Raw genomic sequence first — 57671 nt, forward strand, 5'->3', positions numbered from 1 at the left:
GGGACCGTCGAGGTTGCAAACCTGCTCACCGAAGCGACACTTCCGTTTGATATTTCGAAGTACGACAACTTCTTCTTTGAGAGCGAATTTCGCTCCAATACCGTTCCGACCATGCCGGGCGGATCGGACGTGCAGTTTACCATCGACGAAAACCCTGCAGCCGGTTCCGTCATCGCTACCGTGGAGGCGTTTGACGCTGACAACGCCGGTTTGACGTATGAGTTCATCGGTGGCGACAGTACCGGGCTCGAACTCGTGCCTCTTCCTGACTTCACTGCGGAAATTCGCGTCGCAGAGGGGGCGGATCTCAACTTCGAAGCCGAACAGGAACGCGTGCTTTTGGTTCGTGCGACTGATTCTGTCGGTGCGAGCGTGACCGCTCGGGTGACATTGCAACTTCGCGACATCAACGAACCACCGGTCGTTCCGGACAACGAACTCGCCGTTCCTGAAGGGGCGATCGCGGGACCGGTTATCGGAACCGTGATCGGACGAATCGATGCGGTCGACCCTGACGCCGGATCAAGCCAACAACTGACCTACACCGTCATTCCAAGTACACCGGAAGCGCCGTTTGAGCGAGACGCGTCACCGTATCTTTCAGTCAATGAAACGACTGGTGTGGTGCGGTTGATCGCGCCGTTGGATTTCGAAACGACTGATTTCTTGGTGCTTCGCGTTCAGGTCGATGACAACAATACGGCTGCTGGAGAATCACGCGGGATTGCGATTGTTGAAAAGATCATTCGAATTTCGGACGAGAACGACGCACCTGAGATTGTCACGAAAACTTTCGACGTTGATGAAGATCACGAACCCGGTGAACTATTCACGTTCGACGTGAACGATCCTGATGAAGGTCAGATGCACCGATTCGGACTCATCCAACCGCATCCGCTGTTGGAGGTCACCTTTGATGGAACTGTATTGCTGAAGTCGGGCAAGTCGCTCGACTTTGAGGCGTCGCCGACAATCACGCTTCAGGTGTCGGTTAGCGACAACGGCAGTCCGTCGCTGGCGAAGACGGAAGTCGTCACGATCAACGTTGGAGACATTGACGAACCTGCTAGGTTGTCGAGGACAGACAACTTGAATAGTCCAGCGAGTGAAAACCAGGCGGGCCTTCTAATCACAACCTTAGGTCTCGTGGATCCGGAAGGTGACCACGATGACTACGCGTTCGATATGTTGCCTGGACCTAGCTCGGATCTGTTTGTGTTCTCGCCGGAATCGGGCGAGTTGCGCCTCGCGGACGGTGTGGAGCTCGACTACGAGATGGCGGCTCTGCACGAACTGACGTTTGAGATTGTCGATAACACCGGGCAGCTTCCGACCGAAACGCAGACCTTCCGTGTGATCGTCAACAATGTCAATGAACCTGCTTTTGTGACGACGGAGAAGATCTTCGTCTCAGAAGTTCCTCGTCCAGGCGATGCGGTCGGGCGAGTTCGAGTGGCCGATCCCGACAAAGATATTCCTGGTGCGATGTTGTCGGTCGAAATCATCGGCGGAAGTGCGCAGCCGTTCTTCGAATTTGAATCTGCCACGAACAGTCCTGGCAAACCGCTTTCACAGATCGATCCGTTTGTGTTGAAGGTGCGAGGTGATTTCGATTTTGCAGCGTTCCGAGCGATCGATCCGAACGAACTCAACCTGCAACTGAGAGTTTTCGATGGGAACAGTTCCACGACCGACCCGATCGAGCTGAAGATTGAACTCAACCAAGTCAACGAAGCTCCGGTTTTGAATCGGACGGTCTTGGAAAATGTCTTTAGTAATCGGAAGATCACGGTTGGATCCAAGTTCGAAATCCAAATCCCTGACAACATTGCTACTGACCCTGAGGGGGAACCCTTTTTGATTCGTGTGGGTAAGAGGGTTCGCGATGCCAACGGAGATTTCGTCCGGGACGAGGACGGGAAGATCAAATTGGAGTTGCCGTCGTGGCTGACGTTTGATGCCGAAACCCGTACCTTGGTCGGTCGCCCCGGTGCGGGAGTTTCCACTGAGAATCTGGAACTGACTGTTCGGGCACTTGAGTTTGGGCCGTTCCGTTTGTCAGACGATTTCGATTTCCAAATCAACGTGTCGCCGTTGACCAACCCGACGAGAACGTTTGACGTGAATGATGATGGAGTCACCAGCGCGGTTGATGCACTGCGAATCATCAATTTCCTGGTTCAAAATGGTGGACAAACCGCATCGATCGATAGTCTCGCCGACGTTCCGGTCTATCTGGATGTCTCCGGTGACGGGCTTGTCACATCACTTGATGCGTTGCAGGTGATCAATCAATTGAACGGCACGAACGACAATGTTGGATCGGCGCCTGCGAGTGAACCTCTCGGTACTACAGAGTCCAATGTCGGGGTGCTCGAAGAGGGTGAGGAGATCTGGGTGAGCGACGATCAGCGTCGACGTGAAGACGCGATTGATTTGGTGCTCAGCGATTCTCAATTGTTCTGATGTTCTCTGGTTGCTCGATCGCTGCGACCTCCGCAGCGATCGAGAGGGTTCAATGCTTCACTTGGCGGAGTGCGTGTTGAATCGTCTATCAGTCTGGGAGAAAGACGTCCGGATACAGAGTCATTAAACTAGTTGTTGTTCACTTCGAAGGATGATTTAGATGAAGGGGCCACAGGCAATCTTTTGGTTTATTGTCGGATTGTTGATCGTCTTGCCAGAGATGGGATCGGCTGAGTCGCCACGGCGTATTGGTCGTGTAGAAGCGTTCGATAGTCGTTTGAACGAACTGTTCTCCTCCGGCGAAAAATTTGAAGTGCTCGCGAGTGGTTTCACCTGGGTCGAAGGACCGTTGTGGGTGCCCGCCGATTCAAAAGTGGATGGATGTGATTCCGAACCGGGGTGTTTGCTTTTTTCAGACATCCCTCGCAACACCATCTTTCGCTGGCGTCCCGGTATGGGCGTCGACAAGTTCATGTCACCGAGTGGATACACGGGGGTGACGTACTATGGACTCGAACCGGGCAGCAATGGATTGGCCCTCGATCCCCAAGGACGACTTATCATGTGCGAACATGGGGATCGTCGTGTAACGCGCCTGAGCGTCGGTGGTGGGAAATTGACCTTGGTAGATAACTATGAAGGCAAACGTTTGAATAGCCCGAACGACCTGACGATAGATCGGGAGGGCAATCTGTATTTTACGGACCCGCCTTATGGGTTGCCTGATCGGGAGAATGACGTTCGGCGTGAACTTGATTTTTTTGGAGTGTATCGACTTTCCAACACCGGTGATTTGACGTTACTAACCACCGAGTTGGTGCGGCCCAACGGGATCGGATTGTCTCCAGATGGGAAGACCCTCTACGTTGCTCAGAGTGACGGAGAACGGCCGATATGGGCGGCGTTGCCAATCGAGGATGACGGAAAAGCCGGCCCCTTGCGTGAATTAGCGGACGCTCGACGTTATAGGAAGGAATTTCCGGGCGCACCCGATGGATTGACTGTCCATTCGAGTGGTACATTGCTGGGAAGTGGGCCGGGCGGTGTGTATGTGATCACGCCCGAAGGTGACGTAATCGGTCGTTTGTTGACCGGAGGTCGTGTTAGTAATTGTGCGTTGGATGCTGATGAAAAATGGTTGTACATCACCGCAGATAAACTGCTTTGTCGAATCCGTTTGCGCTAACGGAAGATCGTCATGTTGATTGATCGATTCGGACGCGCCCATCGTAGTTTGCGGATCAGCGTGACGGATCGTTGTAACCTGCGTTGCACGTACTGCATGCCCGAGTCCACGCCGGATTACCAACCACGTCAAGAAATTTTGACGTTCGAGGAAATCGTCAGGTTTACGAAGATCGCAGTTTCGCTCGGTGTCGATGATGTTCGCCTGACCGGCGGCGAGCCTTTAGTGCGGTCGCAGTTGCATCGGTTGGTGGAACAGCTCGTCGCGATCGATGGGCTGAGAAAAGTCTCGCTGACAACCAACGGTGTTTTGCTGAAGGAGCAACTCCCCGCACTGTTAGCCGCTGGTCTTCGTTTCGTGAACGTCAGTCTGGATGCTCTCGACGAAGAAACATTTCGCAGTGCTACTCGGCGCGGAGGCTTGGCAAAAGTTCTCGACGCAATTGACGCTGCAAAACAGGCGGGCATGTTGGTGAAGGTCAACTCCATTGCAATGCGAGGTTTGACCGACCGGCAAATCTTGGCTTTCGGTGAGTTCGCCAGGCGCACCAACATTCCAATTCGGTTTATCGAATTCATGCCGCTCGATAGCGACGGGAATTGGAACACGTCCGCGGTATTGTCCGGCGACGAGATTATTGAAATGTTCTCGAAGCAAATACGACCTCTCGTTCCCTTGGATCGGGCCGGATCCTCACCGTCAGCGGACTACCAATTTGATGATGGTGTGGGGACGGTCGGTGTCATCTCTTCGGTGACGAAGCCGTTTTGTCAGTCATGTGACCGGTTTCGGTTGACGGCCGATGGTCAACTGCGCAATTGCCTGTTTGGGGAAGATTCGGGCGATGTTCGAGCCTTGTTGCGTAGCGACTCCACTGACGACGCGATTGGACAGTTGATTCAAAACGCCATCGCGCAGAAGAAACTCGGGCACGGAACGGACGATCTGACTTTTTTGCGGCCGTCTCGTCCTATGCATGCGATTGGAGGCTAGAGATGCAACCCACGCCGTCGGATCACCCGAGTGTTGCCGGTGAATTACGCGTGTTGGTCTTTGGCCCGCAGGCGAAGACTGCCGGAGTGGATTGCCTGCGTCTCGGTACGATTAATTTTCCGATCCGAGCCGATGAAGTACTTTCAATGATCGCAGAACAATACCCCGAGATTGCTCCCACGCTCGGTGTGAGCCGAGTGGCGATCAATCACGAGTTTGCTGAATCGGGTTCTGTCATTAAGCCGAGCGATGAAGTTGCGTTGATCGGACTGATTAGCGGTGGGTGAAATGGCTGACCAATCGCTTAGTCCGACCGTGCGTGTTCGCTTAACACGCGGTCCGATTGTCTCGGAAAACTCGATGTCGCTATCAGCCTCGCAGAGGGCTAATTCCGGTGCGGTGGTAACATTTCGCGGATGCGTACGTGATTGCGAAACCGATGAAAGTGAAATGACTCGGCCAATCCTTGGGTTGAAGTATGAAATCTACGAGCCGATGACGTCTCGGGAGCTTCACCGTTTGGCGAGTGAGTATGCAACAACCCATGGAGTGATCGCCGTCGAAGTCGAGCACAGCTATGACTTTGTCGCCAACGGCGAGTGTTCTTTTGTGCTGCAGGTAGCCGCACGTCATCGACGTGAAGCGATCACGTTCATGGATGAATTCATTAGTGCCATGAAGAGACATGTTCCGATTTGGAAGGTACCCCATTGGCAGGCAACCGATCGAAAATCTTGATCCAACGCGGCGGGTTGTGCAGGGGTGTTGCGATCGCGTTTCCTAAGCGGTTGTGCTCAATAAAGGCGATGATTGTGGCACGGTGATCGTCGACGTGCTACAAAGTTTGTCTAGAACATGACGGCGTCCATCGTCGTTGATTCTCCTGGTTCCATCTCGAAGGGTCCGTAGGATGAATTTGGATGCAGAGTTTGTGAACTCACAGGCACCCAACGCCGCCGCAATCAATAACGGACGGAGTTTGGTCGTCAAAGGCAAGTTTGTTTCGCTCTGCCGCAGCGAAGATGGCACACTGCTGTTTGCCGAATGTCAGGGAAGCGGTCGATCGAATTACCACTGTTCATGCGACTTCGTACGGCCGAGTCAGCCAACGTACAGGTGCAGTTGTCCGTCTCGTCAATTCCCGTGCAAGCACTGCTTGGGTTTGATGTTCGCCTATGTCGATGGAAAGGAGTTCACGGTTGCGGAGGTGCCGGACGATCTCAGCGAGAAACGTGAGAAGCTGTCGCGGCGGAAGGAGCCGGCGAAATCTGCCAAACCAAAGAAAGTAAACGTATCCGCACTGAAGAAAAAAATCGCTGCTCAGTTGCAGGGACTCGACCTACTCGAAGCCCTCACGTTTGATTTAGTCTCAAAAGGAATGGCGGCGATGAATGCCACATCGGCACGCCGGGTTCAAGAACAGGCAAAGCAACTAGGAGACGCGTATCTGCCGGGCGCGCAGTCAGCGTTGCTCGCGTACACGAACCTCTTTATTGATGACACCGGTCGATTTGATGGCGAACTGCCGCCTCAAAAACGAGAGTCGATTTACACAGGCGCTCTCGACCAACTGACGCGTCTTTCAACGTTAGTGAAACACGGAAGGCGGGTCTTGCAAGCTCGATTAGATGAACCGACTGCGCCCCCGGAGACGGATTCACCGATTGCCGCATGGCTTGGCCACGCCTGGCAACTGCAGGAATTGAGGGACGCGGGGCTGACTCAGAACAACGTGGAACTGGTCCAACTCGCATTCCACAACTATGACGATGCTGCTCGGAAGGAATTCGTCGAAACCGGGATCTGGATGAACCTGAACAACGGTGAGATTCAGCTCACACAGAATTATCGACCGTATCGAGCGGCGAAGCATATCCGCGAACAGGACAGCTTTTTCAAAGTCGCTATCGTTCCTGAACTCTGCGTTTATCCAGGCAAAACGAATGTCCGTGTGCGTTGGGATGAGTTTGACCAACGGGCATTAACACGTGCGGATTTGAGCACGATCCGGTCGCATGCAGAAACGCAGTTCGATGTGTTGGTTAAGAATGTACGAACGGCATTGAAGAATCCGCTCGCGGACAAGCGTCCAATCGTTGCGATTGCTTTTCAGCGAATGGGGACTCTTTGCGGAGGTGAATTGGTCATCGAGGACGCAGCGGGTGCGCGTATTGAAATGACCGAGTGCGGGTTGAAGGATGAACCGCTGAGTTGTCACCTGATGCCGATGTTGCCGCCGGAATTGACTGAAGACCAATTGATTATCGGCCGGGTGCATCAGGACCTCGATAAGAAGACGCTCAAGATCAAGCCTCTGTCGATCGTTACGGAGAAACAGATCTTTCGTCTGACCTTATAAACGAGGCCGTCGTTTCAAAAGAGAGGTGGCGAACCGGTGGGCAGGGAGGTTTTCGGTTGTTTGCGTGACTCTTTGACACGCGAAACCCAGAGCTTGCCGATGGATTGGACGTCTCTCATTTGTTGAATCTCTTTGCCTTCAACATTCGATTTCATGTCTTCGTGGAGTTGATTGAACCAATCAGAATCGTCGCAACTTTTTTCTAGATCGGCAGCGAGTTGGTTATGTGCAGGTGCAGCGATGTATCGCAGGCATGACTTTAACGTGTGCGCAGCGGTCTTAAACGTCTTGGCGTTTCCGTCTTTCGCGGATCGATCGAGTCTTCGGATAAGGTCGGGAACTTCCATGGTGATCGCATCGCAGACCGACTCGATTGTTGACTCATCGCCGCCACAATGTTTTGACAGACGTTTCCGCCATTCGTCTTTCGGTTCGTCGTCGATCTCGTTTGGGGCAGGTTCCGGCATGGGGGACTCGATCTTTGCGGGGACATCGATGGAGGTGGGAGCAGGTTGAGGAACTTGTGATGTTGCTTCAGATGACGGTGGTTCTGACGTGTGGACAGCTTCGCTTTGGATAGTGGTGCCATCGTGAGACGCGATAGTTTGGGCTTGGACCACGCGTTCGATTTCGAGCAGAAGTGGTTTTAAATGGATCGGTTTGGTGATGTATCCGATCATGCCCGCATCTCGACACATTTTGCGATGTTGGTCCGTGACATGGGCCGTTAACGCGATGACGGGTGGAGCGGGGCATCCGATGTGTTGAGCGAGTTCGATGATTTGGGAGGTTACCTCGGTGCCGTCCATTCCTGGCATTTGAAGGTCCATAAGAACGCAATCAAATCGTTCGCGTTTAAAGTGTGCGATTGCCGTTTTTCCACCATCGGCGGTCGTCACAAAGTGTCCAGCAGAAACGAGTTGGTCGTGGATGACGAGTCGGTTGGTGGGACTGTCGTCAACAACGAGTAGGTGATAGCGTCTTGCAGTATTATCCGCTTTTTGGCTCGATCCGTCCGAGTTGGAATCGGACGGCGATTGGGTCAGTGTGGTATCCGACGCGACGGAAGACGAAGGGCTCGTTGTGAGTGAACCGATCGTGTTGGCGCGTGCGGTTTGACGCAGCGGTTTTCCTGCGAGCCAGCGACGAAGTTCGTCAGGGTGCACGGGTTCGATGATGATTGTGTCTTCTTTCTTCGCACGGCGTGGAGTCGATTCACCGGTCCGAGTTAACCAGAGAACACGATCATTGGTTTTTCGAGCCCGAACTCGCCACGCGGCATCAGCGGTCTGGTTTGTCAGGACCCATGCGATTGGTTGGATGGTGTGATCTGTATCGCGTGATTTCGACGACGCTTGTTTAGAGAAGGTTCCAATTTGATCGGGGTGAAACACTTTCCATCCATCGTGAAGAAGCGTTTCTTTGATCGCGTTTTCGATCGTCTCATTGTTGACCGAAACGACCACGGATTGTTTGGGTTCGTTGTCTTCCTGTTGAGATCGAGAAGGGAGTTCAAGAACGTTGCCGATTCGTTTGGGGATCCATCGTTTGGCCGGGAGGGTCTCTTCAGCGAGTTTGAGTCGCAGGCGCACATGGAAACTGCTACCCACACCGACTTCGCTTTCTAATTCGATTCCGCCTCCCATTCGTTCGGCGAGGCCTCGTGCGATAGCAAGTCCGAGACCTGTGCCTCCGAACTGCTTGTTGGTGCCACGATCGGCCTGCTCGAAGGCATCGAAGATTCTTGCTTGGTTTTCAGGGGCGATCCCGATGCCCGTGTCCGTGATGGAAATTTTGAACAACCGAGAGTTTTCGTTGGTGACGTGTTCGCCTTTGGCTCGATCGGGAATCGCCAGGAACCGGTCGCGGTGCTCATTTTGTCTGCGTTGTGTCATTGAACCAGTTTCATCTTCGGCCATCGCGAGACGCAGACACACCAATCCGTTCGGGGTGAATTTAATCGCGTTGCCAACCAAGTTGACAATGATTTGGCGAAGGCGTTTCGGGTCGGCGACCACACGCCGCGGGACCGCCGGATCGATGGAGAGACAGAGACGTACCGGCTTGTCAGCGACACGAATCGCTAGACAGCCGAATGCATCACCGATGGTCTCATGGAGATCAATGGGCGTCGGGTCGATGGCGACCCGCCCGGCTTCGATAGCGGAGAAATCGAGAATGTCTTCAATAGCGTCATGAAGCAGTTCGGTGTTCTGAGCAATAAGATTGACATATCTCCGTGCCAGCGCAGGAAGCGTTTGAGCGGCGAGAAGTTCTGTCAGTCCGCGGATGCCACCGAGTGGAGTTCTCAACTCGTGCGAGATCCCGGCCATGAATTGTGTCTTGGTGCGGTTCGCTTGCTCGGCCACTGCCTTGGCTTCCCGCATCGCTTCAAACGCTTGTTGCTGCAGTGTAATGTCGCGAATGATGACCGCTCGTCCGTCTCGATCACCCAGCGGAATCGGGTGAATCGAAACTTCGCTATCGAACGCAACGCCGTTGCCTCGTCGCAGTCGCAGTTCATGTCGTTGGGTGAACGGGAGCGTTTTCCATGTCAGTTTATCTTCATCGAGAACGGTCGATGTGGTCGTGGTTTGCTCGGTGATCGCAACGGGCATGATAAGGTCTTCGAGCGGACGCCCAACTAACCTGCCGCCTCCCGCCTGCAACATGGTGACCGCAGCTGGGTTGGCTTCCATGATGACTCCGCGATCGTCGACGAGCAGGACGGCGTCGCCCGCAGCATCAAACAGTGCTCGCTTGCGGGTTTCGCTGTTTTGCAATTCCATCGCACCACGATGCTTTTCCGTCACATCCCAGAAGATCGCTTGGATGCCGATGCATTTGCCGTGTTGATCGTATTCAGGTGCTTTAAAGACCTGCACGAAACCGGTGCGTCCGTCGACTCCCGGATGTTCTTCGACCTTATCCACGTGCAGACCCGTCGTCATGACGTTGAGGTCGTCGGCACGGTAGCGAGCTGCGAGAGCCGGCGCGTAGAGATCCGCGTCGGTACTGCCGATGACGTCGATCGGTTGCAGTCCAAGCTCCTTGCAGAACGGATCATTGGCATAGGTGAATACGCCTTCTGAGTTCTTGCGTGCGACTTGCAAATGCATCCGATCCATGATGGACTGAAACGTCGTCTCGCTTTGGTCGAGTCGATGTTGCGTCGCTTGTCGTCGGGCGACCTCATCGCGAAGGGCATGGTTGACGCGTGCTACTTCTTGCGACCGACGGCGAACACCTTGTTGCAGGTATTGTTGGTGCTTCAGACGTAGCCGCAATCTGCTGCGAAGGTAGACGTGGAAATAGCCTGCGGCGACTAACGCCAACAACGTCCACAGACGCACCGGATCAAAGTAGGGCGACACAATGGTGTGATCGACTCGGCTGATCGAGTCCTCACCCCAAAAGTGTTGAAGCCACGACGTGTCGATCCCGAACGCATGCAGCAACGGACCATAGAACGCGTGCCATACTCCGGCAAGGACAACCGCGGTGGCTTGTAAGGCAGTGATCCGAGTAATGACGCGTCGATGTAGAAAACGCCAAATAAGCGGCAACAGAAGTAGTTGGAGAACGCAAAGCCCCCAATAAGGTGGTGCGAGGATGTCCGCCGCCATCAGCACTACAATGGAAAGCATCCACCACAACGGGCGTCGCTTCTGTAACGTCAGTGTTTCAGGAAAGCTCTTCATGGGATCATTGGAATCAGGCCAAAACCGATCCTTTTCAGATTTACTGCTGGGGTGGAATCCGTTCAGTTTAACAGACCGCACGTCGGTGCAAGATTTGTATTCCGGTTCACTTGTCTCGTAAGAGGGTGATTTCCATTTCTATGAAAAAAGCATGCGTTTCGGTTCGCGCTCTCGTCGCAACTCTTGTCGTATGGACCCTCGCTGAATTGCCCGGGATGGCGGTTTGTGTGTTTGCAGACGACCTCAAGACCGCGGCGGATTGGCCGAGATTCCTCAATGTGGACTTCAGTGGGACGGCAAAGCTAGCCAACCCAACCGGTGGAAGCGTCACGCACTGGGACTGGAGCAACGAGCCTAGCTGCCGGTGGAGTTTATCGGTGGGAGATGGCTACGGTCTTGGGGTTATCCAAGATGGCGCTTACTTCCATTTTGATGCCGACGCAGGCGAAGAGCGTTTGCGGAAAATCGACATGACCACCGGCGAGGTGCTTTGGTCCCAAACGAGTGACCTGTCGTATCGCGATCTGTACGGATATGAGTCCGGCGCACGTTGCAGCCCAACCATTGAACAAGATCAAATTTTCACCCACGGTGTTGCGGGCATGGTGACCGCCCGTGATCGAGACAGCGGTGAAGCTCAGTGGCGAGTCGATACCAACGATCGATACCACGTTGTGCAAAATTTCTTCGGTGCTGGTTCGGCTCCGTTGATCGTTGACGGGGCGGTTTTGGTCATGGTCGGTGGCAGTCCGATCGCAGACCAGTCGATTGCGCCGGGCCGGCTAGACCGTGTTTCACCAGACGGGTCTCTTCTGGTCGCTTTTGATAGGCACACAGGAGAAGAGTTGTGGAAATCCGGGGATGATCTGGCGAGCTACAGCAGCCCGCGAACGATGCGAATCGATGGCAAGGAATACGTGTTGGTCCTAGGCAGAGAGTTCTTGCACGTGATTGATCCGGTCGACGGAAGAAGTTCCGGCAGGATCCGCTTCCGAGCAGACATCCTGGAGAGCGTGAATGCGATGGTACCGGTCGTTGATGGACAACGGGTTTTGGTAAGCGATTGTTATCAACTCGGTGCGACTTTGTTTGAAATCGAACATGATCAAACGGGGCTGGAGTTTACGCCGATCTGGCAAGACCCAGATCGAAGACGACGCGATCAGTCGTTGCGTTCGCATATGTCGACGCCGGTTTTGCATGAAGGCTTCTTGTACGCGTGCAGTGGCCGCAACGCACCCGACAGTGATTTTCGCTGTGTTGATTTCTTGACCGGTGAAGTGCAATGGACCGCGATGCAACGTCGACGCAGTTCAGCGACCCGGTTGTCCGATGTGTTGCTAGTCCAAACTGAAAGAGGGACACTGCATATCGTCAGGTGTGATCCCGAGCAATTTGATGAGATCGCTGTCTGGGAGTTGAACGAACCTTCTTCCGAAGAGGGAAGCTCCCGTCCGGCGATACGTTTTCCTTGTTGGTCGGCGCCCGTCGTCTCTGGGAACAGTGTCCTCGTACGGGGAGACAAGACGGTGTTGTGCCTTGAGTTGCCTCGTTCCGAACAAACGACAAAGTAGTCCGCCATAGAGAACATGCAGCGAACCAGATCGAGATCTGGTTCACCCGATAGAAAAGATCTGCGTTGCAGTTCTTACTGTCTTCACGCGGTTTGTGAATCCATCGAGACGGTGATCTCAACCGGGCAATGGTCTGAACCATGGATGTCGTTGCGAATGGTCGACGATGTAACTCGTAGCATAAATCGGCGAGCGACCCAAAAGTAGTCTAACCGCCATCCAATATTCCGCTCGCGAGCATTGTTGCGATAGGTCCACCACGAGTACTGATGCGGTGACGGATCGAAGTGCCGGAAGGAATCAACAAACCCGGCGGCTTCAATCGTGCTCAGGCCCGTGCGTTCTTGCTCGGTGAACCCAGCGTTCTTGCGATTCGCTTTCGGATTGGCAAGATCGATTTCGTGGTGGGCACAATTGAGATCGCCACAGAAAATGACCGGTTTGCGACGATTCAGCTTCTTCAAATAGGCAAGGAAGTCAGCGTCCCAGGTCTCTCGATAGTCGAGACGCGTGAGGCCTCGTTGCGAGTTGGGAGTGTAGACGTTGACGAGATGAAAGTCGTCGTACGTCGCCGTGATGACGCGTCCCTCCCGATCGTGGTCCTTTATTCCGATACCCAGAGTGTGCTTTTTAACCGGGATTTTTCGACCAAATCGCCGTGCCGCTGTACCCGGCTTTTTCGGCGCAATTCCACAACTGTTCGTAGCCCAGTTCATCCGCCCAAGAAGTGTCGACCTGTTCGGGCCGAGCTTTCGTCTCCTGCAAACACACGATAGTCGGTTGTTCGCTCTCAAGATAATCGCGAAACCCTTTGTCCATCGCGGCTCGAATCCCGTTAACGTTCCAAGAGACGAGCTTGACATCATCCGATGAAGTGGGCGATTGTGGCATTCAAAAAAGGGGGCAAGCATGTTTCGTTGGGCATCGAACTGGAAACAAACGTTACCAGACAAGGTACGTTTGGACCGAGCAATGAATTCGCTCGTTTGTTCGATACGGGTAGGACATGCATAACCTAGGGGTTCGGAACGATTGGTGCTACCGACCCAGGGTTCGCAGCACCGGTCGCGACTGCGTAAACGTCAATCGTACCTGAGACGAGTTGATCGCCGGGGGGTAATATGAAACGCCCAACACCCACGCCCTGCACGTTGATGTCTTCGATTTCGTTGGGGCTCTTTCCGGTTCGGTCTATCGCTATGGACTGAATTCGCAGTCGATGAACGATGACTTCGTATCGAGGTTCGGGCGCGAGGGCAACTCGGTGTTCACGTTGCACGGGATTGCCGAGTGGATCGAACGATTCATACAGGTCGATCCGCACCTGCCCCGCGTCTCGTGGCAACCGAACGCGTTGGCTACCACCTGGTTCGAGACGGTATTCGGGTTCCCGGCCAGGATGCCGAACATCAGTCAGCGTAACGATCAGAGTCTCGTTATGCGTGTTGACGAATTCTATCTCGACAGGTTTAAGTCGCCCGACTTCCACGATGCGAGATTCAGAGACCGTCGATTGCAACTGTGCGTTTGGGAATCGCGAGATTAGCGGAGATGGGCCGAGGCCGATGGCAGGCCCGATCGGGCCAACACTGAGCGTTGTTCCGGATGAGTAGTAGCCACTTACGACCGGTGGAACACCGTACGGAGTGATGCCTGGGTAGGCGGGGACGACGGGCCGTGGCGCGAGCCACACGTCGATATACGGTGCGAACCCCGGACCACTGCCGATTGGCCGGACTGAAACACTGGCGGGAACAAATTGTGGATACGGAGTGTTCAGATCGGCTCTCTCAACCGGTCCACGCCCACTGCGAGGGAATCGAATGATCCGGTTGAGTCCTTGATTGTAGAAACCGAGATACCTTCCACCGAGAAGATCGTAGTCACGTGCACGTCGATAGAAGAATCGATCGCCTGTGTTTTCAATGACAGTCAACCCGTCTCTTGCTACGTCGACGACACCGGTAATGTTGCCATATCCGTCGACCATTTCGAGGTCCGCGGCACTCAAAGTGACGCTCGCCAATAGGATCGCCGCCAACGCGCCAGGGATAGAACGGCAGTGTTTTGTTCGGCACATGAGAATGATCTCTTTCCAACACGGGCATTTGGTGTACGAGGAGACACTGCCCGGATTGTACCGCACCTACCGTCCGTATCGCATTAGATTCCGATTATTCACCGTTGGATAGGACTGCATCGGCAATCCGAGATGCCACCTCGTCCACGCTTCCTTCCGCTGAAATGACGACGCCCTTGCCACCTGTGTGTGGTAGTTGTTCGAGAAATGCGGAGCGGACACGATCAAGATATTCAGGCCCGCGAGACTCCATTCGATCGGTTTCTGCACCGAGTCTCGCGAAGGCTGTTTCGACGGGCATATCGAGTAGCAGCGTCAGATCGGGATTGAGATTTCCGCAAGCCAACCGACCCAGCTTCCATAACTCCTCCGGTGTCACCGGAGCAACGCCGCCGCGATCGCAGGTGCTTTGGTATACGACATTCGCTAGCAAGAATCGGTCGGAAATTACCGTTTTCCCAGCTTTCAACGCCGGCCGAAGAACCGATTCAATCATTTCGCAGCGGCTGGCCATGAACAGCATTGCCTCGGTTCGCCGATGCATTTGCATTTCGCCGCCGAGCAAAATTTCGCGCAGCCGTAATCCGATCTCGGTAGATCCAGGATCTCGTACCACGAGAACGTCGCGTCCTTGTTGACGAAGCAAGTCAGCGAGCCGATCGATTTGGGTTGACTTTCCGACCCCGTCAATTCCGTCGAAGGCGAAGAAGTATGGGATGGTCATTGATTCAGGCCTTTTCCACCGAGTGGACCTGCAGAAGTGGAAAACCCATCCGGTCCGCCGACGACCGGAAGATGTTGGTAACTAACGACTACCCAACCGCCGCTGGTTTTGTTCCTGTTTGTGCTGCGTTTTTCAAACGTCAGTAACAACCGACGAGGAACGCGGATGTTTTGCAGGCCTCCTCGTTTGCTGCTCACTTCCACCTTCACGATCATGTCGACGTCCGCTTGCTCGGGAGCCGTATTCTCGATCACGCGAATGCGGCGGATGCTGCCAACGTCGGCCTGCGTGAATATCCACTGGGGCAATTCTGCCGCGGCTTGCTGACGTGTTGACGGATCCCCAATGACTGCCAACGCTTTCTCGTGATCGTTCGCTTCGATTGCGTCGGCTGTTTCGTGAATCAAGCGAGCGATCTGTTCGCGATCGGTTACCCACCAATCGGACACAAACCACGCGACCGGAATTAGCAGCAGGCACACCAGGCCGATGATAGCGAGTTGCTTTCGTCCCGTTTGAAGCCAGCCGAACAAGAGTGCCGCCGCGAGCACCGCGAGCATCAAGGCGGTGATCATCGGCTGTTCGGCGATCAGTTGGAGCATTTCACTTTCCGTCGGCAGGATTAGACGACGTCAGGTGAAGGCACTTACGCCGACATCGACTCGTCGGCGAGAGATTTTTCATGCATCTCGTCGTCGGTTTCGTCTTGGATATATGTCTTCTCTTTATACAGGTATCCAACGGGAACAAAAACAATGGCTGTGAACAAAATGCACTTCGTCCAGAACCAGAAATAATCGGCTCCCTCGAGCAAAACTCGACCGCCAATGGCGTAGTCACGCGAAAAGCTCGTTTCGCCACCTCCCCCGCGGTCGTTCTCGATCTTAGCCTTTGCGGCTGCGATCTTTTCGGGATCTCCTTCCCCGATGAGTTTGATGCGTTGGCGTTCGAGCCAACTGTAGTACGGTTCTCCTTCTGCCGCGTTTTCATCGCGAGTGACGCGTTGCAGGATGCCGGTTAGCGTTTCGTCCCACTTCGTACCATCGATCCCGTCGGCACCCTCGGAAACCAGTTGGTATCGGTCACGCGAGATCAATTTGTAGCGAATCGCGTTTCCGTGTGCGTCCTTGAGGTCGCCTAGCAGTGCTTCAATTTGTTCGATACTCGGTAGCGTATCACCGGACGATTCTGCCGAGTCGAAAAACGCTTTCTCGATTTGGTCGGCTGCCTCTTCAAAGATCGGCTTGGAGGCGTTCGAGATTGATTCAACAACTCCATCAGAATCTAACGTTAGCACCACATCGTCGTCGGTTCCTTTTTGATCGTCGGGGCCGGTGACAAGAAGCTGCATCGTTTGCGGTTTGCTCTCGCTCACGTCGAGAAATGTCCCGCTGAAGTCGCCATTGCTGACCGACTCGCCGGTAGACATTTTCTCAGGTTCGACTTGCGCTACCAATCCGGTAACCGTGGGCGTCTGAATGAAGTGATTGACAATGGCGGTGAAGGCGTTACCCAACGACACCGACAAAAGGAACACTGCCATCACTACAGACTTCATGCTCTTGGGAGCCTGGGTGTAGGCAAACTCCAGACAGGTGATCGAAACCATCACCTCGGACGCCGTGAGAACCGCATACGCTAAGAACTGCCACGCGATCGAGGGTTCGAGACCGGAATCAATTTTCTCTTGCAGCATCGAAACAATCGCGAATCCACCGACCATGACAAAGAGGCCGATCGAAATCTTGCGAATTGGTGTCAACGTGAAGACACGATTCACGAGCGGATAGATAGCGAATTGAAAGACAGGAATCAGAGTGAGAATCAGAATCGGATTGATCGCCTGGATCTGTGACTCCAGCCAAGTCATGCCGAGCCAAGTCCGGTTGAGGCTTTTCGTTTGAAGTACCCACGACGATCCTGTCTGATCGAACAAGGCCCAGAAAACAGCAACGAACGAGAAGATAATCATCAACTTTGCGATCGCCGCGATGCCGGTCGCGCTGAACGTCTCTTTGATGAAAGTGGTGCCGCCCGGTGGGATGTGAATGAACTTGTTTCGTCCTAACCAGAACAAAAACGTTGCCAGGGCCATCAGGACACCGGGTATCCCGAATGCCCAGTGCGGACCGTAGTGCTGTAGGACCCACGGGGTAAGTAGCGTCGAGAGAAACGCGCCGAAGTTAATGCTGAAGTAAAACCACTGGTAAACTTTCGTCAGCATGTGTTGGTTTGATTTTCCGAACTGATCGCCGACGTGGGCGGACACGCACGGTTTGATCCCACCGGATCCGACTGAAATGAGGAAGAGTCCTGCAAACAGCCACCAACCGGCACTCATCGGTGGAGAGCCCATGAACGCCAATGCGGCGTGGCCGAAGCAGTAAACGATGGATAGATAGAGGATCGTCTTGTACTTACCGAGAAAGACGTCGGCCAAGAGTGCCCCGAGCACCGGAAAGAAATAGGCCGCCATCGTAAACGAGTGATAGTGTTCGGTCGCTTCCGCGTTACTCATTCCTGTGCCGGTGGCGGACGTGCCCATCCAGTGCAGGTAATCGGTCATGAAGATCGTTAGAATCGATTTCATGCCGTAGAAACTGAAACGCTCGGCGGCTTCGTTTCCGATGATGTAGGGAATACCACCAGGTAGACCGCTCGAACCGGATGGCCGCGTTTGGTACGCCGCAGGCTTCTCGGCACTGGTTTCCAATTCGGTCTGGTCAATACTGGATGACGACATCGAGGTTCTCTCAGATGAAGGTGGTGGTGGGACGCGGCGGTTTCGCGATGCGGGACAAGTGCGGATGCATCGATCAACTCGGAAAACCGCAATCTTTCCGCGAGCTAGCGTAACTTAACAAAAACCAGGCTCGTGTACGTACACCGGTGTAGGGCGAATTCGTGTAAATTGGGCTCATGCCGACCACGACTAATTCTGACGACCGAATCTCCACCTCTAAAGGGACGCCTGCTTCCGAGCCACGAGCGCGAGCGAATCGCGATGTGCGCCGTGAACGTAATTCACGGCCATTGGATACCACGATCGAAGTGGTGACACCGGAGAATATCGCGTTTGAATATCAATTGGCAGGACCATTTCGCCGATTGCCTGCGTACCTGGTGGATGTTTTTGTGCGCTACGCTGTCATTGCGATTGTGGCGCTAACGCTGACCTTTGTAGTCGGCATGATCAATATCGACATCCTCGGCTCATTCGCATTCGGGGCAGGACTGGTCGGGTATTTCCTGATCAGTTGGTTCTATGGTGCGGCGATGGAAACCTATTTCAACGGCCGAACCGTTGGTAAATGGATGTTCGGAATTCGGGTGATCGATGTCGACGGCTGTCCGATCACCGGTCGGCGAGCGATCATCCGAAATTTGCTTCGGATTGCGGATCTCGCCCCGATGTCAACGCTGCCCGCTGCCGCGATGGACATGCCACCGATGCTCTTCATTCCAACTGGCATCATTGGAATGATTAGCGTTGTCTGCACACGGAGGATGCAACGGCTCGGCGATATTGCGGCGGGGACGATGGTGATTGTCGATGAGAAAACGTGGAGGTTGCCGATCGCCAACATCGACGATCCACGCGTGGCACCTTTGGCCTCTTTCATCCCCGGTGATTACCAAGTCTCACGCAGCATGGCTCGCACGCTCGCAGTTTACGCCGAGCGTCGACATTACCTGACGCCGGGGAGAAGAACCGAGATCGCACGTCACCTAGCAATCCCACTGATCGAGCGATTCGATTTCGTTTCGGACGTGGACTTCGATTTGTTGATGCTCGCGTTGTACTACCGTACGTTTCTTGCCGACCCGTCGAGTGAATCGGTAGATCTCGGACCGCTCGCCGGATACAGCCCTCTTCGGCGCGACCAGAATCGAGCACTGCCGGCGACTGGTTAGAGAGGGAACTCGTCTTCCTCTGTTTGCTCGGCATATAGCGGCATGTGCCGGTAGTAGACTTCGAGGATCATTGTGGCAAAGGACGTGATGCAAAGCCGTCCTGCCCCTGACACGTGTTTGCTTCGGAAGAACCAACTTCCCTTGGCGCCTCCTTCTTTCGCTTGCGTGTCGACCAACCAGTCTCGCAGTTCCGTGTTGAACTTTTCCCACTCGGGGCCGCCTGTTTGCCGAAGAACCTGAGCGGCATAGTAGTTGTAATAGATGTCGTTCTTGAGCACGCCAGTCTCAGCGAGACCTTCGACGCCTTTTTGCAGTGCTCGGTTGTTGATGTCCCAACCCGTGTACATCCGGCAGAGCAAGCCGACAGCGGTTGTGGCGGGTCTCAGTTCGGTTTCCGGCCGGGCGTATCCGTACCAGGCGCCGCCGTTAGATTGGACCTTATCGAGGAATCGCATGGATCCCATGATCGTCTGAGGTGGCACGGTCAGATGTCCCATGTAACCACTTTTGAGTGCCATGATTTGCCATCCAACGACAGAGGTGTCGCCGCCTCGAGCGTCTTGGAATGCGTATCGCCATCCACCGTCACGGCACTGAGCCGCGACGATGTAGTTGATCGCCGCCTGCGTTGGCGCAGCGAGCGTCGGGTCCTCTGTCATCGCATAGGCCTCGCTCAGCGCGATGGTCGCTAGGCCGTGTGAGTACATATTGCCGTCGCGTTCACTCAGGTCTAGCACTGGAAGCCCTGACTTCACGCCCGGTCTGCCAGAGCGAATGAGATACTTCAATCCTCGTCTGACAACGGATTGGAAGTCACCTGATTTGTGAGTTTGTCCTGCGCCGAGGAACGGCAACAACGCCATCGCTGTCGCCCCATTGAATGCGGTCGATCGTTTCTCTTCGCAACCGTTTCCACACCGATTGTTGCAAACGAGGTTATGAGCAAACGTCCATCGCCCGTCTCGCATTTGATGCAAGGAAATCCATTTCAGCGCGTTGGTGACTGCGGCTTCGCTAGCGGAGTTCCCGCCGTATTCACGCAACAGCTTTTTCTTCATCTTGTCCGAGCGACTGTCCATTGCAGACGTCTGTACTGACGCGAGCGTTTGCAAAGTTGCTGCGGTGGGCGCCATCTCGGATGCAAAATCAGATACGTCGAGCGGTACGGCGGCAATGTCCAGAGGAACGTCGAGAGGGATTGGTTCCGCCATGTCAAACGACTCGGTCATCTCGACCGGCTCAGATGTATCTTCAACGACCTCCATCTCGCCTGGATCAATCTGCTCAATCGAGAACTCTTCGATCTCCGGACCTTCCTCGCCGGTCGCAGTTGCAGAGAGCACGTTGACCATGCGAACCGGATCGGTCAATGAAACAAGTCCGAGGGCAAGCAGGATTCCGACGTGCAGCAGTGTGCTGATCAACCAAGCGGGTGCGTCTTTCAGGAACCCGAATCGACTCGATGGATATAGTTCGTCGTTGTTGTCGTCTTCATCGACTCTAAAGTCGGTAAGTAGTCTGTCGAGTTCGGGACGCAGCTGTTCCGTCGTTGACGACATATCGAATCCGAAGTCTCGGTGCAAAGTGTTTACTTGGTTGGCTAGCTGCCGTTTAAGAGATTTGCGTGTTTAGGTCGCGCAGCCTTTCTCTAGCTTCCTATTATAGGAGCGATGTCATCCTTTCACAGCGAACACCGGTGGTGCTTCTGCTAAACGGCCATGAACGGCAGTTGTACTCAGCAAGACTGGTTCCGAATCCTGCCTCAATCGGATTAAAATCCGCCGGTCTCCACCACAACCAGTATCGGTCATGCCGGCCTACGAATGGTCTCGAATGCCGATGTTGTTGATTGTTACACCTATTTCAGATACACCCGCCGCAACGCACCTCCAAAGAGCTAGAAGGAAACTCCTCACATGAACGTGAACGAATATTTCGACGGTAAGGTCAAGTCAATCGGTTTCACGAACAGTGAAGGACGCGTTACGTCTGGCGTGATGCAAGAGGGTGAATATGAATTCGGCACCACCGAGAAAGAGTTGATGAAGGTGGTTTCCGGAACGATGCAGGTAAAACTGCCAGGCGAGGGGAGCTTTCGAGAGGTTCCCGCAGGGCAAGAATTCCGAGTCGACGCCAATGAGAAGTTTCAAGTTCGCGTGGACGAACCGACCGCTTACCTGTGCTTCTATAGCTGAAGGCTAGGACATTTTGGCCAAGGCGTCGTTGTCGACGGGAACCGAAACCCCCTGGTCGACCACTTTCTTCCCTTTTCGCGATCGAGATTCTTGCAGGTCTTCGATTTTCTTCACGACGTATTCGACTTGCGTCTGCAGTTCACCTGCATGTTCAAGGAAGTCTCCGAGTCGGTTTAGTGAGTCTTCGCTAGATGTGGCAATAATCTCAATACGTCCGATTGGTACTCGTTCAGAGTCTTCGCCTACGCCGCGCGTAACGAACAAAGGGACACGAACCAGACTCTGCATTGCAGGTTCGGGAAGCCGGATGCTTCGCCATGTGGCATGGTAGCTCTCATGGAGCCAAGCCATGTTGACGTCAATCTTGACGCTGGCGAGACCCTGACGATCAGCGAAGTCGACCAGAGGTTCCCAAACGTCCTGCCAAGGACCATCGCCTTGAACTTTCACTGCTCGTTCGTGCTTCTTGGTTTCACAAACTTGCGGACGGACCATGAATGAGTTCGCAAAATGTCGAGCTCGCCCAGCGATAAGCCGGAATTCGGAGTAGCCAAAGGTTCGCGTGCCTACCATCGCAGCAAGCACGGCAATTGCTCCGAGAGGAGCGATCCACGGTTGGTGCAGCCAGGTCGACGCTATCGCTGCAGCCGAACTAACCGAGCAGGCTACGGCGACGATCCATAGGGTGCCAGCCCTGCCAAACTTCTCATTGAGCAGATGGTGCATGTGGCCACGGTCGGTCGCGTAAATGCTCCGTCCAGTCAAACGCCGGCGGACGATTGCCGCAAGGGAATCGAATAGTGGCAGGACGAGAATGGCGAGCGGCGCGGCAGCGAATGCGGTTGTTTCCTTGTGCGAACACCACATGGACAACACGCCCACGAGAAGCCCAATCATCATGCTGCCCGCGTCGCCGAGAAAAATGGATGCGGGAGGACGGTTGTAAATCAGAAAGCCAGCGAGTGCTCCACACAACGCAAACGCGGCAACCACGTTGAGCACTGCGTTTCCATTGAGCAAACTAACGATGGCCAAACTGCCTGAAACGAAAATGCCAACAGTTGTCGCCATTCCGTCCGCACCGTCGAGGAGGTTCAGTGCGTTGATGCAAAGTAGTAGCCAAAGAACGCTAACCGGAATGGCGAAGATTCCCAACGGAACATCGATTCCCATCAAGCCGACCACGTTCAAGACTGTGCCGCTACCCACAATTACCATCGCAATGACACATTGGGCGAGCAGCTTTTGTCGTCCGCGCAGCGTCCATTTGTCGTCGACCAAACCGAGTACAAGAATTGCTACAGCTGATCCGAGTAGGACAGACCAGGGTTTGTTGAACTCGTCCAAGACGGACGAAATGTCCCAGCTGTTTTGAAAACCAATCACCACGGCCATTGCGATGACCATGCTGAGGAATACCGCGACACCGCCAGCAAGCGCGATTGGCCGACTATGCAGCTTTCGTTCAGCGTCCGGTTTGTCTACCAAACCGATCCGAATTGCGAGGGCTCTGATGACCGGTACTAGTAGTACTGCGACGAAAAACGCGGTCAAAAATGCTGAAAAGGTATTCAATGTTAAATGGGGGCAAGAGAGAACAATGAATGCAATTTCGTGCAGACGAGAATTGAAGGGTAATTGAACACGGCGATTCTTTCCACCGACGCCAACGAAGTCTACCTCTGTTTCCTGGCGTTCTTCGCCTGGGCGTGCTCGGAAACCTCTCTTAACAAGTAATCACGCTCGTTTTCCCCTGTCAGTTCTATCAAATGCTTAGCTAAACCTAGCTACCAGAACGATTTTTGGCATTGTGAAAACCCTTTTTTCTGAAGAACTTGCGAGGTACGAGTTCCGGATTTCCCAAAAAGGGAGCAAATGTATACGTTCTGGTCGATGGTTGCTGAATGGTGATGAGGTGTCTGCTCAAAACTATGCTTCTGCGAATCCTGTTTCTCCATCTTGGGGGCTTCTTGGAGTAATTGTTGCGGCCGTTAATATCCGAACGAAAGGCAGGATTCGGATTTCGGGCTCATTTGGTTAAACCGTGCGCCTTGAACAGGCGATAAGTAACCAAGGAAGATTCCAGAGGCGTTGTAATCGCTTCAGGTCGTATTTTCCGAATTCTGGACGCCGTTGTAGCCTATGGGGGGCGAGATGGTGGCAGGAGCTGTTTTGCGCGACTTTCGCGCGAAGTTGACTAATCCGCCGCGAGGGGAACCGGCTATGATGCCCGTGTTGAACAACAATGAAACAGGGCTCCCGAAGGAGTCCTTATCTGCTACCGCCACAGCGACTCGACGCTTTCGCTCGTTGAAACGTTTGGCACTCGGATTGGCCCTAGGAGTGACCGCGTCTGGATTCGCCGGTTGCACGATGTGGAGTGGGCTTCAAATGAAGCTCAATAACAATGAGTGCATCGACGACTTCATGATCAGTCATCGCAACAAAGTGATGGCGACTCGGGCTTGGCTTCGAATCAGGCACTGCTATCGAGGTCATCGCTATGCCAAAGACCTGCGGGCCGGATTCATTGCCGGATATCTCGAGGTTGCCACCGGCGGCTCAGGGTGCACGCCCACTGTGGTTTCTCCACAGTATTGGGGATGGCGTCACCAATCGGGTAACGGTCAGGCCGCTGTGAACGCTTGGTTTGAAGGATTCCCGCTGGGGGTCAAAGCAGCCGAGGAAGACGGGATCGGTCACTACAACATGATCCGTCTGAACGCCGTTCCGCATATGACATCGAACATGACCGGAACAGCGGCACCAACTCCAGCAGTGCCGGCACCAATGCCGATGCAGGCTGGTTTGCCAGCAGGAATCGTTCTCGAAGAAGGAGAAACTTTGGTTCCTGGGAAAGTCACGCTCGAGGATATTGATGCGGACCCAAGCGAGAACATCTCGCCAGCTCCAAAAGTGGACGCGATTGAAGTGATCCCGGGTGCAGCAGAGCCGACGCCCGATGTTCCACAACTGAAAGACGATCCGTTCTTAGACGAACTCGGCCGGCGTCCTGTGAAACAGTCAACTACCGAGTTGTCCTTTAGCGACAGCGGTGCGACTAGCGAAGCCAGCCTTGAGGTTGATGCGAATCCGGCCATGGAATTGGTGCCTGTATCGTCACCAATGTCGATGCCAACGGAGACCAGTGCTGTGAATGATCCGAGTCAAGAAGAAATCGACATGGTGATCGAGGAGATCTTCGGAAAGCCGTCACCCAACTCGTAAGTCATCACCTTCCGCTTCGTCGGGAGACACCTACCTAACGCGATCGGCCATGGTGTCGTCGCCCAATGGTTCTTTCTGTTGGTCTGAACCACTTTCATCTCAATCAATCACGGGCGTAAAGTCACCCGATCGTTTTTCTGGAGAGTTCAAGGATGAACACCAACTTCATACATTCCAAAGTCTGGCGGAAACTCCGCTCGACCATTGGGTGCAGTCTCGCACTCGCGATAGTGGCTTCCTTTACCGGATGTTCGACGCTGACCCAGCCAATCAACGGGATTCCTGCGCATCGACTGTCACCGGATTTCTTTCCACCACCGAAAAACGATCTTGTACCGGTCGATATTGCTCTGCTTTCCCTCGAACCACCGCGTGACTATCAGCTCGGTCCGGATGACATTCTCGGTGTTTACATTGAAGGCGTGTTGCCGTTCAATCCGCCAAATGCACCACCGGAACCGCCACCGGTTAACTTCCCTGAAGAGAACAGTACGCTGCCTCCATCGATCGGGTACCCGATCGCCGTTCAAGATGACGGGACGTTGGCACTGCCGCTGATCGAGCCGCTTCAGGTAGAAGGCCTGACTCTCGAGCAGGTTCGAGAGAAGATTCGCCAGTCTTACATCGAGAATGACATTCTTCGCGCAGAGAAGGCTCGCCCGATCGTTACCTTGATCAAGGAACGTACGTTCGACGTGATCGTGGTGCGGGAAGACGCAAGCAGTGGCCTAGCTGGAGGGCGCGGTGACCAGACGCTACGAGGCAGCGACAAAGCAGCCTCTGGCGGTTTGGTAAAGCTCCCTGCATACAAGAACGACGTTCTTCATGCACTCGTGGAAACGGGCGGGCTTCCAGGTCTTACCGCAAAGAACGAAGTGTTGGTCCTTCGTGCATCGGAAGCAGATAAGCGTAAGCGTGCCGACTTCCTTCGCAAGTACTGGGCACAACAACGCGTAGCGATGTCCGATCCTTGCTATTGCCCACCAGAACTTCCGGAAGATCCTTCGATCTTGCGAATTCCACTGCGAGTGCGTCCAGGAGTCATTCCAAACATCGCGGAATCTGACATCACGCTGCAGGATGGTGACATCGTCTACATTGAAAACCGTGAGACGGAAGTGTTCTACACCGGAGGTCTGCTTCCAGGTGGCGAGCACCTGCTGCCTCGCGACTACGATCTCGATGTACTTGGAGCGATGGCACTTGCTGGCCAAGGTGTCGGTTCAACTGCAGGACGATCTGGAGGCGGAGGTTTCGGCGGTGCATCCAGCGTCGGTGGCGTGCCACCGGGAATGCTGTACATCCTTCGTAAGACGCCGTGCAACGGTCAAATCGCTATCGAAGTCGACCTAGCGAAAGCTGTGAACGATCCACGAAGTCGTCCTTTGGTGCAGCCTGGCGACACGCTGATCTTGCAGTACAAGTGTGAAGAAGAACTTCTGAACTTCGGATTGGGAACCTTCTTTACCTACGGCATCCAAGAGTTGTTGAGAGACAACTAAGACAGCCACGCGAGAACATGAACGAAAAGCCGCTGGTCGATGATCAGCGGCTTTTTTCGTGGTTTCGCGATACTGAGGCAAAAGCAGTTGCGGTTGTCTTTCTCATCTTTCAGGATTGATCCCGCTTCGGCATCACGCGGCTTGATTGCCTCTCTGTTGGACCGGTGCGAGCCAGTTTTGGATCGACTGCAGATCCTTCGACCAAGTTTCATTGGTCCGGCGTTCACAGAAGGTGTGGAACATTCCGTCAACGGTATCGCAGAGTGTTCGTACAGCTTCGATGCGGTCTTCGTTCTCGAACTCAGCGTCATCATCGAGAATGATTTTCGCACCGCTGATTCCAAACGTTTCAGCTTGCAGGGTGAGGTCGAATTGTTGTCCGTCCCGAACAATGATCATTCCCGACTTGCGTGGCAGCTTGCCATGCTGAATCGCTTGCATGGCTTCCGGCAATTTGACGGGTGACTCGGCCGTGATTGTTTCTTTGCCTGATTCACCAACAGGACATTCGAGAGTCAGCGTCTTCGACAGCATGACGGTGACCTCTGAACCGTCGGGGATGGTAATGGTGTCTGTCTGGGTTTCTAGCGTCCACCACAACCAAAGTAGGAACTCATTGCCAAGAAAATCGGGAGCCTGCGAGTGTTCATTCGCCCAGGCGACGCTCCCATGGACCGGTCCGGGACAAAAACCTGCCGGCACAACATCGTCCATCTCAGCGTATCGATCTGCCTCGATCGCCCAAGCCTGAGCAATCGTGCCGGCGCTGACATGTCCGAGTTCAACTTGAAAAACACGTTCGAGCAAATCCGCGCAGTGCCCACTGGCCGTTCCAGCGGTTCCCCCGAAGTAGAGCATTTTATAGCCGTAGTCCCATAGAAGGGAAAACGGTTGAAACTTGCGATACTTGCCGGTCGCTGCTTCTACCTCACAGCGTTGTTCGACGGCTTCTTTCGCTTCCTTTCGTTGGGCTTTTGTTGCCACGCCGCTCGGGTTGTCTTTCGCTCGTGCCGCCAACTCCATTTGCAACCAGGCATTCTTGATTGCGGACGGGATTTGGTTCGTGTCAATGCGGATTCCGAAGTGAACCGCATCGTTGATTACGTTCTTGTCGAGGTCGAAGTCCTGGTCAAAAAGATGCGCTCCACCGAGAAAACCGGTATGCACGTTTTCGGTTGAATTGGTTTCGAACTTGCCCGCCGCATACTTGGCCATCAGGTCGACATGTTCCTGGTCGAAACTATCAGCGTCAAAATTCTCTACGCGAAATCTTTCAAACGACAGGCTACCAGACAGGAATGGCATGTAGGTTTCCAATCATGCAGTTGGTGGGAAACGGTTGAAGCATTGGTAGAGTGACTTATCGTCGAAAGGCAATCTCGTATTTGCCTGACGTGGGTTTGCGTGTCTTCAACACACCGCCGCAGAGGAAACGTTTTGATTCTCGCAACTGTTTCATCCGGAATCTCTTTCCATTTTCATGGAAAGCATCATCTTGCGACGAGCCTGCACTAGCGATCAAGGCACTAAAAAATTCTAGCTCGATTGCTGCACGTCTTCCCACTGAAGTCCGAAGCGGGCTAAGTATTTGCGTAGGCGATCAGCATCATTGGGGCGCGTCTTTAGCAGACGTGAAGCTTGGAACAGTTCTCTTCCGGCGGCCGAGAGTGATTTGTGCTTTCGACAAACGTGTATGACCTCGGAAAGTTGAGCCTGGTCAAACCGATCGATCTGTTCGATTGCCACATCATCCAGACATTCCGTCAGGAGGGGGGCCGAGAGATCGTTTGGATTCGATGAAGTCCATCCGGCGCGGAGTCGAACGATTTCTTCCGAGACGAGCTTTTTCGTAATGCGCCCGTTGTCGGAAAGTGTCGCCATTCGTGTGATTGCGGCGTTCAAATCGCGGAAGTTGGCTTTCCATTTGGTGGATGGATCTGTGGCGAAGCGTAAGAACGCTTTTCTAGCATCCTGGTTGAAGGTGACCTTGTCCCCGCTGCTGACTGCATACTGATGAAGTTCGAAATCGATGTTCGGGTCGATGTCGGAGCGTCGCTCAGCCAACCCTGGCAATCGGAACGTCCAGAGATTGATTCGACTGAGTAGATCTTCGCGGAACTTCCCACCGGCCACATCCGCAAGAAGATCGCGATTGGATCCGGCAATGAGTTGAAAGTCGCTGCAGGTCGGGCGGTCAGAGCCAACCGGCATGAACGTCTTGTCTTCGATTGCTCGCAACAGCATCGCCTGTTCGTCCATTCCGAGTTCCCCAATTTCGTCGAGGAATAGCATGCCGGTGTCTGCGGTTTTGAGTAACCCAGCACGAGCTTGGTTGGCTCCGGTGAACGCTCCTTTGATGTGTCCAAACAACGTCGACATCGCTTGATCGCCACGAATGGTGGCGCAGTTCACTTCCACGAAAGGCCCATCGACTTGTCGGCGGTTCCGTTTGAGTTCGTAGATTCGCTTGGCGAGTCGTGTTTTGCCGGCTCCGGTGGGACCGGTCATCAGAATCGGAGCCTTCGTAGCAAGCGACACTCGCTCGATGCGGTCGATCATCGCATTGAATGCAGGATCCCTCGTCTTAATACCGCTTTTCAGAATCGAGGCCGCCTCGTCGTGTTCTTGTTTGAATCGTTTTGCGAGGTCGTCGTATCGCGACAGATCTAGGTCCACGATCTGATACGTACCTACAGAATGTCTTTCGACCGACTTCGGCGAGTTGCGACGGGATTGACGCTGCGTAGTAGGAGGTGAAGACTGCAAGAGTCGGGCAGGAAAATGACGTGACTCTGTTAAAAGGAACAGGCAGATTTGTGCGACATGGGTTCCCGTTGTGATGTGAACAAGGTACCGCTCATGTTCCGGCTCAAACGGGTACTGCCGGCAAAAGCCGTGCAGCGTCGCGTACACTTCTTCAAAATCCCAGGGATCGTTTAACGAGATGTCGTGACGCTGGACACGGGTCTCAGGAGAAACCGTCGTGATATCACCGATGACCTGTTCTGCTAGCTTTGAGTAGCGACGCTCCACGAGCAGATCGAATCGGTCAACGATAAGATCGTCCTGTTGGCAGACGGCGACCGAAGGACGCCAGTGGTTCCAGCGGTCACGCGACTTGCGAGGTTGATCGAGTTGTACGCCGAGAAGTCCAATGACGACTGTTTTCATAGTGTATCCAGAGATATAAAAAGGCATCTGTGAGTATACAGGATATCGGGATGCAACTTGGGGTAGGAATTGTCGATCTAGTCGTAAGTCTAACCGTGGTAGTGTGTTATGGAATGTTGATGTGAGTCGGCACAGCGAATGCGTTGTAACCGGAAACAAATCCGTCAACCGTTCCTATTGGGAAATCAAATGAATACAGCAGCGACGACCGAATCTCGAGCACGCGCCCACGAAACGAACACGCCGTCTCGTATGATCCCAACAGGTGAGGCAACCGCGATGTTGCCGACGAAGACCACTCCTCCGATCAAGGTCTTTGGAACGCCAGCGATTCGTGAGACCTTTGACGACCTTTGTCTACAACAGGCCGTGAATTCACGACTCGCTCCAGGTGTTACCGATCTGGTGCTCAATCCCGATGCGCATTGTGGATACGGTGCACCAGTAGGCTGTGTGATGGTATCGCCAACGCATATCTATCCAGGTCCGGTGGGAGTGGACATCAAATGTTCGATGAGTTTGTTGCAACTTGATCTTCCCGCCGAAGCGATCACGGATCGAAAGGTTCGGCGTGAACTCATTTCGCAAATTTGTCGGCGTACACCCACCGGTGCTGGGAAAGGTCAGCGTCATGCGGAAAAGTCACGTCACGTAAACCGTACGCTAGGTCGACAACTGGTCGTCGAGGGTGCAAGCGAGGATGTTTGCCGTGCCTTGGGGATACCGACATCGTGGACATACCGTTGCGAAGATGCTTTCCATCTCGGGCACGATGAAACAGGTAGTGCGCTCGAAACGCGATTGGAGAGATTGTTGACGCGCCGCGACATGAGCAACTTCAACGACAAGATGAAGCAACTCGGCTCTTACGGTGGAGGAAATCACTTCGGAGAGTGCGAGGTAGTTCACGTCGCCGAGAACGAGCGGGCCAGAAAGGTCGCTGGTGCGTTTGGGCTAGAGGATGGAAAGGTCGCGTTCCTATCGCACTGTGGGTCGCGAGGCTTCGGACACAACCTCGCATCGGGACAGTTCCGTCAACTGCAAGGTAAGTTTGAGCAATGGGGAATTCCGTTTCCGGCGGGTGACCGCCAACTCGTTTATGCGCCGTTGGGAAGCGATGAAGCAAACGACTATCTGGACGATATGGCTCTCGGAGCCAACTTTGCAACAGTGAACCATTTGCTGATCAATGCACTCGTATTAGAGGCCTTTCAGGAAGTTTTTCCGGGCACCAAGGGCAACCTCGTGTACTTCATTAGTCATAACATCGCGCGGAAAGAGATTATGGATGATCGACCTGTGTGGGTGCACCGCAAAGGGGCGACTCGAGCGATCCCTGGTGGGCATCACGCGTTGGCGGGAACTCCGTTTGCAAAAACGGGACACCCGATTTTGTTGCCGGGGAATCCGCGAGATGGTTCGGTGGTGATGGTCGCGAACGAAGGTGCGGAGGCCTCCTGCTACAGCGTCAATCACGGTGCGGGGAGAGTTCTCGGAAGGCGACATGCCAAACGTGTGCTCGATCAATCCGCCGTTGATAGCGAGTTCGATGACGAGGATATTCTCAGCAATTGCCGACGTTACCCGATCGATGAAGCCCCCGCGGCTTATAAGAATTTCAACGAGGTTCTACGATCCGTCGAGTCGGCGGGGCTGGCGAGCGAAGTCGCACGACTGAAGGCTCGGTTTGTTATTAAAGACGCGAGCAAGGCGGATGACTAAGTGAAGGTGATCAAAATCGATGGTAGCGCCGGCGAGGGTGGCGGACAAATTGTTCGATCCTCGCTGGCGTTGGCGGCGGTCACCGGTACTGCTGTTGAGATCGATCAAATTCGCGGAGGACGCACAAAACCTGGTCTCTTGCGACAGCATCTTGCTGGAGTGAAAGCGATCCAGGCAATTACCCGTGCCGATGTCGTCGGTGCCGAGTTGCGTTCGTCAAGTCTTCGGCTCGTCCCGCATACGTTGGAAGGGGGCGAGTACGCGTTCGAGGTTGGCTCAGCAGGCAGTGCCGTGTTGGTTGCTCAAACGGTTTTGCCAGCTTTGTTGTTTGCGAATAGGGAGTCGATTGTGACGATTCAAGGTGGCACTCATGCGCAGTGGGCGCCGCCATTTGATTTTTTCGCGAATTGCTTTTTGCCGCTGCTTGCCAGAATGAATGCGAGCGTGAATGCGTCCATCGAATCGCATGGGTTTTATCCGGCAGGTGGTGGCAAGATCGAACTGCGCATCAAGCCTACCGAAGGCCTCAAAGGATTGTCATTGGTTGAGCGAAAAGGTGAACTGCGAACCGAGGTGCGGTCATTAGTGGCAGACATCCCAATGTCTGTCGGCGAACGTGAATGCGATATTATTCGTCGGAAAACCGGGTGGCATCCGGACTGCTTCGAGACTCGTCCGATCGAAAAGTCAGGCGGTCCCGGGAACGTTGTTATGATTCAATGTGGTTTCGACAATGTGACAGAGATGGCGACGGGGTTTGGTCGCGTCGGTGTCCGCGCTGAAAGAGTGGCACGTTCCGCACTGCGTGAAGCAAAAGCCTATCTCGCTAGCGGTGTGCCCGTGGGCAACTATCTCGCGGACCAGCTTTTGCTACCGAGCGGAATTGCCGTTCTGTCGAATGAGCGAAGTGAGTTTCGGACAACGAAGCTCTCGCTACATTGCCAGACACACATCGAAGTTCTGCGACGCTTTCTTGACCTCGACATTCAGGTGCGAGAAAATGAAGACGATTCCGTCAGCGTAAAATTGTCGTAGGCGATCAAATCTGGCCCATGTTTTTACGAAGTTTGGTGAACGATTCGACATCGAGCGTGTTTGCGACGTCGGCTGCTGTCAGCCCACCACGGCGTGCTTGGAGGATGCCAAACCGCATCACATCGAGCCCCTCGATCCGATGCGCATCGGTGTTGATCACGATCGGAATTTCCAACCGTTTGGCGGCCGCGAGATGAATATCGTTGAGGTCCAGGCGAGCCGGATTGGCGTTGAGTTCTAGAAACTTCCCGTGCTGTTTCGCGGCTTTCATCACCGCGTCCATGTCGACCTCGTAAGGGTCACGGCGATTGATGAGCCGCCCCGTAGGGTGCGCGATGCAGTGGACGTGAGGGTTTTCAATCGCGCCGAGGATGCGATCGGTGATTTGGTCCCGTGGTTGTTTCTGCCCGAAATGCACACTCGCTAGCACCCAGTCGCCTTGGCCGAGCACTTCGTCGGGGAGGTCCATTCCGCCCGCTTCCAGGATGTCACATTCAATACCCTTGTAGATTGTCAGGCGATCGGAGTACTCGTCACGAATCTCGTCGATAATCTTCCATTGTTCGAGCAGACGGTCTTCGTCTAAACCCCCTGCGACCGTCACACGTTTGCTGTGGTCGGTGATGGCGATGTAGGTCAGGCCTCGATCGATCGCGGCATCAGCCATTTCACGGATCGTGTTGTGCCCATCGGTCGCCGAGGTGTGCATGTGAAGATCACCTCGCATATGGGCGGGTTCGATCAACTCCGGTAGCGTCTGGTTTGCCGCCCACTCGAATTCGTGCCGGTCTTCTCGCAACTCCGGTGCAATGACTGGCAATCCGATTGACGCGTAGACTTCTTCTTCGGTCGTTCCAGCTACGCGAGTCTCGTCGTCGATGCGGAAGACGCCATACTCGTTGACTTTGAGTCCATGTTCCTTGGCAATTCTGCGGACATGAATGTTGTGTGCTTGGCTGCCGGTAAAGTACTGCAGTGCTGCTCCGAATTGATCCGCCTCGACGAGCCGCATGTCGACCTGGAAAGACTTCTCAACCCTGATCGAAATCTTCGTATCACCGCGAAGGATGGTGGACGCGCGGCCTGGATAGGATTCCAAAAAGTCCATTGCTTTTGTTCGATCGCTCGCGACGGCGAGCAGGTCGAGATCGCCGACGGTCTCACGGCATCGTCGATAACTGCCTGCCCATTGCATCTGCGAGATTGTCTCGCAGTTCTTCATGTGTTCAGTGAGGTTGGCGACGATCACATCTGCGTTGGCCCAGTAGATTCTCTCTGACGCAGCTTTGGCGATGGCAAGGCCGTCAAGAATTGAGCTCTCCGTTTTTTTGCCGAATCCTTTGATCGCGGCGACTTTGCCTTCGCGGCATGCGGCGGCAAGATCGTCGAGAGAGTTCAGGTCGAGTTCCTCATGCAGCTTGGCTGCTTTCTTGGCACCCAGACCTGGGATTCGTGACATCGCGATTACCACTTCAGGAACCGATTCGCGCAGTTCAACGAGTTGGGGTAGCGAGCCTGTTTCGAGCAGAACGCCAATTTTTTCGGCGAGTGTTTTGCCAATTCCAGAGAGTTTTGACAAATCACGCTCGGGATCTTGGGCGATTTCTCGGATGGGTTCGTCGAGATCTCGGATCGCGCGTGCGCCGTTCTGGTAGGCACGAATGCGAAACGGGTTTTCGCCGCGGAATTCAAGCAGTTCGGCGAGTTCTTCAAAGACGGCTGCGATCTGGGGGTTGTCCATCGAGGAATTTCGCGGTCAGGTGGAAAACGGGTTGATAGGGTCGACGTCGCTGAGGCGTCGCATTTTGTCACGAAGTCTCGGGGTTCGCCATTGGATGGTGGGTTCCACCGGACAATATTTGACCGCTCGGCGATTTGTCGACAAGATTGGTGATCGCGTTTGGTATTGACCGAAGAATAGCAGTTCAGTCTTGAGTTGGTGGGTTGGTTCGTTTTGCAAGTTTTCCCTCAGTACGGTTTGATACCACGTTGGCCTGAAAACGGAACGGGGTTCATCCATCCCGACGACGTCCAACTCGTCGAACGGCTGATACCGAGTGAACGCGTGCTGCGTCGTGATGGGTTTGATGGTACGTACTATCAGTACCGGTACGGTGAGTTTTCGTTTCGATTGCGTCCCTGCATGTGGTTGCCTATCGCCGGCGAGGGGATCGATATCGGAGACGAGGTCGAAACGATCGGTACGGGGATGGAACGCGAGCTATTTGTCGGCGTCGTTACCGGGATGTACTACGTACGCCGGAAAGGCAGAATTTTGTACCGGCTTCGTCGCGCAGAACAGACTCAAAAGCGTTTGTATCTTTCAGAGCATTTGAGACTGTTGACCGACAAGCAGCGTGTTCGTCCGGGGGAGATCAAACACCCGACACCGACATGGAACGGTGCCGGAGAACGGATCACCGATTGGTAGAGTGCGTGGTCGCCACCATCGAGAGGTCGCCGGAATGGTTGACTTTGATGGTTGCGTTCGCTTTGCCGCCCCGGGGATTTTCTTACAGATTTGTTGTAGCGGAATGCCGATATCTAACCATGCGGCGTCGGATGCGCCGCATGGAAATAGATGCAACTGTGTCGATACCGACGCAGCGCACTCAGGCCAGGGAAACGGCCCCACTGTCTCCGTTCCCGATAGGCTCCGATTCGTATCCGAACGAATCAGCGAGCCGTTTCTAATTGCCTGAGGTTGCCGCCATGAATGTCGACGCAGTACACACCGCATTCGGAGTGACTTTCACCTTTGTTTGGTTACTCGTGGGCCAAATTATTGTGGGTGGCCGGTAACGCAGGATAGTGACGATCGTTCAGTTCGACGGTGCTTCGAGGCTAACCGCGATCACTTCTTTGTCGTTGCGGATGAACGCGGTTCGATGAGCGTAGGCGGGATGGGTCCAGACCACATCGCGTCCGAAGGCTTCGCCGGTCGGTTCAATCACGTGGTCGCGGCCGAGTTCTTCGTATCCATCACGCGTCATTCGGGCGATGATCAAATCGCCGATCTCACTGAAGAGGAAATAGCGGTCGGTATCACCAATTCGTGTGACGAACGCTGTTCCGTGCTTGATGAAACGTTTTTCATCGGGACGAGTTGGTTGGAAGGTGGACCACAATCGATCGCCAGTTTTGGCATCAACCGCGATCATCTTGCCATCGTTGCAATCCGTTCCGTAGATCACTCCGTCGACAAATGCGGGCGTGCTGTTGCTGCAATAAACGGCGGACTTGCGTTCGCCACGCCAAACTTCAGACGCGCCGGGTTTTTGCGAATCGAGTTTGATCATGACGGCTTCGTTCTTGATGCCGCTCGCGAAGAGCAGGTCGCCGTCTCGCATCGGTCGTGCGATGGACATTTCATACATAGGGCTGATGTCGATATGCCAATACGATTCACCGGAGATCGGATCGAGTGAGTCGACACCTTCTGGGTTGAACGAAATCAATTGCCGTTTGCCGGCGTAGTTCATGATGATCGGTGGGCAGTATCCGGCGGCGGTATCGAGAGCTTTCCAGCGAATTTCGCCGGTCATCTTGTCGAACGCGACGAGCCCTTGGCCGTTCCCGCCGACCATGGTGTAGAGAAGATCGCCTTCGATGAGTGGATGAGAAGCGAAGCCCCAGATGGGCGGCTCGGCAGAAAGATCACGTTTGAATGATCGTGCCCATTTGACCTCGCCGGTAGCGACGTCGAGGCAATGAAGGTCACCTTCGCTACCGAGCGTGTAGACGCGGTCACCGTCGACGGTCGGTGTGCAACGTGGGCCGGCCGGATACGAAATGCTGTACGGGCAATCGTATTCGAACCGCCAAAGCTCCTTGCCGTTGTCAACATCGAATACGAGAAGGCGTTCTTTTCCGTAGATGTTGGCCCGCTTGTTGGGAGCGTTGAATGCCTCTCCCGAACTCTTTTCATAGTCGAACACGAACACCCGGTTGCCATCGACCGATGGCCCGGCGTAACCGCCCGCGATCGGAGCCCGCCATTTGACAGTCAGCCCTGAGTCAGGGATCTCATCGATAATTCCAGTCTCGCGATAAACATCGTCGCGTGCATCGCCCAACCACCCGCTCCAGTCATCTGCGGAAGCGATGGACTGCAAGGATGCAGAGAGAACGACTAGACTGATCGTGGCTACGACCAAGCTCGGTTTGCGGCGATGGAGATTTTTGGACATTTCGTATTCCGAGTCGAGAAGTAAGTGTGCCGGCAACTGTATCGCCCACGCAGGCGGTTTCAAGTGTGGCAGCCGATTTGATCGTGCTTGTTGCATCCATTCCTATCTGACGAACGCATGTCGCAAACCCCTGATTCCAACCCCGAGTCGAGCATTGAGCCCGAGGTGTCCTTGAAGTTGCTGTTGATGCGACACGCGAAAAGCGATTGGTCGGGGGAAAGCGTCGCGGATCATGATCGACCGTTGAATCCGCGCGGGCGTCGTGACGGACCGGCGATGGCGCGTTGGTTCGCGGATTCAGGCCACGTTCCCGATTGTATTTTATGTTCATCCGCGAAACGCACCGAGCAGACTGCGGCATTGATGGAGTCGTACTGGCGGCATTTGGACGTGCCGACACCGGCCATTATTATTCGGCCGGAACTGTATCTGGCACGCGCCGAAACGATTTTTGATTGCGTCTCGATAGCCGGAACATTGACGGATGAAAAAGGCGTGAATTTCCCGCGAACCGTGATGGTGCTTGGGCACAATCCGGGGATCAGCCACGCGGCGTCTTGGTTGGCGGAATCGGCGATCGGATTGCCGACCGCTGCGGTTGCGGTCTATCAATGTGAATTGTCCGATTGGTCGAATTTCATGGATCATGCAGCGGCGACGTTGATTGAAATGATGAAGCCGAAAGCTCTCTAGAATGGATTTTGAGAACCTGATGAGTTGCATCCTTGTGATCCTCACACTGATCGCCCACTTCGGTCTTCGTTTGACTTTTTACAACCGTGTCAACTCGCTGGGGTGGCCAAGAAAGCGGATCAAGTTGGTCGAAAAAATCGCGTTCGTGGAAACATGGATGACCCCTTTGGTCATTTTCGCGGTCTTCTTTCCTGCGGTTTCCGAATTCGCCTTTACAAATGGCTCTTGGAGAGAGTTACCCGCCGGCCTCGTAATCTATAGCGTTCTTTGCTTGTTCTTAGGTGGTGTGTTCTTCGCACTGTGGCTTCTTTGGCGCCCGATATTTGGCGTTCAACACGCGGACGTGTCTCGAACGTCGAGGTGTATCGCGGCCGATGCGAACGCGACTCAGCGTTATGCGCAAACGCGGAAATGTCAGTGGTCGTCGCGGGTTCCGTGCAACCAGATGTTCGACCTCGCGATTGAAAATGTGGAGGTGCGATTGCCTGGTCTTCCCGAATCGCTCGAGGGATACCGTATCGCACATCTGTCCGACATTCACCTGACCGGTCACTTCACACCCAACTTCATGACCGACGTGATCGGGCACGCTTTGGATTGGCAACCCGAGTTGTTTGCGTTGACGGGTGACATCGTCGATGTTCAGCAGTGTATCGGTTGGCTCAAGCAGATTTTTGCTCCGGCGAGAGCATCGGACGGTAGTCTGTTTATCCTCGGCAACCATGACACTCGTGTTTCGGAGCCAGATGAAGTCCGCCGCGAGATGATTGAGGCGGGGTGGACCGATGTTGGTGGAAGTGCGTTGAAGCACTCGCTTCGTCAAACAGACGTGCTGATGGTTGGAAATGAGGCTCCATGGTTCGGCCGTCCGTCAGACAGCGATATGACAGCGATCGCGTCTGATCTGCCGACCGACACATTGAAGATCTGCCTTAGCCACAGCCCTGATCAATACGACTGGGCCCGTCGACATGAGATCGACTTCATGATGTGCGGGCATACCCACGGGGGCCAAGGGCGATTGCCACTTGCAGGACCGATCTTGAGCCCGAGTTGGCACGGCAGTCGTTGGGCATCGGGTGACTTTTACCGGGCACCGACCACGATGCATGTTTCGCGTGGGCTCGGTGGTGTGCACCTACTGCGGATCAATTGTCGACCGGAGTTGTCGTTGATAACACTGCGTCGGTCGAATTAAGATTGAACAGTGTTGGGCGTTTCGAGCGACAGATCCAACAAAAAAACTCGCCGCTTTCTCCGTGGCGTCTTCGATTGAAGATGGCCTGCGGAGAAAGCGGCGAGTTGTGTTTGCACTCGAGTCGTCGTTGACAAGTTTGAATTCGTCAACGGTTACAAGAGTTAGTTGAACAGTTCGCGGATACCGTAGGTGAAGAACGCGACGATACCGAAGTTCAACGCTTCTTCGTGTGGTTTGTAGCGAAGGATCAGAGTGTCACCAGGCTGAACCAGAATCTTTTCGTTCGGGTTGTTGTACGCCTTCTTCAGGTCGACAGCGATCGTGAACTCCTGTCCGCAAGGACCTTTTCGCATGACGTAGAGCTGTGTTGGGGTGGCACCGCCGAAGCCGCCGCCGAGCAACGCACCTGCTGCACCGCCACCGCTTCCGGAGCCTTGCACCGAACCGCCGAGGCCTGTACCTGCGACCGACATTGCACCGATCACGTCGAGGTCATAGTCGCGTGGCAGCGGATACTGACCGCCAGGGAGCAATCCACCGGTGTAGAACACTTCCGTGTCGCGGGCTTCGATGTAGACGATGTCGCCATCTTCGAGGATCACGTCAGCCGGATCGATTTGTGGCATTTCGCCTGGACGAACACGCAGAGGGATCGTCACGCTGAAGGGGTCTTCGACCATGCCTTCGACGCCAACCATACCGCAACCACCGCACATGTCGAAGCAGCAACCGTCCATCGGTCCACGACCGGCGAAGAGTTGCATCATCATCTCTTCGCGGTTCTTACCTTTAAAGCGTGAAGCTTTGAGGACTTTCACTTCGCTTTTGGCGTTAAGGCCTGGCAATCCACCGGTTTCTGCCAATGCGTGCATCAAGTCGTTCTTGTATGCAGGCATATCGAGTGTGTATCCGGCACCCTGACGCTCGGTTCCGCTGATCACTTCTTGAGCGTTACCGAATTGACGGCTACCACCGGCGATTGCGGCGTCGTTCGATCCGCCGTCTTCGCGGATGACGATCACGCGTTGGGTGCGTTCCCGCATCAGCGAGACTAAGATCCGGTCGCGACCTTTGCGAAGAATCTTTTCATCGTCGACGTAGGCCTTGCGAACCATGTTCTCGACTTCGGTGATTGTCTTACCACGTACGTCGAGGGGCTCGATCAAAGGCAACGGCAATGTGCCATCGTCACGAACCGGGATCGGGAAACCGACGCTCGGTGGCAGGTCGCTGCCTTCCTCGGGGAAGTGAACCGGTGGGATGGCAACGGGTTGATCTTCGTTGGCCTGAGGTGGCATCACACCTTCGATGTAGATACCGAGAATGTCTCCCTCATCGATCAAGTAGTCTTCGGGTTGTTCCATTCTCAACAACGCCAAGGGGACGTTGATGTAGTCAGCCCGTTTTTCACCTAAGAGTTGAGGTGGAATCTGGTTGACGGGGACCCCACTGATCGGGGCAAAAAACGAGGTGCATCCCGTGAGCATCGGTGTCAAAACCGCCGCGAGCAGAACGCCCTTCCAATTGAAGTTCATGGCTATAGTTCCAATGATTCGATCCGTGAATTGTCGTGCCGCTTGCACCAGTGCTTGCGGTCGCTGCCCAACCTTGGGCTCGAACTAAACAGTCGTCTTGTCTGTATCAGTTCAATGTTATGTCTGTGCAACGATCAGTGTGAATTGACTGCTCGAGTGATGATCGCTCGTTTCACGATCGACTTCGCTTCGTTCTCCGAGGAGGTCGTAGCGTCGGCGACCACACGATTGGTGCGTGTCGAAACAGTGCGAGTTGGAACTACGGACGACCAGTCGATCGGCTTTGCCACTTCAATCCGGCTTTCTTCGGAAACGACGTCCGTGAAAGGAACCAATGGTGTTGGTTCTTCGACTGTATCCACTGGGGTCGATTCGATCATCTCAGCTTCGTCGTTTGACGATGCCGAGTGATCAGGGGTTGGTGCCGGCATGGGTTCCGCTGGGGCGACCTCAGGAATGTCGCTCGGCGAAGGTGGGACATCGTTGAACTGCATCTCGATGGATCCAGGGATGATTGACTCACCCGGAGCAACGTGCGGCATGTTCATGGGCTGTAAGTTGGACTCGAGCGGAGCAGCGTCGTCGAAGTGTGTGGTGACGCCACACCCACAGGATGCTGTTGGTTGACCGCAGGTGTTGCATCCGCCGACGTTGCCGGTGCATGGTTCGCAGCCTGGGTTGCAAGCCGGTTCGCCACACGAAAGCAAAGCAGGGTTCACACGACTGTGTTTCAGCAAGCGACCGCAACCGCATGATTCAGCCGCGGCGACACCGAGGGGATAGCCTTGGAACCATGCAGCGGCACATTGGTCACGAAGACCGAGTCCGCAGGAACCGTTGGGTGCGAACAATGGAGGGCATCCGTCGCCTCCCAAGCATGTGTCCACGAAACCGTCGACGAAACCAGTTCGGATGTCTTTCACGTTACAGTGTTTGGCGTAGCATTTGGCATACTTCGATGCCCAAATGGAACGTGCCCGAACACGTGCGCGAAACTCGGTAATTGCTTCGCAGTGGATGTTTTCGTAGGGCGAAACGGCGGCGCAGAAAGCGTTTCCGTAGTAGGAACATCCAGACGTCGTTACCGTGGCTACCACGGCAAGCGAAGTGCAGAGGAGTAGTCCCCAGACGCAATTGCTCCCAGACTTCCGCGGCCCTATCGGCTGCTGTGGTCGTTTCATTTGCTCTTCCTTAAGTAAGGCTGATGGGCCCGAATCGTGCCACACATCTTCTTTGAACCAAGTGGTTAAGAAGTCTTGTGACCGCAAAGCAGCACTCCGGCTGCTCCGTGAGGTGTATATCCGTGAAAGAGACTGAATGTCCCAACTCGGTTGGAATGTTCAGTCCTTTCACCCGTGAACGAAAGAAGCGGCACATGAATCCAAAGCAGATGCATGTACAGCTACACTACCGTCCAACCGTTAGATCGACTCAACGGAGGGGGAACTCGGGGAAGATCGGTGGAGCCGATTCAAGCGGCAGAAGCGAGATTATCCGGTCGACACGACTAGTTGCCGTGGTCGGGTGGGTTTGCTTAACCGGTAAGGTCGGTCTCGGAGATCGGCTCTGATGTTAGCCGGCGAGCTTTTCGCTGATTTGATCCGCGGCTCGGCGAAGGTCGGCGTCGTCATCAAACGATCCTTCCATCTTTCGGATCGCATGAAGTACCGTCGAGTGGTCGCGCCCGCCAAACGCGTCACCGATATGCGTTAGGCTCGAGTCAGTCAGTTTTCTCGAGAGCCACATGGCCAACGATCGGGCGCGGACAATATTCTGACGACGAGACCCGCTGCGCATTTCGGATGACTTCACGCCTAATTGCCGTGCGACCGCCGACGTGATGGATTTGATTGAGATCTTCTCTGATTTGTCGTTGTCGCCAACAACCGATTGCAGGGCTTCGGGACACACCGGTGCATCGTTCATCCGGCACCACATGGCGACTTGTTTGACGCCGGCTTCCAGTTCGCGCACCGTCACGCAGGATTGAAGACCGCCGTCTAGCAGTGACCAAGTATCCGGATCGGCATCCGGCAAGTGAGCGAGTACCAGTTCGCGGATGATCGCCTTCCGCGTTTCCCCTTCAGGCGGGCGGAGTTCCACAGTCAGCCCCGGTAGCGTTCGGCTCACTAGAGGCGGACGCAGCCCTCGTATTTCCGAAGGTAGTCGTCGGCACGTCACGATTGTGATTCGACCAGCGGCATCGCGCGCTTCTAGCCTCGCGGCGAGTTCTTCCTGTGCCGGCGTTTTATCCGCGATCAGATGCAGGTCATCGATCACCCACACGCAGGCTTCGTCGAGTTTCTTGCGAAGTCGGGGCATGTCCTTCGAGTCGATCGAAGACGCAAACTCACGAGCGAAATCCACCGCCGGCTGGTAGAGAACACGTGTCGAGAGAACTTTGCTAGTCGTCGTCGAGGTGGGCGACGTTCTACCGGAAGCGGTATCGCTCATCCGCAGGGGATCGTCATCGGGCGACTCGGAATCGCCCGGTTCGGTCAACCTGTCCCAAATCGAATCGATTCCGATTCGTTGGGCCAAATGAAGAGCCAACGCGGTTTTCCCAACACCCGACGGGCCGACTAGCAGCAGCGGACGGGCGATTTCCAACAGCGGCGAAACCGACTGATCGCAAACGTACCCGGCCAGCCGATTTTCCAGGCCGTAGTAGAACAACGGCGTGACGGCCCGCACCACCGGAGGTTCTCGGCGGCGTCGGCGGAGAGTCGGACGCTCAAGAGCGAACGACGAAACGGCTGGAGGAGAGGCAGCGACCACGGGGGGTTAACAACAGGGATCGTCCAGGCTTTGTTTGTGATTGTGCTTCCACAACCAGAATCGTGTCGGGCAGGTGGGCTCGTCTTGATTGGGGCAGGCGAGCCACTCGTGAGGCCACGTGTGGGTTGCGACATTCTATCCAGAGAAGTGACAAAAAGCCAACTTTCCCACTTAGTTTTCCACATGTGTAAAACGATTTCTCGCCAGCAGTTTTCGGGAAATTATCTCGATCGCACGAGCAATTTCTTCGTCCGTGGAAAACTTTGACACGCCAAACCGCAGTGCGGACTCCAGAGCGGCTTTATCGGCACCCATAGCGGTGAGCACATGGCTCGGGGGGCTGCTGCCGCTGCTGCAGGCCGACCCGCTGCTGCAGGCAACGCCCGCTAGATCCAACGCCATCAGGACGGTCTGCCGGTTCGTTCCGGGTAGCGACACACAGGTGGTCGACGCCAGCCGTTCGGCCGATTTCCCGTGTATTTGCAGGGATGGATGCCGTTCAAGCAAACCGTTTTCTAGCGAATCTCGCAGTCGTTTCATCCGCGATACCGACTCCTCTTGCTCTGCCACGGCGAGTGCGGTGGCTTCGGCAGCCGCGGTTACCAATGCGACCGGTTCGGTACCTGGGCGGGTGCCGAGCTGCTGTTCACCACCGTAAATCGAAGGGCGAATCGAGATTCCCGGGGCCAGCCACAGAAATCCGACCCCCGCCGGCCCGTGGAATTTGTGGGGTGTGAACGTCACGCTCGAGGCGCCGCATTGGCTTAACTGCAACGGGACCTTCCCAATCGATTGCGTGGCGTCAACGTGCAGGAGAACGCCATGTTTGCGACAAATTTCTGCTGCCCCGGCGATCGGTTGAATCACGCCGGTTTCATTGTTGGCCGACATGATGGCGGCAAGTTTTGCGGGTTTTCCCAGTCGAATCGTCTCTGCGATTAAATATTCGAGATGATCGAGTCGAACGGTGCCTTCCGGGCTGACATCGATCTTTAAGACCAAGTGTCCCCTTCGTTCCATCATTCCCGCTGCGGAAAGAACGCTGGGATGTTCAATCGAACTGACCAGGATTGTGCCTTCCTCGGGGCCCAAACCCGCGATCGCGAGGTTATTGGCCTCCGTTCCGCCGCTGGTGACGACCAATCGTGCCGCATCGACGCGGGTCAGGTCGCTGCCGAGGCTCTGGCCGATACGGTCCAAGGCGGATTCCATCGCGGCCCGGGCTCGACGCCCGAATTGATGCTGGCTCGATGGGTTAATCGGACCCGCTTCCAACGCTTTGGTCAGCACCGTGGCGACCCGCGTGTCCATGGACGTTGTTGCGTTGTTGTCGAGGTAAATCATGAGGGTGAGTCAACGGTCGGCGGGGATTCTTGGGCGTCTTCGGCGGCCTCCGCCGCTAGCGAATCGGCCAGATCGTTTTGGCCAGCCGCTCGCATGTCGCGTATGAGAGCATCGTATTCATCGGCGAGATAGCCAGAAATCGTTGATTGCAGATAGGGAACGCTGTCGATCCGGCGTGCCATTTCCAAGAGACGTGGCATGAGTATGTAGAGTTCTCGATCGGCTAGCTTTGCAATCGCCGGCCAAAGAACACCGGCCAAATCAGGGTGATCTTGGCTCCATTTACGCCAGACGGCCGAACCATCCACCTGCAAACGAAGCTGGCTGACCAGCAACGCTGCATCATCGTCATTGCTCTGTTCCAATCCTCGGCGGAGGGACACCAAGTGCCAGACGCGAGGTTCACCGCTGGGCGGCGAAACCCATTTCTTTTGTCTTAGCAGGACTGCGGTCGATGGAGTCGTTGATTTCCGTTGAATGGGGGTGATTTGCCAATGAATCAGAGGTATCTCATAGAACGAAAACGTCCGCGTACGGAAATGCGATGGAGCGAACTCCTCGCCCTGCACGTAGCCCATTGATCGGATCACCACGACCAGCAAACCGCCTAGAACGATCGTGGAGATAAGAGAAATCCAGATTTGCGATCCGGTGATTCCACGTCGATGTGAAGAAACTGTGGGTTTGGCGAGTTTCGCTGCGGTATCGGATGAGGGTGGACGATCAGGCGATGACAAGGGAATTTCCGGAAGATTGCGTTGCGAAAAGCGACGGATTCCATTCTAACCGGTCTGGTGACCATTGAACCACTTGGCCATGATGCCGCCTGTCCGGCGTGCCGCTGCACATCAGCGTATGAAGTTTCCATTTTGAATTCGCGATGACTCCTTATTGTGCCCCTTGGCAACGAGCGACCGGTCGAGGTCGAGCATCACGCCCTGGCCGATCATTGACGGCCAATGATGTCGCACCCAGGCGGCGTGGCGGTTGGTCCACGCTCGGTGATGCGATCGAGGCGAACTCTCAACACGGCGGTGGCGATGTTCTGCGCATCGCTGCCGGTAGCGAGACTGCCCATCATGTGGCTTCGCAGGAGGACACGGGTGCCGATTCGAAAGCCGAGCCGCTCGATCCCGCGATTGCCCGGAGCCGCGTCGAAGCACTGCTGTTGATCGCCAAATCACCGCTAAATTACAGGAAAATTGCCTCCCTCGCGGGTCTCGAGGACGCGACGCAGGCGAGGACTTTGGTCAATGAGTTGAACGAACTCTACGATTCGCTGGGTCGAGGATTTCGCATCGAACAGCTCGCCGGTGGCAGCAGGATGGTGACGCGATCGGTTGTCGCACCCTGGTTGAGAAGACTCGGCGTTTTAGCTCCAGCGATCCGTTTGAGTTGGCCGATGATGGAAACGCTCGCGGTCGTAGCCTATCGGCAGGATGTGACGCGGGCGGATGTTGAAAGTGTTCGGGGTGTGGCTTGCGGTGAAATCCTGCGACAACTGATGCAACTTGATTTGGTGCGAATCAGTGGCCGCAGCGAAGATCTCGGTCGACCCTACCTTTACGGAACCACCAAACGTTTTTTAAAAATCTGCGGATTGGCTTCCATAAACGCCTTGCCAGCGATTGACTCACGGGGATTCTGTGATGATGTTTCTGGTTCCCAGGATGTCGCCCCAGTTCGCGGCGATGATGAAAATTCCAAGTCTCATGAATCGGCGGACCCCGCCGCTTCCCAAGTCCCCAAGGAGTCCGACGTGAGTCTCGCTGTGACCGACGCTCTCGCCACCGATTCGGTGTTGTCCACTTTCACGACCGGCATTGATGATGCAACCGGTGAGGCGATCGAAGGTACAGGCATTGCTATGCCAACCGCCGACGCAACGGATGAAGGTAATCCCGTCGCCGTGATCGAAGACGAAGAAGACGACTTGTACGAACGAGGTCTCGATGACGACGACGACGATGAAGACTACGTCGACGATGATGACTGGGACGACGAAGACGAAGACGAAGACGACGACGAGGAGGACGAAGACGACGATGATCTCGACGTCGATGAAGATGATAGCTGGGAAGAAGTCGACGACGACGAAGCCGATGAAGATTGGGACGACGACGATGAAGACGAAGACGACGATGATGACTGGGACGACGACGATGATGAAGATGACGACGAAATCTAGTGCATCATCGAGTCATCGAGTCATCGACTCGGAGCATGACGGACCATTAGGTCGGTCATGTCACAACGGCGGTCGTGTCGAAACAAGGCCGCCGAAGCGAACACATTCAATCACGGCCACACAAGCTATTTTCGTGCGGCAGGAAGTCATTATTCGTGTAGCACGATGTGTTCGGAAAGAAGCTACACACCAATGAAAAAAGGCATCGATGTCTGTTATGAACATCGATGCCTCAAATGTGGGATAAGTGCGATGGTGGTCGAACCACGTTGACGAACGTCACGCGGAAGGGGTCACAAATTATGTGAGCATTGCCGCGTGTTAAATTCGTCGCGATCTCGACAGTCGCGTGCGATCGGATTCGACTAGCTGTTTCCAACCTTCGAATCGGCTTCTTTCTCGTCGGTTCCTTCTTCGTCGAGTGGAGCGGCATAGCCTCCTGCGGCGAGCACTTTCTGTTTGATCTCGTCCCGCACGTCGGGATTCTCGATCAAGAAGTTGCGTGCTTTCTCTTTTCCTTGGCCGAGATAGGTATCACCGTATTTGAACCACGCACCACTGCGGTTGACCACTTTGTGCTCAGTACCAAGGTCCAGGAGGTCGCCTTCGAAGCTGATCCCGTTGCTGTGCATCATGTCAAACTCGGCGATGCGGAACGGAGGTGCCACTTTGTTCTTGACGATCTTCGCCTTCACTCGCTGGCCGACTTGTTCCTCGCCGTCCTTGAGTGCGCCGATGCGACGAACGTCGATACGGCACGAGCAATAGAACTTCAACGCACGTCCGCCGGGGGTGGTTTCGGGGCTACCGAACATCACACCGACTTTCTCGCGGATCTGGTTAATGAACACGACCGCAGATTTGCTCTTGGCGATCGCACCGGTGAGTTTCCGCATCGACTGGCTCATCAAACGCGCCTGCAAACCGACGTGGCTGTCTCCGATTTCACCTTCGAGTTCCGCTTTCGGAACGAGGGCGGCGACCGAGTCGACGATAATCACGTCCACCGCGTTACTCTTTACCAACATCTCGCAAATCTGCATCGCCTCCTCACCGCTGCTCGGTTGGCTGACGAGCAGGCTGTCGAGTTCCACACCGAGCTTCTTCGCCCAACTCGGGTCGAACGCGTGTTCGGCGTCGATGATCGCCGCGATGCCGCCCATCTTTTGAGCCTCCGCACCGATGTGCAGAGCGAGCGTTGTTTTACCGCTCGATTCCGGGCCGAAGACTTCGATGATTCGACCGCGCGGAATCCCCTGCCCACCGAGGGCCATGTCGAGGCTGAGTGAGCCGGTAGGAATGCCGTCGATCGTCAATTTGTGCGACGCACCGAGAGGCATGATCGCACCCTCGCCGAACGTCTTGTCGATCTGTTGCAGCGTGGTTTTGAGCCCCGGTTCCTTCTCGAGGATCCGTTTCATGCCCGGATCGAGTTTGACGCTTTTGGATGCTGCTGCCGTCGCCATGCGTGGTTGTTTTGCCATATCCCTGTAATCCTTCGTTTATTCTTTCCCTGTCCAAATGCGACGACGAAACAGAAACGTCGTGTACTGAACAACACCGTACGAATTTGCCGGATGATCGTATCGCTAAAAAATTAAGCAGACAATGAATTTTGTGAAGGAAACCTCGATTTCATCAAGGAATTCCGATCAAAAACACCAAATTGTCAGACAGATTTTCAACAATGACTTTTGGTCAACAACGACTCTTAGTTACCGGGCGAGCCTCGTTGGCTCACGAAAGAAGTATCGCCCGGGGTGTGGACACCTTTGGTCACCCCGTCGACGCGAAAGAACAAATAGCGTCCCGGCCGCCAAAATCTGGCCGAGGGCAAAGTAACTCGGGTGGATGCCACGAAGCACCCGCGCTGCGTTTCGCAACCAGATCGGTTCGGCGTCACGCTGGGCAATGATGTGATCGTTCAACGTGACCGTTCGAGTCGGAAGGGTGGACCATGTCGACACGTGTTCCCACCCGTTGGACGTTCGTCGCCACCCGCGTGGCGGAACCGCTCGGGGAGCAGATTGAGCGGACCGCATGTCGTCGCTCGTCATTTGGGCCGCGTTTGCGGTCGCATGGGAGGCTTTGCTGATTTCGGCTGTTTCGACCTGCCGTGACTCGGTGGTGGACCCGTTTGGATCCGCGACATCTTTCCTCGACACAGCCGAACCGCTCTGAATCACCATCAGAATCAACGCGAACCCCAGCGTCGTCCGCAGCCTACGGACCGTCCATGCCATCGGGTCTTCCCACACCGAGAGCGGGCGTGCACAGCGATTGCCGTTGAGACGGCCAGCGGGAGAGATTCGCAAGATTGGCATCCAGGCGAACAATCGCAATCAACGCACCAAACGTCGAAATGATGAACCCTGTTGCAGGCGGTAAGTGTTTGTTCGGCAAGATGTTACATACGCAATTTGGCAGCAAACGGAGGCTGGCGTTGTTGTCGATGGAAAACCTCCTTTGTCGCAAAAATACAACGTTTGTCGCGTCGGGGACTCATCCACCGGAGGTGCCGATTGACGGCTTTGGGAAGACCACTCTGGACCGACGCAAAAAGGGGGCAGGCAATCATGAATGGACACCCGTTCTCCCTCTTTCCCGCGAGCCGTGTTGTCCCACCGATGGGCCTGTTCGGTTCCCGCTTGCGTAACCCGCAGATCCGGCGCGACTGCTCAGGTTGATGGGATGTTGTGACTGTGAGTCGGATTAAGGGACGCTCCGACTCGTCCTCCGGAGATTTCCCGTTCTAAGTTTCGTTGACCGCCCACCGTGATCGCGTGTCACCGAATCCGTTTGTCCGTCCATCGAGTCATGAGTTCTATGAGTACTGTCGCAGAAAAAACTAGTTTGGAAGAAGTTTTTCACACCGACGTTCTTCCCGCGTTGCCGCACTCCGCAATCAGTTTGTTGCAATTGTCGCAGCGTGAGGATGTCGGACCCAACGATTTCGCTCGTCCGATCGAAGCGGATCCTGGGTTGATGGGTCAGGTGCTGCGTTTCGTCAACTCGTCGTATTTTGGTTTCAGCCGCGAGATCATGAGCGTCCCCCAGGCGATCACTTTGGTGGGATCGCGGGCGATCACCAACTTTGCACTTTGGAACGCGGTCTTTTCCGTGATCCCGAACCCAACCTTTGGCCCATTTGATTTGAAGTCGTTGTGGCAGGATTCGCTGCGTCGTGCGATTTTCGCTCGCAAGGCAGGCCGGACTCTGAAGCTCGCCGAAGCCGAAGATTTGTTCGCCGGTGCGTTGCTGCAGGACATGGCCGTCCCGCTGCTGCTCAAAGAATTGCCCGAGCAGTACGAACCGTTGGTCGAGAAGCGGGCCGCCGAAGGTTTGCGTCTGAGCGGTTTGGAACAGGAAATGTTCGGTTGGGATCACGCCGATGCGGCGGCCCTGTTGGCGAAGCGTTGGAACCTTCCCGAAGAGTTCGTGACCCTGATCGCACAGCACACGCAGATGGAAGATCTGCTCAGCAAGGGCGAAGTGTCCCGTGGACCCGCCTGTGTCGCGTTGGCTTCTTTGCTGCCGTCCTGTCAGGACGCCGAATGGCACGAGCAGCTTGATTTTCTGTCCGCGTTCCAACGGCTGGTCGACCCGTCCGATGAAGTATTGCAATCCATTCTGGTCGAAGTAGACGAACAAACCGCGGAATTCGCTCCACTACTGAAACTGCCGGTTCCCGAGCGGACTTTGGTCGATTTCATGAAGTAGATCGATTTCATGCAGCAGATCATTGTGATCTGCAGATGAAATCCGAGTGATGTTAGGCACAACGCAAAGTTTGTGTCTTTTCAGCCTGCCCCTCGGAAGAGAGAATGAGGGACTTAGGCGGTTTCTACCTTCGTCCCTCTTTATGAAATGTTCGGCCAACCGAGCCGAACTTAGGAAACACTGTGCTTTCTCTCTCTGATTCCGGTCGTCAAACCGTCAACGACCTCGCCGCTCGATACGGCGTCACTCCGGACGGTGTCACCCATATGCTTATCGCCGTGCATAACGGCAACGGCACCATGGCCCAATTCAATCACCCTGATTTCGGCGGGTCCGGCCAATGGATGCAGGGTGGAATGACTATGGTCAGTGATCTGTTCAATTACCAATTGAAAGATTTGGTGAATAACCTCTGCAGCGAACTGGCTGCGGTTCTGGCCAATAACCAGACCGGCACGTTCTCCGGTTCGTTCCAATCACAGAGCCAAAACGGCGTGGACTCGCAAGCGCAAGCCAACGGCCAATTTGGCGGCCAAAACAGTCTCTTCGTTCCTGATCCCTCATCGCAGTGGTGGCCGAAGCATCTAGGCACTCCCACGGCGACCGGCAATCAGAACCAAACCAAGTACGCTTACTTTGCCAATTCCAATCGCTTGGCAGTGACGACAGGCGGACCTGCTTGGGTCTACGACACCCTCGACCATCAAATCGGAGGCTTCGGGCAACAACAAGGCGGCGGAGCTTCGATCACGTTCACCAGCCAATACGGCACTGTCGATCTCGGCTCATTGCCTGTCGTTTGGCGAGACGGTGCGCCGGTAACGCCCGTCAAGGACAACCCACCACAGGCTGTTGCCAACGACTCGGTGCCAAACGATTCATGGAACCAACCGAGCAGTATCACGCCGTCGGACAGCGGCACGCCCGATGTGGGTGTGTCACATGGGGGTATGTCGGGCGATCCGAGCGACGCCGTCGGCCAACTCGAACGGTTGGGTCAGCTCAAAGAGAAAGGGTTGTTGACCGACCAGGAATTCAGCGACGCCAAGCGAGCGTTGCTCAACCAGATCGGCTCCGGCGTTTAGCCACGCGGCGAGAAGGCCGACTACTTGTTTTTCGGGAAGTCGCTCGGTCGCAATCCCGTGCTCAGACTCTCAACCTGTGATGAAACAAGTTCAAAAGGTTTCAGTCGCAACGTCATGCTGATGATGGCAAGGTTCACGACTGGTTTACCGGATGGGTCGGTTTGTTGAAATCTCGCCGACCGGCCGGGAATGCCTTCAATCGTGACGAGGTCTTTCGCGACAGCGTATCCGCATCGATCCGCGGTCGCTTCGGAGAGCCCTCGGTCGGTGCGACTGCGGAAGACGATGCCGCCGGAGGCCTCGAGTTCGAACGCTGGGCTCGAGCCACCGGTTTTCGCGCTGAAGCGAGACTGCTGCGCCGATTCGGCCGGGTCGATGGACAATCTGATTTGATCACAGTCCAACGTGAGTTCGTCCTGTGACAACAGATTCATGTCAGCAGCGTTGAAGCGGGTGTGGAAATCCTCGACGATCTTCCGCCCGATCCGAACGCCTCGTTGGAATGTAAGCGATCGGCCGACGAGGTCGCCTTTCATGCCGTCTTGATACAGCAGGTGCACGCCGGTGATGTATGTTTCTCCGGGAGGTTTGTTGCCCTGACCGCCAGGGAACGCACCGCGTTGATCCTCGATCATGCCTTCGACGTATACCGATGCCTCTTGGCTGCGGTCGTTGTTCGCGCGGTCCCGTGCGGCTTGCTTGGAATCGTCGCCATCTTTCTTGGCGGTCGTCCGAATCCAACCTCGGTACGATCCAGGACCTGGTGCAAAAACTTGTCCGGCGATGGGTGATGGCGTTTGGCGAGTCGAGCCCAACGCGTAGGTCACTGGTGTCACCGATGGCTGGTTTGCCGGTTCGACGCCAGGGATCCACGTCAATTCGGATACGAGCATTTCATGACGTGACGTGCGACTACCGTCGGCCGCAAACTGGTTCACGTGGACAGCCACCGGTTGTTGCGTGGTTTGTTTGAGTGAGATCTGTGCCAACCGCGTCGCTTTGAACGTTGCAGGTGTTCGCAGGTCGACTGGGGTTTCGAGTGTGAACGACAACTCGTCGCCTTGCATCGTCACGTCGCTGGGTTCGCGTCCTTGGACAATCCCGGCTTCGAGCAGGACGCCGCCGCTCAGTTTGGCGATGTGCCCATCAAACGTCATCGAACCGCCGAAACGTCCTTGAGGATTTTGGGTCCACCGCATCGGTTCGGACGATGAGTTTCCTGCGCCGGAGCCGCCGAGTCCGTTTCGTCCGAGCGGCGGAAGGAACGCGGTCGGAACAACAAACTCACCTGCCGACGGGATCCAAATGTAGTTGTCATCGGGGCGGACTTGGATTTCAGGTCCGATGAAATAACCATCACCGAGTTCGAGACGGGCTGGCACAGTCGATTGGCTGCCCAACTGCAAAACGTCACCTCCACCCTGGCTGTCGCGTAGCCGTAGGTGATCGCCGGTCATGACGGCGAGCATTGTTTGCGTTGGGCCGGCTCCGCCATTGCTCGCCAAGGAGAAAGCGTTGCCGCCCGTGTTATTGGAAACAGCCTTCTTGCGTAGCGACAAGGAGTGCGTCACCTCGACATTCCCGATCACACTCAGGTCCGTCGCCGCGAGTTCGCCATCGCCAAAGGTCAGTTTCGCGGTGACCTGATCCCCACGAATCGTGGCCGGAGGTTGTGCGGGCTTTGCGTCGGTGGCACCGCCCATGCCCGGTTGTGACGACAGTTGGGTGTCCCTTTTTGGTTGACTCACCCATTGGCGTAAACCTGTTGCCTCACTTTGGCCATTTTGGGTGGATCCGAGTGAGTCTATTTGTTCGAAGAACAGATTCATCTGCGGCGTGCTCGCCTGCAACGTGGTCGAGTTCACACGCACATTGCCAATTGCCGAGAATCGGTCCGGGAACCAACGATGATCGAGTGATTCGTCGCTCGACCGTGCGGGGCCCTCGGAGGCGACCGGTTTCAACACGCCCTCGATGCGGTCCGTTTGAAAGGTTCCGCCATCGGCGAGTCGCGAACGAATGTCTCCGTCGCACCAGACTCCAAACCGAACATCCATTGCGTCGGGTGTCGCAACCTCCAATGGGGACACCCGCAAACTGTCACGCCACGAGAATGATTTGATCGCGGACTCCACCGATCGATAGTCGAGTCGACCGTTCCCGTCCACTTCCACGGTGCCGAGTTGTTTGGGGTGTTTCGGGTCGAACCGATAGACAATTCGCGACAACGTCGCATGCATGTCGCCTCGACTCAGTTGCACGAACTGAGTCAGTCGTGGGTCGGCGTTTGCAACCGTGGGCATGCCGACAGGCAACGGCCCGGCGATCAGCCATCCTTCCAAGGGGTCAAACATCACTTGACCGGCCGTCAGGTCGAGCTGTTGCGACCGCACGGATAGTTGTACCGGTCGGCCGGTCGCTTCGATGCGGTCAATCCAGTCCACCGCCGAGGCGCGTTCACGTTCCGAGTTCAGCGGATCCCGCAGTGTCAGACGCAACGAGTCACAGGCGAAATGATCCAGGGCGGATATGTCTGCGGTGTGTGTGGGGCGAACGCCGCTCGAGGCATGATGGACCAAGCGAACGTTGCGATCGAGCAGCAGTTGATCCATTGCGAAGTCATACTCAATCCGTCCGTCACACTGCACCTCAATCAGACCGCGATCCTCTTGGGGTGTGGTGGATTGTGGATCCGCAGGCTCTCCAAGGGGGAGGGTCAGTTCGCGAAGATAAATCAGTTCCATGCGGTCGAGCGATCTGGCGAGGTTCGAGCTCGACGAGGCCGATCCGGTGGACGCCGCTAGATGCAACGTCAAGTCACGGCCAACCATGACCGCGCGACCCACATGCATTTCAATCGCTTCGGTGGTCCAAATTTTGCGGCGATCAATGCCCACGTTCGCCGTGCGAATGTCGAGTACCTGATCCTCACTGACACCGCCGGCGTTCGGATGAACCCGGTATGCGGACTCGGGAGGCGCCGTGTTCGCATCGGCGGATTCATTTGCGAAGTGATTCGGGGCGACGCGCTGGATGTGCACTTTACCTAGCAGTTGGCCCCGTTGGATCGTGGGTGCCACACCGCTCATCACGTCGAGCGCCGCATCGAATTCGATCACCGCGCCTTCAGCCGCTTCGATGAGGATCGGCTCACGGGAGTCGTCCGCTGACAAGCCGCGACCGATGATCATCGTGATCGGCCACAGTCGCCATTTCTTACCGCCGTCGCGTTCGTCTTTGTTTTGCTCCCAGTTTTGAAACAGGAGCATGCCGTCTTGGGTCTTGAGGCGGATCGCTCTACCACGCTGCCACGCATCTTCCGGGTACAAATCGACCAGCGAAGCGTCGTTGTCGCTCAGGACGCGTACCGCGATCGGCGCGTGTTCAATCTCGGGCGGCGTGAGCCACTTGGCCGCGGTCACTTGGTAACCGCCCATCGCGACGAGTATCAAACTCAATCCGACGAAGTAATCGCGAACCGAACCCGCCATTAATCCTCTTTCGTGAGATGTTCGTTCCAACGGTCGCCGCCGCGCAGCAGTCGCTCAACGACTTCACGAACGACTCCCTGTCCGCCGTGGGCACGCGTTGTCCAGTGAGCAAACTCGCGCGCGTCGGTTGCCGCATCGTCAGGGACGGCGGCGAGTGCGACACGGCGCATCACGCAAAGATCCGGTAAGTCATCGCCGACGTAGCATACCTGTTCGGGAGTCACTCCCATGGCCGCCATCATCGTTTGCGCGGCCGCCCACTTATCGCCGACGCCTTGGCTGAGATGCTCGATGCCGAGTTCTTTTGCTCGGTGCGCGACCAACGGACTTTTCCGTGCCGTGATGATCCCGAAGTGGAAACCCGACCGCATCCACAGTTTGATTCCCAATCCATCGCGCACGCTGAACGATTTGGTCTCACGGCACGATTGGTCGGGTTCGACGGTGTAGGTGATCCGACCATCGGTCAGTACCCCGTCGACATCACTCAAGATGCACTTGATTTCAGTGGCGATTTCGCCGTCGCTACGCAAACGACTTTCGATAGGAACATGCGAAGTCACGGTGTGTGTTTTCCCGTTGTTGGTTGAGCCATGGGGAGGACCGTCGCCGCGGTTTCAGGGGCCGCGATGTCACCGGCTGCAATAAGATCGGTGATATCGATCATCCCAACCGGCCGGCCGCAGTCATCGATGACCGGCAGTTCACTGATATGGCGTTGCGATAGGATGGCGACTGCGGATCCGAGAGAACTGCCACTCGTGGAGCAAATCGGGGTCCGAGTCATCACCTCTTCGATCGGTCGATCGAGACTGTTTTCTTGGCGGTGTTGAAGAAGCTTCACAAGGTCACTGTCGGTGAAGATCCCCGTTAGTTTGTTCTCGGAATCGACTAGCATGACCGCGCCGCTGCGTCGTTCCGGCGAACTCGTTGCGATGGCGTCTCGCACCGGCAGTGTTTCGCTAGCGATACGGCATTCATGCAACCCACGCATGACGTCGTCGACGCTCGAGAGTTTTCGTCCGAGCGCACCACCGGGATGGAAACGTGCGAAATCTTGAGGTCCAAAACCACGAATCTGCGACGCGAGCATGGCGATCGCGTCACCGATCGCGAGCATGACCGACGTGCTCGTCGTCGGTGCCAACCCGTTCGGGCAGGCTTCCCGGTGACGGCCCATGGGGACGACTAGGTCCGACAGGTTCGCCAGTGGGTTGGCGCTATCGGCGGTGATGGCGATCAAGCAATCCGCTTGTGTTTTAATAAACTCGCAAGCCCGGACGACTTCTTCGCTGCGTCCGGAATTGGAGAACGCGATCACGATGTCATTCGCCTGCACGCGGCCGAGGTCACCGTGAATCGCTTCGCTCGGGTGCAGGAAATGCGACGGCGAACCGGTGCTCGCGAGTGTCGCGACGATTTTCTGTGCGATCCATCCCGCTTTACCCACACCGGTCAGGACAACGGAGCCTGTGCATTGGGCAATACGAGTTCCGGCTTCCACCGCCGCAGTGGAGGCAAACGACGCCGCCTCGCGAATGGCGTCAGACTCCGCAAACATCGTGTCACGGATAATGCGAACGCATTCGACCTGCGATAAAGATTCGGCGACAGAACGCGAGTCGAGCGTGCGTTGAGAGGCAAAATTGCCGTCTCCACGCGACGAGGCGGGCTGGGCAGACACGGGCAGCATCCATGCAAAACGTGCGTAATCGGCTTCGCAAACGACGCGAAGAGGACCGATCCCAAAACTACCGGAACCGGCCCAGCGGTCGCAAGATGAACCCGAAGTTCGCTATTTTCTCATCCCCGGCACCACGAACGCTCGTTCGGCGTACTCCTGCCACATCGCGGCGAGCTTTTCGACCATTTCTGGCATTTGCTGGCTTAGGTCGTTTTGTTCACTGCGATCTTTGGCCAAGTCATACAACTCCCAGAGCCCCTTCCCGCCTTTGGCCACCAGTTTGTAGTCGCCAACGCGTATTGCCCGGTTCCCTTCATGTTCCCAGTAGATCGCTTCTCGCTGGATCGTGTTCCCCTCGAAAAGAGGACGCAAACTTTGCCCTTCCATCGGATGAATCGAATTGCCATCGTGAAAAGTTTTGGGGTATTCAGCCCCCGACAAATCGACAGCGGTCGCCATCAGGTCAACCAAATGTCCCGGCGTCGGTTCGATCTCACCGTGACGAGCAATCCCGCGAGGCCAGTGTGCGATCAACGGAGTCGAGATGCCACCCTCGTGCACCCAGTGTTTGTATTCGCGAAACGGAGTGTTGGACACCGTTGCCCATCCTCTTCCGTAGGCAACATAGGTGTCCTCCGGACCAGCCATTGCCTCCGGGCCGCCTCGCACAGGCCGACCGTCACGGGTTTGTTTGGGAACCATATCCATTTGCAAATGGTCGCTCGGCAGGGGATCGAAAGTTTGATTTGTGTTTTCGACGTTGTGTTTGCTGCTGCGTCCTAGCGTTTCGGCGCATCCGCCGTTGTCTTGCAAGAAACAGATCAACGTGTTGTCGTACTGCCCTGTTGATTTGAGCGAATCAACAATCTTTCCGATCCCTTGGTCCATCGAATCGATCATCGCCGCATACACTTCCATGTTGCGTTTGTCCCATTCCCAATGCTTTTGCGTTTTCCATTTGTCCGGAATCGGCCAATTCACGGTCGCCTCCGCATCGATTACCCCGAGGTCAATCATCCGTTGATAGCGAGCGTTTCGAATCGCATCGTAACCTGCGTCGTAGCGTCCCTCGTACTTCGCAATGTCACGTTCGCGTGCATGCATCGGCCAGTGCGCAGCCGTGTACGCCACGTAGAGAAAGAACGGTTCATCGGAAGAGCCTTCTTGATGTTCTCGGATGAAACGTGTGGCGTGATCGGTGATCGCGTCGGTGTAGTAGAACTTTCCGTCAACCTGTGATTCGATCGGATACTCAGGATCGGTAACCGGTGAGATGCGTGTGTTTTCCCGAGTGAGCGAATTCGGATCCCAGAAACTACCTGCTCCATGGATGGTCCCGTAGAACCGGTCAAAGCCTCGCTGTCGGGGCCAATTCGATTTGTCCGCATCAGGAGATTTCGGTTGGAAAGGTGTCACATGCCATTTACCCGACATGTACGTCCGGTAGCCAGCCGTCTGCAACACTTCCGCGATCGTCACGCAGCGGCGATTGAGTTGCCCGCGATAGCCGTCGTGGCCTCGATCTTCCATCATGTGTCCGACGCCGGCCTGGTGCGGATATAACCCCGTCAGCAGGCTCGCTCTCGTCGGGCAGCATCTCGCGGTGTTGTAGAACTGAGTAAACCGAATCCCGTTTTCCGCGAGCGAATCCAGCACCGGGGTCTCGATTTCGCTGCCGTAGCAACCAATGTCCGAATAGCCCATATCGTCCGAGAGGATGTAGATGATGTTCGGTCGTTCATCCTCAGCCGCGTGGGAATTGTCGCACGTGAAAACAATTGACATCCCAATCATGAACAGCACGATGAAAGTTCGTATGAATGCGGTTGTCAATCGGCGGGGAGGTAAGAGGTGTCTCAGGTTTTGCATGGGGAGGTGCCAATGAACAATTGCAAAAGTTCTGGAATGTGTGGG

Annotated in this window: 43 protein-coding genes; 19 read left to right on the forward strand and 24 right to left on the reverse strand. The window is 55.2% G+C overall.

The genetic code is table 11. The features are described from left to right. From RSSM_RS00055 to RSSM_RS00080, 6 genes are all read left to right on the forward strand, one after another. Nucleotides 1-2466: cadherin domain-containing protein (locus RSSM_RS00055; protein WP_044300301.1), on the forward strand; the 2466-nt coding region annotated here is incomplete at its 5' end. 160 nt (nucleotides 2467-2626) lie between these two features. After that, nucleotides 2627-3652 (forward strand): SMP-30/gluconolactonase/LRE family protein, encoded by a 1026-nt coding sequence (locus RSSM_RS00060; RefSeq protein ID WP_008673013.1) that lies wholly within the window; start codon nucleotides 2627-2629, stop codon nucleotides 3650-3652. Nucleotides 3653-3664: 12 nt separating this feature from the next. Then, a complete protein-coding gene (moaA, locus tag RSSM_RS00065; RefSeq protein WP_008673016.1) occupies nucleotides 3665-4645 on the forward strand; it encodes a GTP 3',8-cyclase MoaA in 981 nt (326 codons plus the stop codon). A gap of 2 nt (nucleotides 4646-4647) precedes the next feature. Then, on the forward strand, nucleotides 4648-4932 hold the full coding sequence (locus tag RSSM_RS00070) for a MoaD/ThiS family protein (protein WP_008673018.1): 285 nt from the start codon (nucleotides 4648-4650) through the stop codon (nucleotides 4930-4932). A gap of 73 nt (nucleotides 4933-5005) precedes the next feature. Beyond that, entirely contained in the window at nucleotides 5006-5383 is a 378-nt protein-coding gene (locus RSSM_RS00075) for a molybdopterin synthase catalytic subunit (RefSeq protein ID WP_236620836.1), read from the forward strand. A gap of 172 nt (nucleotides 5384-5555) precedes the next feature. Further along, a complete protein-coding gene (locus RSSM_RS00080; protein WP_008673022.1) occupies nucleotides 5556-7004 on the forward strand; it encodes an SWIM zinc finger family protein in 1449 nt (482 codons plus the stop codon). A 14-nt stretch (nucleotides 7005-7018) separates the two neighbouring features. Here the strand turns inward: RSSM_RS00080 and RSSM_RS00085 are convergent, their stop codons facing one another. Further along, a complete protein-coding gene (locus tag RSSM_RS00085; protein WP_044300305.1) occupies nucleotides 7019-10705 on the reverse strand; it encodes a hybrid sensor histidine kinase/response regulator in 3687 nt (1228 codons plus the stop codon). 140 nt (nucleotides 10706-10845) lie between these two features. On the opposite strand from RSSM_RS00085, the gene RSSM_RS00090 reads away from it, so the two are divergent. Further along, nucleotides 10846-12279, forward strand: coding sequence for an outer membrane protein assembly factor BamB family protein (locus tag RSSM_RS00090; protein ID WP_008673028.1), 1434 nt, complete (start codon nucleotides 10846-10848; stop codon nucleotides 12277-12279). A gap of 83 nt (nucleotides 12280-12362) precedes the next feature. Here the strand turns inward: RSSM_RS00090 and RSSM_RS00095 are convergent, their stop codons facing one another. From RSSM_RS00095 to RSSM_RS00115, 6 genes are all read right to left on the reverse strand, one after another. Beyond that, nucleotides 12363-12995: an exodeoxyribonuclease III gene (locus RSSM_RS00095; protein WP_236620837.1), complete on the reverse strand. Its 633-nt coding sequence runs from the start codon at nucleotides 12993-12995 to the stop codon at nucleotides 12363-12365. Continuing rightward, nucleotides 12910-13170 carry an endonuclease/exonuclease/phosphatase family protein gene (locus tag RSSM_RS35295; RefSeq protein WP_008673032.1) on the reverse strand — a complete coding sequence of 87 codons (261 nt, stop codon included), beginning with the start codon at nucleotides 13168-13170 and terminating at the stop codon, nucleotides 12910-12912. Before RSSM_RS35295 ends, RSSM_RS00095 begins: the two co-directional genes overlap by 86 nt. A gap of 124 nt (nucleotides 13171-13294) precedes the next feature. Continuing rightward, nucleotides 13295-14359, reverse strand: coding sequence for a hypothetical protein (locus tag RSSM_RS00100; protein ID WP_008673034.1), 1065 nt, complete (start codon nucleotides 14357-14359; stop codon nucleotides 13295-13297). Nucleotides 14360-14453: 94 nt separating this feature from the next. Continuing rightward, nucleotides 14454-15083 carry a dTMP kinase gene (tmk, locus tag RSSM_RS00105; RefSeq protein ID WP_008673035.1) on the reverse strand — a complete coding sequence of 210 codons (630 nt, stop codon included), beginning with the start codon at nucleotides 15081-15083 and terminating at the stop codon, nucleotides 14454-14456. Next, nucleotides 15080-15685, reverse strand: a complete 606-nt coding sequence (locus tag RSSM_RS00110; RefSeq protein ID WP_008673037.1) for a hypothetical protein — start codon at nucleotides 15683-15685, stop codon at nucleotides 15080-15082. Before RSSM_RS00110 ends, tmk begins: the two co-directional genes overlap by 4 nt. A 44-nt stretch (nucleotides 15686-15729) precedes the next feature. Then, entirely contained in the window at nucleotides 15730-17826 is a 2097-nt protein-coding gene (locus RSSM_RS00115) for a POT family MFS transporter (protein ID WP_008673042.1), read from the reverse strand. Between the two features lie 290 nt (nucleotides 17827-18116). Between RSSM_RS00115 and RSSM_RS00120 the strand changes: the two genes are divergently transcribed. After that, entirely contained in the window at nucleotides 18117-18998 is an 882-nt protein-coding gene (locus RSSM_RS00120) for an RDD family protein (protein ID WP_008673044.1), read from the forward strand. Here the strand turns inward: RSSM_RS00120 and RSSM_RS00125 are convergent. Further along, nucleotides 18995-20557 (reverse strand): prenyltransferase/squalene oxidase repeat-containing protein, encoded by a 1563-nt coding sequence (locus RSSM_RS00125; protein WP_044300310.1) that lies wholly within the window; start codon nucleotides 20555-20557, stop codon nucleotides 18995-18997. The genes RSSM_RS00120 and RSSM_RS00125 overlap by 4 nt on opposite strands. 357 nt (nucleotides 20558-20914) lie before the next feature. Here RSSM_RS00125 and ppnP point away from each other — a divergent pair, with 357 nt between their 5' ends. Continuing rightward, nucleotides 20915-21193 carry a pyrimidine/purine nucleoside phosphorylase gene (gene ppnP, locus RSSM_RS00130; protein ID WP_008673048.1) on the forward strand — a complete coding sequence of 93 codons (279 nt, stop codon included), beginning with the start codon at nucleotides 20915-20917 and terminating at the stop codon, nucleotides 21191-21193. A gap of 3 nt (nucleotides 21194-21196) precedes the next feature. Here the strand turns inward: ppnP and RSSM_RS00135 are convergent, their stop codons facing one another. Beyond that, a complete protein-coding gene (locus tag RSSM_RS00135) occupies nucleotides 21197-22681 on the reverse strand; it encodes an MraY family glycosyltransferase (protein ID WP_236620838.1) in 1485 nt (494 codons plus the stop codon). Between the two features lie 903 nt (nucleotides 22682-23584). On the opposite strand from RSSM_RS00135, the gene RSSM_RS00140 reads away from it, so the two are divergent. Then, nucleotides 23585-24421 (forward strand): hypothetical protein, encoded by an 837-nt coding sequence (locus RSSM_RS00140; protein WP_236620839.1) that lies wholly within the window; start codon nucleotides 23585-23587, stop codon nucleotides 24419-24421. 152 nt (nucleotides 24422-24573) lie between these two features. Further along, a complete protein-coding gene (locus RSSM_RS00145; RefSeq protein ID WP_044300315.1) occupies nucleotides 24574-25923 on the forward strand; it encodes a polysaccharide biosynthesis/export family protein in 1350 nt (449 codons plus the stop codon). 132 nt (nucleotides 25924-26055) lie between these two features. On the opposite strand, the gene RSSM_RS00150 is transcribed toward RSSM_RS00145, so the two are convergent. Beyond that, nucleotides 26056-27228, reverse strand: coding sequence for a hypothetical protein (locus RSSM_RS00150; protein ID WP_044300333.1), 1173 nt, complete (start codon nucleotides 27226-27228; stop codon nucleotides 26056-26058). A gap of 231 nt (nucleotides 27229-27459) precedes the next feature. Then, nucleotides 27460-29094, reverse strand: coding sequence for an RNA repair transcriptional activator RtcR (gene rtcR, locus RSSM_RS00155; protein ID WP_008673060.1), 1635 nt, complete (start codon nucleotides 29092-29094; stop codon nucleotides 27460-27462). Between the two features lie 252 nt (nucleotides 29095-29346). Between rtcR and RSSM_RS00160 the strand changes: the two genes are divergently transcribed. Together RSSM_RS00160 and rtcA are read left to right on the forward strand one after the other, a co-directional pair. Then, on the forward strand, nucleotides 29347-30816 hold the full coding sequence (locus RSSM_RS00160) for an RtcB family protein (RefSeq protein WP_008673061.1): 1470 nt from the start codon (nucleotides 29347-29349) through the stop codon (nucleotides 30814-30816). Then, complete coding sequence (gene rtcA / locus RSSM_RS00165; protein ID WP_008673063.1) at nucleotides 30817-31851, forward strand: RNA 3'-terminal phosphate cyclase; 1035 nt, start codon at nucleotides 30817-30819, stop codon at nucleotides 31849-31851. Nucleotides 31852-31855: 4 nt separating this feature from the next. Here rtcA and polX read toward each other — a convergent pair whose 3' ends face one another. After that, nucleotides 31856-33592: a DNA polymerase/3'-5' exonuclease PolX gene (polX, locus tag RSSM_RS00170; protein WP_008673066.1), complete on the reverse strand. Its 1737-nt coding sequence runs from the start codon at nucleotides 33590-33592 to the stop codon at nucleotides 31856-31858. Between the two features lie 213 nt (nucleotides 33593-33805). On the opposite strand from polX, the gene RSSM_RS00175 reads away from it, so the two are divergent. Continuing rightward, on the forward strand, nucleotides 33806-34282 hold the full coding sequence (locus RSSM_RS00175; protein ID WP_044300336.1) for a DUF6960 family protein: 477 nt from the start codon (nucleotides 33806-33808) through the stop codon (nucleotides 34280-34282). 391 nt (nucleotides 34283-34673) lie between these two features. On the opposite strand, the gene RSSM_RS00180 is transcribed toward RSSM_RS00175, so the two are convergent. Beyond that, entirely contained in the window at nucleotides 34674-36041 is a 1368-nt protein-coding gene (locus tag RSSM_RS00180) for a PQQ-binding-like beta-propeller repeat protein (protein WP_044300338.1), read from the reverse strand. Between the two features lie 117 nt (nucleotides 36042-36158). Between RSSM_RS00180 and RSSM_RS00185 the strand changes: the two genes are divergently transcribed. Together RSSM_RS00185 and RSSM_RS00190 are read left to right on the forward strand one after the other, a co-directional pair. Further along, a complete protein-coding gene (locus RSSM_RS00185) occupies nucleotides 36159-36734 on the forward strand; it encodes a SixA phosphatase family protein (RefSeq protein WP_008673074.1) in 576 nt (191 codons plus the stop codon). 19 nt (nucleotides 36735-36753) lie between these two features. Continuing rightward, entirely contained in the window at nucleotides 36754-37932 is a 1179-nt protein-coding gene (locus tag RSSM_RS00190) for a metallophosphoesterase (protein WP_144059452.1), read from the forward strand. 161 nt (nucleotides 37933-38093) lie between these two features. Here the strand turns inward: RSSM_RS00190 and RSSM_RS00195 are convergent, their stop codons facing one another. From RSSM_RS00195 to RSSM_RS00215, 5 genes are all read right to left on the reverse strand, one after another. Beyond that, nucleotides 38094-39467, reverse strand: a complete 1374-nt coding sequence (locus RSSM_RS00195) for a polysaccharide biosynthesis/export family protein (protein ID WP_008673079.1) — start codon at nucleotides 39465-39467, stop codon at nucleotides 38094-38096. 134 nt (nucleotides 39468-39601) lie between these two features. Further along, entirely contained in the window at nucleotides 39602-40648 is a 1047-nt protein-coding gene (locus tag RSSM_RS00200; RefSeq protein WP_236620840.1) for a hypothetical protein, read from the reverse strand. 391 nt (nucleotides 40649-41039) lie between these two features. After that, the gene (locus RSSM_RS00205; RefSeq protein WP_008673083.1) at nucleotides 41040-42245 is read right to left on the reverse strand and encodes a helix-turn-helix domain-containing protein; all 1206 of its coding nucleotides are present in this window, start codon (nucleotides 42243-42245) and stop codon (nucleotides 41040-41042) included. Nucleotides 42246-42416: 171 nt separating this feature from the next. Continuing rightward, nucleotides 42417-43589, reverse strand: a complete 1173-nt coding sequence (locus tag RSSM_RS00210; RefSeq protein WP_008673085.1) for a cysteine desulfurase family protein — start codon at nucleotides 43587-43589, stop codon at nucleotides 42417-42419. Beyond that, nucleotides 43586-44326: a hypothetical protein gene (locus RSSM_RS00215; RefSeq protein WP_044300316.1), complete on the reverse strand. Its 741-nt coding sequence runs from the start codon at nucleotides 44324-44326 to the stop codon at nucleotides 43586-43588. Before RSSM_RS00215 ends, RSSM_RS00210 begins: the two co-directional genes overlap by 4 nt. Before the next feature lie 143 nt (nucleotides 44327-44469). On the opposite strand from RSSM_RS00215, the gene scpB reads away from it, so the two are divergent. Beyond that, nucleotides 44470-45777 (forward strand): SMC-Scp complex subunit ScpB, encoded by a 1308-nt coding sequence (scpB, locus tag RSSM_RS00220; protein WP_063708986.1) that lies wholly within the window; start codon nucleotides 44470-44472, stop codon nucleotides 45775-45777. 365 nt (nucleotides 45778-46142) lie between these two features. Here scpB and recA read toward each other — a convergent pair whose 3' ends face one another. Further along, complete coding sequence (gene recA, locus RSSM_RS00225) at nucleotides 46143-47261, reverse strand: recombinase RecA (protein ID WP_008673096.1); 1119 nt, start codon at nucleotides 47259-47261, stop codon at nucleotides 46143-46145. Nucleotides 47262-47492: 231 nt separating this feature from the next. Continuing rightward, nucleotides 47493-48092, reverse strand: coding sequence for a hypothetical protein (locus tag RSSM_RS00230; protein WP_236620841.1), 600 nt, complete (start codon nucleotides 48090-48092; stop codon nucleotides 47493-47495). A 511-nt stretch (nucleotides 48093-48603) separates the two neighbouring features. On the opposite strand from RSSM_RS00230, the gene RSSM_RS00240 reads away from it, so the two are divergent. Together RSSM_RS00240 and RSSM_RS00245 are read left to right on the forward strand one after the other, a co-directional pair. Further along, nucleotides 48604-49497 carry an HDOD domain-containing protein gene (locus tag RSSM_RS00240; RefSeq protein ID WP_236620842.1) on the forward strand — a complete coding sequence of 298 codons (894 nt, stop codon included), beginning with the start codon at nucleotides 48604-48606 and terminating at the stop codon, nucleotides 49495-49497. 182 nt (nucleotides 49498-49679) lie between these two features. After that, complete coding sequence (locus RSSM_RS00245; RefSeq protein WP_008673105.1) at nucleotides 49680-50582, forward strand: SHOCT domain-containing protein; 903 nt, start codon at nucleotides 49680-49682, stop codon at nucleotides 50580-50582. Nucleotides 50583-50602: 20 nt separating this feature from the next. On the opposite strand, the gene RSSM_RS00250 is transcribed toward RSSM_RS00245, so the two are convergent. From RSSM_RS00250 to RSSM_RS00265, 4 genes are all read right to left on the reverse strand, one after another. After that, nucleotides 50603-54073: a hypothetical protein gene (locus RSSM_RS00250; protein ID WP_008673106.1), complete on the reverse strand. Its 3471-nt coding sequence runs from the start codon at nucleotides 54071-54073 to the stop codon at nucleotides 50603-50605. Then, on the reverse strand, nucleotides 54073-54636 hold the full coding sequence (locus tag RSSM_RS00255; protein WP_008673107.1) for a KdsC family phosphatase: 564 nt from the start codon (nucleotides 54634-54636) through the stop codon (nucleotides 54073-54075). The genes RSSM_RS00250 and RSSM_RS00255 overlap by 1 nt, the downstream gene beginning before the upstream one ends. Further along, the gene (locus tag RSSM_RS00260; RefSeq protein ID WP_008673110.1) at nucleotides 54633-55766 is read right to left on the reverse strand and encodes a KpsF/GutQ family sugar-phosphate isomerase; all 1134 of its coding nucleotides are present in this window, start codon (nucleotides 55764-55766) and stop codon (nucleotides 54633-54635) included. Before RSSM_RS00260 ends, RSSM_RS00255 begins: the two co-directional genes overlap by 4 nt. A 102-nt stretch (nucleotides 55767-55868) precedes the next feature. After that, the gene (locus tag RSSM_RS00265) at nucleotides 55869-57551 is read right to left on the reverse strand and encodes an arylsulfatase (RefSeq protein WP_044300341.1); all 1683 of its coding nucleotides are present in this window, start codon (nucleotides 57549-57551) and stop codon (nucleotides 55869-55871) included. Nucleotides 57552-57671: the final 120 nt, after the last annotated feature.

The organism is Aporhodopirellula sallentina SM41, assembly GCF_000346505.1.
GTDB lineage: Bacteria > Planctomycetota > Planctomycetia > Pirellulales > Pirellulaceae > Rhodopirellula > Rhodopirellula sallentina.

Bases quoted from the DNA above. Each gene is read 5' to 3' on its own strand.
- RSSM_RS00140 (WP_236620839.1), top strand. From the start codon at position 23,585: ATGAAGCTCAATAACAATGAGTGCATCGACGACTTCATGATCAGTCAT.
- RSSM_RS00070 (WP_008673018.1), top strand. From the start codon at position 4,648: ATGCAACCCACGCCGTCGGATCACCCGAGTGTTGCCGGTGAATTACGC.
- RSSM_RS00260 (WP_008673110.1), bottom strand. From the start codon at position 55,766: ATGCTGCCCGTGTCTGCCCAGCCCGCCTCGTCGCGTGGAGACGGCAAT.
- RSSM_RS00240 (WP_236620842.1), top strand. From the start codon at position 48,604: ATGAGTACTGTCGCAGAAAAAACTAGTTTGGAAGAAGTTTTTCACACC.
- RSSM_RS00080 (WP_008673022.1), top strand. From the start codon at position 5,556: ATGAATTTGGATGCAGAGTTTGTGAACTCACAGGCACCCAACGCCGCC.
- RSSM_RS00160 (WP_008673061.1), top strand. From the start codon at position 29,347: ATGATCCCAACAGGTGAGGCAACCGCGATGTTGCCGACGAAGACCACT.
- RSSM_RS00110 (WP_008673037.1), bottom strand. From the start codon at position 15,685: ATGCTCCAACTGATCGCCGAACAGCCGATGATCACCGCCTTGATGCTC.
- RSSM_RS00145 (WP_044300315.1), top strand. From the start codon at position 24,574: ATGAACACCAACTTCATACATTCCAAAGTCTGGCGGAAACTCCGCTCG.
- rtcR (WP_008673060.1), bottom strand. From the start codon at position 29,094: ATGAAAACAGTCGTCATTGGACTTCTCGGCGTACAACTCGATCAACCT.
- RSSM_RS00180 (WP_044300338.1), bottom strand. From the start codon at position 36,041: ATGTCCAAAAATCTCCATCGCCGCAAACCGAGCTTGGTCGTAGCCACG.
- RSSM_RS00190 (WP_144059452.1), top strand. From the start codon at position 36,754: ATGAGTTGCATCCTTGTGATCCTCACACTGATCGCCCACTTCGGTCTT.
- RSSM_RS00210 (WP_008673085.1), bottom strand. From the start codon at position 43,589: ATGATTTACCTCGACAACAACGCAACAACGTCCATGGACACGCGGGTC.
- RSSM_RS00200 (WP_236620840.1), bottom strand. From the start codon at position 40,648: ATGAAACGACCACAGCAGCCGATAGGGCCGCGGAAGTCTGGGAGCAAT.
- RSSM_RS00185 (WP_008673074.1), top strand. From the start codon at position 36,159: ATGTCGCAAACCCCTGATTCCAACCCCGAGTCGAGCATTGAGCCCGAG.
- recA (WP_008673096.1), bottom strand. From the start codon at position 47,261: ATGGCAAAACAACCACGCATGGCGACGGCAGCAGCATCCAAAAGCGTC.
- RSSM_RS00075 (WP_236620836.1), top strand. From the start codon at position 5,006: ATGTCGCTATCAGCCTCGCAGAGGGCTAATTCCGGTGCGGTGGTAACA.
- RSSM_RS00250 (WP_008673106.1), bottom strand. From the start codon at position 54,073: ATGGCGGGTTCGGTTCGCGATTACTTCGTCGGATTGAGTTTGATACTC.
- RSSM_RS00150 (WP_044300333.1), bottom strand. From the start codon at position 27,228: ATGCCATTCCTGTCTGGTAGCCTGTCGTTTGAAAGATTTCGCGTAGAG.
- RSSM_RS00060 (WP_008673013.1), top strand. From the start codon at position 2,627: ATGAAGGGGCCACAGGCAATCTTTTGGTTTATTGTCGGATTGTTGATC.
- RSSM_RS00085 (WP_044300305.1), bottom strand. From the start codon at position 10,705: ATGAAGAGCTTTCCTGAAACACTGACGTTACAGAAGCGACGCCCGTTG.
- scpB (WP_063708986.1), top strand. From the start codon at position 44,470: ATGACTCCTTATTGTGCCCCTTGGCAACGAGCGACCGGTCGAGGTCGA.
- RSSM_RS35295 (WP_008673032.1), bottom strand. From the start codon at position 13,170: ATGCCACAATCGCCCACTTCATCGGATGATGTCAAGCTCGTCTCTTGG.
- ppnP (WP_008673048.1), top strand. From the start codon at position 20,915: ATGAACGTGAACGAATATTTCGACGGTAAGGTCAAGTCAATCGGTTTC.
- polX (WP_008673066.1), bottom strand. From the start codon at position 33,592: ATGGACAACCCCCAGATCGCAGCCGTCTTTGAAGAACTCGCCGAACTG.
- RSSM_RS00115 (WP_008673042.1), bottom strand. From the start codon at position 17,826: ATGTCGTCATCCAGTATTGACCAGACCGAATTGGAAACCAGTGCCGAG.
- RSSM_RS00195 (WP_008673079.1), bottom strand. From the start codon at position 39,467: ATGAACTTCAATTGGAAGGGCGTTCTGCTCGCGGCGGTTTTGACACCG.
- RSSM_RS00100 (WP_008673034.1), bottom strand. From the start codon at position 14,359: ATGTGCCGAACAAAACACTGCCGTTCTATCCCTGGCGCGTTGGCGGCG.
- moaA (WP_008673016.1), top strand. From the start codon at position 3,665: ATGTTGATTGATCGATTCGGACGCGCCCATCGTAGTTTGCGGATCAGC.
- tmk (WP_008673035.1), bottom strand. From the start codon at position 15,083: ATGACCATCCCATACTTCTTCGCCTTCGACGGAATTGACGGGGTCGGA.
- RSSM_RS00265 (WP_044300341.1), bottom strand. From the start codon at position 57,551: ATGATTGGGATGTCAATTGTTTTCACGTGCGACAATTCCCACGCGGCT.
- RSSM_RS00090 (WP_008673028.1), top strand. From the start codon at position 10,846: ATGAAAAAAGCATGCGTTTCGGTTCGCGCTCTCGTCGCAACTCTTGTC.
- RSSM_RS00095 (WP_236620837.1), bottom strand. From the start codon at position 12,995: ATGAACTGGGCTACGAACAGTTGTGGAATTGCGCCGAAAAAGCCGGGT.
- RSSM_RS00125 (WP_044300310.1), bottom strand. From the start codon at position 20,557: ATGTCGTCAACGACGGAACAGCTGCGTCCCGAACTCGACAGACTACTT.